The organism is Escherichia sp. WS1118 (genome assembly GCF_046487695.1).
GTDB classification, from domain to species: domain Bacteria; phylum Pseudomonadota; class Gammaproteobacteria; order Enterobacterales; family Enterobacteriaceae; genus Escherichia; species Escherichia coli.
Genome location: NZ_JBJQIZ010000001.1, coordinates 284964 through 341540 on the forward strand (window position 1 = coordinate 284964; position 56577 = coordinate 341540).

General features: G+C 51.5%; 58 protein-coding genes, 1 other RNA gene and 5 pseudogenes (2 of these 64 running past the window's edge). 21 read left to right on the forward strand and 43 right to left on the reverse strand.

Annotated elements, in window-relative coordinates; translation table 11 throughout:
* Positions 1–1083, reverse strand: partial view of a formate-dependent uric acid utilization protein YgfT gene (gene ygfT, locus ACJHYO_RS01335; RefSeq protein WP_001608514.1) — the 5' portion only. The gene continues 837 nt to the left of window position 1, outside the view; 1083 of the gene's 1920 nt are visible here — the first part of the coding sequence; its start codon is at positions 1081–1083; its stop codon lies beyond the left edge, outside the window.
* A 435-nt stretch (positions 1084–1518) separates the two neighbouring features.
* On the opposite strand from ygfT, the gene uacT reads away from it, so the two are divergent.
* Both uacT and yqfG read left to right on the forward strand, forming a co-directional pair.
* Positions 1519–2967 carry a urate/proton symporter UacT gene (gene uacT, locus ACJHYO_RS01340; protein ID WP_001363024.1) on the forward strand — a complete coding sequence of 483 codons (1449 nt, stop codon included), beginning with the start codon at positions 1519–1521 and terminating at the stop codon, positions 2965–2967.
* A gap of 1 nt (position 2968) precedes the next feature.
* Positions 2969–3094 (forward strand): protein YqfG, encoded by a 126-nt coding sequence (gene yqfG / locus ACJHYO_RS01345; RefSeq protein WP_001050745.1) that lies wholly within the window; start codon positions 2969–2971, stop codon positions 3092–3094.
* On the opposite strand, the gene ACJHYO_RS01350 is transcribed toward yqfG, so the two are convergent.
* The gene (locus ACJHYO_RS01350; protein ID WP_122989841.1) at positions 3091–3162 is read right to left on the reverse strand and encodes a hypothetical protein; all 72 of its coding nucleotides are present in this window, start codon (positions 3160–3162) and stop codon (positions 3091–3093) included. The genes yqfG and ACJHYO_RS01350 overlap by 4 nt on opposite strands.
* Before the next feature lie 54 nt (positions 3163–3216).
* Between ACJHYO_RS01350 and idi the strand changes: the two genes are divergently transcribed.
* Complete coding sequence (gene idi / locus ACJHYO_RS01355; protein WP_001192798.1) at positions 3217–3765, forward strand: isopentenyl-diphosphate Delta-isomerase; 549 nt, start codon at positions 3217–3219, stop codon at positions 3763–3765.
* Positions 3766–3807: 42 nt separating this feature from the next.
* Here idi and lysS read toward each other — a convergent pair whose 3' ends face one another.
* From lysS to xerD, 5 genes are all read right to left on the reverse strand, one after another.
* Positions 3808–5325, reverse strand: a complete 1518-nt coding sequence (gene lysS / locus ACJHYO_RS01360; RefSeq protein WP_000003071.1) for a lysine--tRNA ligase — start codon at positions 5323–5325, stop codon at positions 3808–3810.
* A gap of 9 nt (positions 5326–5334) precedes the next feature.
* Positions 5335–6433, reverse strand: a protein-coding gene (gene prfB, locus ACJHYO_RS01365; protein ID WP_001701073.1) for a peptide chain release factor 2 whose coding sequence is annotated in 2 segments (ribosomal slippage) — positions 5335–6357 and positions 6359–6433 — 1098 coding nt in all. Because the reading frame shifts where the segments join, the coding sequence is not laid out codon by codon here.
* 90 nt (positions 6434–6523) lie between these two features.
* Entirely contained in the window at positions 6524–8257 is a 1734-nt protein-coding gene (gene recJ / locus ACJHYO_RS01370) for a single-stranded-DNA-specific exonuclease RecJ (RefSeq protein WP_000813190.1), read from the reverse strand.
* A gap of 5 nt (positions 8258–8262) precedes the next feature.
* The gene (dsbC, locus tag ACJHYO_RS01375; RefSeq protein WP_000715230.1) at positions 8263–8973 is read right to left on the reverse strand and encodes a bifunctional protein-disulfide isomerase/oxidoreductase DsbC; all 711 of its coding nucleotides are present in this window, start codon (positions 8971–8973) and stop codon (positions 8263–8265) included.
* A gap of 24 nt (positions 8974–8997) precedes the next feature.
* On the reverse strand, positions 8998–9894 hold the full coding sequence (xerD, locus tag ACJHYO_RS01380) for a site-specific tyrosine recombinase XerD (RefSeq protein ID WP_000806638.1): 897 nt from the start codon (positions 9892–9894) through the stop codon (positions 8998–9000).
* Between the two features lie 111 nt (positions 9895–10005).
* Between xerD and fldB the strand changes: the two genes are divergently transcribed.
* Positions 10006–10527 (forward strand): flavodoxin FldB, encoded by a 522-nt coding sequence (gene fldB / locus ACJHYO_RS01385; RefSeq protein ID WP_001055874.1) that lies wholly within the window; start codon positions 10006–10008, stop codon positions 10525–10527.
* 39 nt (positions 10528–10566) lie between these two features.
* On the opposite strand, the gene ACJHYO_RS01390 is transcribed toward fldB, so the two are convergent.
* Complete coding sequence (locus ACJHYO_RS01390; protein WP_000244781.1) at positions 10567–10974, reverse strand: protein YgfX; 408 nt, start codon at positions 10972–10974, stop codon at positions 10567–10569.
* Entirely contained in the window at positions 10955–11221 is a 267-nt protein-coding gene (gene sdhE / locus ACJHYO_RS01395) for an FAD assembly factor SdhE (RefSeq protein WP_000354046.1), read from the reverse strand. The genes ACJHYO_RS01390 and sdhE overlap by 20 nt, the downstream gene beginning before the upstream one ends.
* Before the next feature lie 242 nt (positions 11222–11463).
* On the opposite strand from sdhE, the gene ygfZ reads away from it, so the two are divergent.
* Positions 11464–12444, forward strand: a complete 981-nt coding sequence (gene ygfZ / locus ACJHYO_RS01400; RefSeq protein ID WP_000886080.1) for a tRNA-modifying protein YgfZ — start codon at positions 11464–11466, stop codon at positions 12442–12444.
* Between the two features lie 76 nt (positions 12445–12520).
* Here the strand turns inward: ygfZ and trhA are convergent, their stop codons facing one another.
* Positions 12521–13180: a PAQR family membrane homeostasis protein TrhA gene (gene trhA / locus ACJHYO_RS01405; RefSeq protein WP_000250274.1), complete on the reverse strand. Its 660-nt coding sequence runs from the start codon at positions 13178–13180 to the stop codon at positions 12521–12523.
* A 163-nt stretch (positions 13181–13343) separates the two neighbouring features.
* Positions 13344–13655: a N(4)-acetylcytidine aminohydrolase gene (yqfB, locus tag ACJHYO_RS01410; protein WP_001182956.1), complete on the reverse strand. Its 312-nt coding sequence runs from the start codon at positions 13653–13655 to the stop codon at positions 13344–13346.
* 44 nt (positions 13656–13699) lie between these two features.
* On the opposite strand from yqfB, the gene bglA reads away from it, so the two are divergent.
* Positions 13700–15133 carry a 6-phospho-beta-glucosidase BglA gene (bglA, locus tag ACJHYO_RS01415; protein ID WP_001350137.1) on the forward strand — a complete coding sequence of 478 codons (1434 nt, stop codon included), beginning with the start codon at positions 13700–13702 and terminating at the stop codon, positions 15131–15133.
* A 165-nt stretch (positions 15134–15298) separates the two neighbouring features.
* On the opposite strand, the gene gcvP is transcribed toward bglA, so the two are convergent.
* The 3 genes from gcvP to gcvT all read right to left on the reverse strand — a co-directional run bounded on the left by gcvP (position 15299) and on the right by gcvT (position 19797).
* The gene (gcvP, locus tag ACJHYO_RS01420) at positions 15299–18172 is read right to left on the reverse strand and encodes an aminomethyl-transferring glycine dehydrogenase (RefSeq protein ID WP_000195034.1); all 2874 of its coding nucleotides are present in this window, start codon (positions 18170–18172) and stop codon (positions 15299–15301) included.
* 117 nt (positions 18173–18289) lie between these two features.
* Positions 18290–18679, reverse strand: a complete 390-nt coding sequence (gene gcvH / locus ACJHYO_RS01425; RefSeq protein ID WP_001295377.1) for a glycine cleavage system protein GcvH — start codon at positions 18677–18679, stop codon at positions 18290–18292.
* Positions 18680–18702: 23 nt separating this feature from the next.
* Positions 18703–19797, reverse strand: coding sequence for a glycine cleavage system aminomethyltransferase GcvT (gcvT, locus tag ACJHYO_RS01430; protein ID WP_000068706.1), 1095 nt, complete (start codon positions 19795–19797; stop codon positions 18703–18705).
* A 290-nt stretch (positions 19798–20087) separates the two neighbouring features.
* On the opposite strand from gcvT, the gene ACJHYO_RS01435 reads away from it, so the two are divergent.
* Positions 20088–20171, forward strand: a complete 84-nt coding sequence (locus ACJHYO_RS01435) for a hypothetical protein (protein WP_122989678.1) — start codon at positions 20088–20090, stop codon at positions 20169–20171.
* 73 nt (positions 20172–20244) lie between these two features.
* On the opposite strand, the gene ubiI is transcribed toward ACJHYO_RS01435, so the two are convergent.
* The 4 genes from ubiI to ygfB are packed head-to-tail and all read right to left on the reverse strand — an operon-like array spanning position 20245 to position 24574.
* Positions 20245–21447, reverse strand: coding sequence for an FAD-dependent 2-octaprenylphenol hydroxylase (gene ubiI / locus ACJHYO_RS01440; RefSeq protein ID WP_410232395.1), 1203 nt, complete (start codon positions 21445–21447; stop codon positions 20245–20247).
* A gap of 22 nt (positions 21448–21469) precedes the next feature.
* Positions 21470–22648, reverse strand: a complete 1179-nt coding sequence (ubiH, locus tag ACJHYO_RS01445) for a 2-octaprenyl-6-methoxyphenyl hydroxylase (protein ID WP_021516432.1) — start codon at positions 22646–22648, stop codon at positions 21470–21472.
* Entirely contained in the window at positions 22645–23970 is a 1326-nt protein-coding gene (pepP, locus tag ACJHYO_RS01450) for a Xaa-Pro aminopeptidase (RefSeq protein WP_001525594.1), read from the reverse strand. The genes ubiH and pepP overlap by 4 nt, the downstream gene beginning before the upstream one ends.
* Positions 23971–23995: 25 nt before the next feature.
* Entirely contained in the window at positions 23996–24574 is a 579-nt protein-coding gene (gene ygfB, locus ACJHYO_RS01455; RefSeq protein WP_001295378.1) for a UPF0149 family protein YgfB, read from the reverse strand.
* Positions 24575–24741: 167 nt separating this feature from the next.
* Between ygfB and zapA the strand changes: the two genes are divergently transcribed.
* The 3 genes from zapA (at position 24742) to ACJHYO_RS01470 (ending at position 25919) form a co-directional block, all read left to right on the forward strand.
* Positions 24742–25071, forward strand: a complete 330-nt coding sequence (gene zapA, locus ACJHYO_RS01460; RefSeq protein ID WP_001276008.1) for a cell division protein ZapA — start codon at positions 24742–24744, stop codon at positions 25069–25071.
* Positions 25072–25112: 41 nt separating this feature from the next.
* A non-coding RNA gene (ssrS, locus tag ACJHYO_RS01465) (6S RNA) lies at positions 25113–25296 on the forward strand.
* Positions 25297–25316: 20 nt separating this feature from the next.
* Positions 25317–25919: a 5-formyltetrahydrofolate cyclo-ligase gene (locus ACJHYO_RS01470; RefSeq protein WP_000192752.1), complete on the forward strand. Its 603-nt coding sequence runs from the start codon at positions 25317–25319 to the stop codon at positions 25917–25919.
* A 101-nt stretch (positions 25920–26020) separates the two neighbouring features.
* Here the strand turns inward: ACJHYO_RS01470 and ibsC are convergent, their stop codons facing one another.
* The 4 genes and pseudogenes from ibsC to ACJHYO_RS01490 all read right to left on the reverse strand — a co-directional run bounded on the left by ibsC (position 26021) and on the right by ACJHYO_RS01490 (position 28744).
* Entirely contained in the window at positions 26021–26080 is a 60-nt protein-coding gene (gene ibsC, locus ACJHYO_RS01475) for a type I toxin-antitoxin system toxin IbsC (protein WP_071525914.1), read from the reverse strand.
* A 229-nt stretch (positions 26081–26309) separates the two neighbouring features.
* Entirely contained in the window at positions 26310–27542 is a 1233-nt protein-coding gene (gene serA, locus ACJHYO_RS01480) for a phosphoglycerate dehydrogenase (protein WP_001151604.1), read from the reverse strand.
* A 255-nt stretch (positions 27543–27797) separates the two neighbouring features.
* A complete protein-coding gene (rpiA, locus tag ACJHYO_RS01485) occupies positions 27798–28457 on the reverse strand; it encodes a ribose-5-phosphate isomerase RpiA (protein WP_000189743.1) in 660 nt (219 codons plus the stop codon).
* Between the two features lie 55 nt (positions 28458–28512).
* Positions 28513–28744 (reverse strand): annotated as a pseudogene (locus ACJHYO_RS01490) (LysR substrate-binding domain-containing protein).
* A 140-nt stretch (positions 28745–28884) separates the two neighbouring features.
* Here ACJHYO_RS01490 and argP point away from each other — a divergent pair.
* The 3 genes and pseudogenes from argP to ACJHYO_RS01505 all read left to right on the forward strand — a co-directional run.
* Positions 28885–29778, forward strand: a complete 894-nt coding sequence (argP, locus tag ACJHYO_RS01495) for a DNA-binding transcriptional regulator ArgP (protein ID WP_000828351.1) — start codon at positions 28885–28887, stop codon at positions 29776–29778.
* Between the two features lie 202 nt (positions 29779–29980).
* A pseudogene (locus tag ACJHYO_RS01500) lies at positions 29981–30907 on the forward strand (methylmalonyl-CoA mutase family protein); the annotation flags it as partial.
* Positions 30884–31024, forward strand: a pseudogene (locus ACJHYO_RS01505) (hypothetical protein); the annotation flags it as partial. The pseudogenes ACJHYO_RS01500 and ACJHYO_RS01505, both read left to right, overlap by 24 nt.
* Here ACJHYO_RS01505 and srsR read toward each other — a convergent pair.
* From srsR to epd, 7 genes and pseudogenes are all read right to left on the reverse strand, one after another.
* A pseudogene (gene srsR / locus ACJHYO_RS01510) lies at positions 30972–31850 on the reverse strand (LysR family transcriptional regulator SrsR); the annotation flags it as partial. The pseudogenes ACJHYO_RS01505 and srsR overlap by 53 nt on opposite strands.
* A 157-nt stretch (positions 31851–32007) precedes the next feature.
* On the reverse strand, positions 32008–32748 hold the full coding sequence (locus ACJHYO_RS01515) for an oxidative stress defense protein (RefSeq protein WP_000669837.1): 741 nt from the start codon (positions 32746–32748) through the stop codon (positions 32008–32010).
* A gap of 92 nt (positions 32749–32840) precedes the next feature.
* Positions 32841–33476, reverse strand: coding sequence for an arginine exporter ArgO (gene argO / locus ACJHYO_RS01520; RefSeq protein ID WP_000493346.1), 636 nt, complete (start codon positions 33474–33476; stop codon positions 32841–32843).
* A gap of 138 nt (positions 33477–33614) precedes the next feature.
* Complete coding sequence (gene mscS, locus ACJHYO_RS01525; protein WP_000389811.1) at positions 33615–34475, reverse strand: small-conductance mechanosensitive channel MscS; 861 nt, start codon at positions 34473–34475, stop codon at positions 33615–33617.
* A gap of 190 nt (positions 34476–34665) precedes the next feature.
* Positions 34666–35745, reverse strand: coding sequence for a class II fructose-bisphosphate aldolase (gene fbaA, locus ACJHYO_RS01530; RefSeq protein WP_000034375.1), 1080 nt, complete (start codon positions 35743–35745; stop codon positions 34666–34668).
* A 214-nt stretch (positions 35746–35959) separates the two neighbouring features.
* On the reverse strand, positions 35960–37123 hold the full coding sequence (pgk, locus tag ACJHYO_RS01535; protein ID WP_000111269.1) for a phosphoglycerate kinase: 1164 nt from the start codon (positions 37121–37123) through the stop codon (positions 35960–35962).
* Positions 37124–37172: 49 nt separating this feature from the next.
* Positions 37173–38192, reverse strand: a complete 1020-nt coding sequence (gene epd, locus ACJHYO_RS01540) for an erythrose-4-phosphate dehydrogenase (RefSeq protein ID WP_000218483.1) — start codon at positions 38190–38192, stop codon at positions 37173–37175.
* A 371-nt stretch (positions 38193–38563) separates the two neighbouring features.
* Here epd and ACJHYO_RS01545 point away from each other — a divergent pair, with 371 nt between their 5' ends.
* From ACJHYO_RS01545 to ACJHYO_RS01565, 5 genes are read left to right on the forward strand one after another with little or no spacing between them, the layout of a single operon-like run.
* Positions 38564–38995 (forward strand): PPC domain-containing DNA-binding protein, encoded by a 432-nt coding sequence (locus tag ACJHYO_RS01545; RefSeq protein ID WP_000988707.1) that lies wholly within the window; start codon positions 38564–38566, stop codon positions 38993–38995.
* A gap of 22 nt (positions 38996–39017) precedes the next feature.
* Positions 39018–39596, forward strand: a complete 579-nt coding sequence (locus ACJHYO_RS01550) for an ECF transporter S component (protein WP_000113903.1) — start codon at positions 39018–39020, stop codon at positions 39594–39596.
* Entirely contained in the window at positions 39597–40304 is a 708-nt protein-coding gene (locus ACJHYO_RS01555) for an energy-coupling factor transporter transmembrane component T (RefSeq protein ID WP_000553241.1), read from the forward strand.
* Positions 40292–40969, forward strand: coding sequence for an ABC transporter ATP-binding protein (locus tag ACJHYO_RS01560; RefSeq protein ID WP_000256972.1), 678 nt, complete (start codon positions 40292–40294; stop codon positions 40967–40969). The genes ACJHYO_RS01555 and ACJHYO_RS01560 overlap by 13 nt, the downstream gene beginning before the upstream one ends.
* Complete coding sequence (locus ACJHYO_RS01565; protein WP_000956878.1) at positions 40963–41640, forward strand: ABC transporter ATP-binding protein; 678 nt, start codon at positions 40963–40965, stop codon at positions 41638–41640. Before ACJHYO_RS01560 ends, ACJHYO_RS01565 begins: the two co-directional genes overlap by 7 nt.
* On the opposite strand, the gene ACJHYO_RS01570 is transcribed toward ACJHYO_RS01565, so the two are convergent.
* The 7 genes and pseudogenes from ACJHYO_RS01570 to cmtB all read right to left on the reverse strand — a co-directional run bounded on the left by ACJHYO_RS01570 (position 41612) and on the right by cmtB (position 46316).
* Positions 41612–42325 (reverse strand): nucleoside/nucleotide kinase family protein, encoded by a 714-nt coding sequence (locus ACJHYO_RS01570; RefSeq protein ID WP_000687742.1) that lies wholly within the window; start codon positions 42323–42325, stop codon positions 41612–41614. The genes ACJHYO_RS01565 and ACJHYO_RS01570 overlap by 29 nt on opposite strands.
* Positions 42322–42831, reverse strand: coding sequence for a fumarase E (fumE, locus tag ACJHYO_RS01575; RefSeq protein WP_000224166.1), 510 nt, complete (start codon positions 42829–42831; stop codon positions 42322–42324). The genes ACJHYO_RS01570 and fumE overlap by 4 nt, the downstream gene beginning before the upstream one ends.
* Before the next feature lie 21 nt (positions 42832–42852).
* Complete coding sequence (locus ACJHYO_RS01580; RefSeq protein WP_369808866.1) at positions 42853–43023, reverse strand: fructose-bisphosphatase class II; 171 nt, start codon at positions 43021–43023, stop codon at positions 42853–42855.
* Positions 42995–43168: pseudogene (locus ACJHYO_RS01585) on the reverse strand (fructose-bisphosphatase class II); the annotation flags it as partial. The pseudogene ACJHYO_RS01585 and the gene ACJHYO_RS01580, both read right to left, overlap by 29 nt.
* Positions 43165–44442, reverse strand: coding sequence for a zinc-binding dehydrogenase (locus tag ACJHYO_RS01590; protein WP_410232396.1), 1278 nt, complete (start codon positions 44440–44442; stop codon positions 43165–43167). The gene ACJHYO_RS01590 and the pseudogene ACJHYO_RS01585, both read right to left, overlap by 4 nt.
* Positions 44443–44456: 14 nt before the next feature.
* Positions 44457–45845, reverse strand: a complete 1389-nt coding sequence (gene cmtA, locus ACJHYO_RS01595) for a PTS mannitol transporter subunit IICB (RefSeq protein WP_410232397.1) — start codon at positions 45843–45845, stop codon at positions 44457–44459.
* A 27-nt stretch (positions 45846–45872) separates the two neighbouring features.
* Positions 45873–46316: a PTS mannitol transporter subunit IIA gene (gene cmtB, locus ACJHYO_RS01600; RefSeq protein WP_001236690.1), complete on the reverse strand. Its 444-nt coding sequence runs from the start codon at positions 46314–46316 to the stop codon at positions 45873–45875.
* A 376-nt stretch (positions 46317–46692) separates the two neighbouring features.
* On the opposite strand from cmtB, the gene ACJHYO_RS01605 reads away from it, so the two are divergent.
* Positions 46693–47601 (forward strand): prohibitin family protein, encoded by a 909-nt coding sequence (locus tag ACJHYO_RS01605; RefSeq protein ID WP_000646942.1) that lies wholly within the window; start codon positions 46693–46695, stop codon positions 47599–47601.
* Between the two features lie 219 nt (positions 47602–47820).
* On the opposite strand, the gene tkt is transcribed toward ACJHYO_RS01605, so the two are convergent.
* Positions 47821–49812, reverse strand: a complete 1992-nt coding sequence (tkt, locus tag ACJHYO_RS01610) for a transketolase (RefSeq protein ID WP_000098601.1) — start codon at positions 49810–49812, stop codon at positions 47821–47823.
* 277 nt (positions 49813–50089) lie between these two features.
* Here tkt and loiP point away from each other — a divergent pair, with 277 nt between their 5' ends.
* Complete coding sequence (gene loiP / locus ACJHYO_RS01615; RefSeq protein WP_001334643.1) at positions 50090–50848, forward strand: metalloprotease LoiP; 759 nt, start codon at positions 50090–50092, stop codon at positions 50846–50848.
* Positions 50849–50938: 90 nt separating this feature from the next.
* Here the strand turns inward: loiP and speB are convergent, their stop codons facing one another.
* The 6 genes from speB to yqgD all read right to left on the reverse strand — a co-directional run bounded on the left by speB (position 50939) and on the right by yqgD (position 55587).
* Entirely contained in the window at positions 50939–51859 is a 921-nt protein-coding gene (speB, locus tag ACJHYO_RS01620; protein ID WP_000105562.1) for an agmatinase, read from the reverse strand.
* A gap of 135 nt (positions 51860–51994) precedes the next feature.
* Entirely contained in the window at positions 51995–52726 is a 732-nt protein-coding gene (locus ACJHYO_RS01625; RefSeq protein ID WP_000758907.1) for a hypothetical protein, read from the reverse strand.
* A gap of 145 nt (positions 52727–52871) precedes the next feature.
* A complete protein-coding gene (speA, locus tag ACJHYO_RS01630) occupies positions 52872–54848 on the reverse strand; it encodes a biosynthetic arginine decarboxylase (protein WP_001295380.1) in 1977 nt (658 codons plus the stop codon).
* 8 nt (positions 54849–54856) lie between these two features.
* Positions 54857–54988: an acid stress response protein YqgB gene (gene yqgB / locus ACJHYO_RS01635; RefSeq protein WP_001297406.1), complete on the reverse strand. Its 132-nt coding sequence runs from the start codon at positions 54986–54988 to the stop codon at positions 54857–54859.
* Positions 54989–55081: 93 nt separating this feature from the next.
* On the reverse strand, positions 55082–55225 hold the full coding sequence (gene yqgG / locus ACJHYO_RS01640) for a protein YqgG (protein WP_001297404.1): 144 nt from the start codon (positions 55223–55225) through the stop codon (positions 55082–55084).
* Between the two features lie 110 nt (positions 55226–55335).
* Positions 55336–55587, reverse strand: a complete 252-nt coding sequence (yqgD, locus tag ACJHYO_RS01645) for a protein YqgD (protein ID WP_001305310.1) — start codon at positions 55585–55587, stop codon at positions 55336–55338.
* Positions 55588–55642: 55 nt separating this feature from the next.
* On the opposite strand from yqgD, the gene metK reads away from it, so the two are divergent.
* Positions 55643–56577, forward strand: partial view of a methionine adenosyltransferase gene (metK, locus tag ACJHYO_RS01650; RefSeq protein ID WP_001062128.1) — the 5' portion only. The gene runs 220 nt beyond the window's last position; 935 of the gene's 1155 nt are visible here — the first part of the coding sequence; it begins with the start codon at positions 55643–55645; the stop codon falls past the right edge of the window.

Consider the following 56577-nt stretch of genomic DNA (forward strand, 5'->3'; position numbering starts at 1 on the left):
CGTTTTATCGAGTTTGAAAGGAGGAATGCCAAAAGTCAGCATACCGCCAATTTCTGGATGGCGATCAAAGACATCAACCTGAACTCCCGCGCGCGCCAGAATATCAGCACACCCTAATCCTGCAGGTCCAGCGCCAATCACCGCCACTTTTTCGCTACGGGGAACAACTTTGCTGACATCGGGACGCCAGCCCATCGCCAGCGCAGTATCGGTGATGTAGCGTTCCAGATTACCGATAGAGACTGCGCCAGAGTGATCTTTCAAAGTACATGCGCCTTCACAAAGACGGTCCTGTGGACATACCCTGCCGCAGATTTCGGGTAAGGAACTGGTCTGGTGGCAAAGTTCTGCCGCTTCAATAATCTTTCCTTCCTGTACCAGACGGATGTAATCCGGAATAGCGTTATGCAGCGGGCAATGCCAGTTGCAGTTAGCTTTTTCGGCACAATAAACACAGCGGTCACTCTCATAAGTCGCTTGTTGTGGATCCAGCCCGCAATAGATTTCGCCAAAGTGGGTTTTCCGTTCACTCGCTGAAATTTTATCTGCGCCTTTACGCGAGTTAACGGGGAGCAACGCTGCACTGCGAGATGGCTGAGCGCCTGATGACGCTTTTCCTGCTGCCGTTTTGCGCTGGCGGGCCACCTTTATCTGCTGCAACCCTTTATCGTCCATCAGCCGTAACGCCTGTGTTGGGCAGACGTCAATACAGGCTTGCGTGCCGGAACTGCGCTGGTTACAAAGGTCGCATTTCTGCGCAATCGTATCGACCATCTCAACGACGCCAAAGGGGCAAGCGATTGCGCATCTTTTACAACCAATACATTTTTGTTCGTTCAGTTGTACGCTATCAGCCTGAAAAGTCAGAGCATAAACCGGACAAGCCGTAACGCAGGGGGCATTGTTGCAATGATGGCAGGCCACCGGATTCGCAGCCTGGCCCTTCCCAACAATGTGGATACGCGGTCGAAAGTCACTGTGACTCAGCGGCCAGTTTTCTTGATTATGTGCCACCGCACAGGCAATTTCACAAGCATGGCAGCCTATACATTCCGCAGCTTCAGCAGCGATAAACTTATTCATTTGCATCCCTTTCATTTAATGAGTTATGTCTTCTCAAATTTCGCGATGCAATAAACGGGCATATATTAGGTAGCATGACCGTTTTAATTATAATTTTGCAACTGAGTTCAAATTATTGCCCCTCAATCTATGCCGCTTTCATTATTTCAACATTGCCGATCAAAAGAATGCTATCCAGATAAAAACGATTAAATGCGAGAGTGCGACATGCCAGAATGATTAATGAAATATCAATATGAGAAAATTACAGATAATTCCATTGTCAGGTTCTCTTCTCATAATCGTGGTTTAACCACGATTATGTGATTGCCTCCGCAATTCCTGTCTCTAACTCCCCTTCCTCGCAAAAACTGGCACTCCACGAGCATGTGTTTAGACAGTTTCATGAACATAAACGGTTGCTTTTTACTCTGGCGGGCGAAAGGAGAAACACTGATGAGCGCCATAGATTCCCAACTTCCCTCATCTTCTGGGCAAGACCGCCCAACTGATGAGGTTGACCGCATATTATCACCAGGAAAGCTGATCATACTCGGTCTGCAACACGTCCTTGTCATGTACGCAGGTGCAGTCGCTGTTCCTCTTATGATTGGTGACCGACTCGGCCTATCAAAAGAAGCTATTGCGATGCTCATTAGCTCGGATCTCTTTTGCTGCGGGATCGTCACATTATTGCAATGTATCGGTATCGGCCGCTTTATGGGGATCCGCCTGCCGGTGATTATGTCGGTGACCTTCGCCGCTGTAACACCAATGATAGCTATTGGTATGAACCCGGATATCGGCCTGCTGGGGATATTCGGTGCCACTATCGCCGCGGGTTTTATCACCACATTATTAGCGCCACTTATCGGTCGCTTGATGCCTTTATTCCCGCCACTGGTTACCGGTGTGGTGATTACTTCTATCGGGCTTAGCATCATTCAGGTGGGTATTGACTGGGCCGCCGGAGGTAAAGGGAATCCGCAATATGGTAATCCCGTTTATTTAGGTATCTCCTTTGCCGTCTTAATTTTTATCTTGCTCATTACTCGCTATGCGAAAGGATTTATGTCCAATGTCGCCGTATTACTGGGGATTGTATTTGGCTTTTTACTTTCGTGGATGATGAATGAAGTCAATTTATCCGGGCTACATGATGCTTCATGGTTTGCGATTGTCACGCCGATGTCATTTGGTATGCCGATTTTCGATCCCGTTTCCATTCTGACCATGACTGCCGTGTTAATCATCGTGTTTATCGAGTCGATGGGGATGTTCCTGGCACTGGGTGAAATAGTCGGTCGCAAACTCTCTTCACACGATATTATTCGCGGGCTGCGTGTCGATGGTGTAGGGACAATGATAGGCGGAACGTTTAACAGCTTCCCCCACACGTCATTTTCTCAAAACGTTGGCCTGGTTAGCGTGACGCGCGTTCATAGCCGCTGGGTGTGCATTGCTTCCGGTATCATTTTGATCCTGTTCGGCATGGTGCCCAAAATGGCGGTGCTGGTGGCCTCGATTCCGCAATTTGTGCTGGGCGGCGCGGGGCTGGTGATGTTCGGCATGGTACTGGCGACAGGGATTCGAATTCTGTCGCGCTGTAACTACACCACTAACCGTTACAACCTCTATATTGTGGCGATCAGTCTCGGTGTTGGCATGACGCCAACGCTCTCTCACGATTTCTTTTCTAAGTTACCGGCCGTACTGCAACCGTTGCTGCATAGCGGCATTATGCTCGCAACCCTTAGCGCCGTTGTGCTGAACGTCTTCTTTAATGGCTACCAGCATCATGCTGACCTGGTGAAGGAATCCGTCTCTGATAAAGATTTAAAAGTCAGGACAGTACGTATGTGGCTTCTGATGCGCAAGCTGAAGAAAAATGAGCATGGAGAATAATATGAATCTTTTAATGCGCGCTATATTCAGTCTGCTGTTGCTTTTTACTCTCTCTATTCCTGTCATTTCTGATTGTGTTGCAATGGCCATTGAAAGTCGCTTCAAATATATGATGCTGCTTTTTTAAATGGTTTTTACCTGTCGACATCCGCTCAAAATGGGCGGTTGTCGATAAACGCTCACTTGGTTAATCATTTCACTCTTCTATTATCTATAATGATGAGTGATCAGAATTACATGTGAGATATTATGCAAACGGAACACGTCATTTTATTGAATGCACAGGGAGTTCCCACGGGTACGCTGGAAAAGTATGCCGCACACACGGCAGACACCCTCTTACATCTCGCGTTTTCCAGTTGGCTGTTTAATGCCAAAGGGCAATTATTAGTTACCCGCCGCGCCCTTAGCAAAAAAGCATGGCCTGGCGTGTGGACTAACTCGGTTTGTGGGCACCCACAACTGGGAGAAAGCAACGAAGAGGCGGTGATCCGCCGTTGCCGTTATGAGCTTGGCGTAGAAATTACGCCTCCTGAATCTATCTATCCTGACTTTCGCTACCGCGCCACCGATCCGAATGGCATTGTGGAAAATGAAGTGTGTCCGGTATTTGCCGCACGCACGACCAGTGCGTTACAGATCAACGATGATGAAGTGATGGATTATCAATGGTGTGATTTAGCAGCGGTTTTACGCGGTATTGATGCTACGCCGTGGGCGTTCAGTCCGTGGATGGTGATGCAGGCGACAAATCGCGAAGCCAGAAAACGATTATCTGCATTTACCCAGCTTAAATAAAAAACCCCGACGGTTGCCGGGGTTGTGAGCATAACGTAATGCTTATTTTACCGGACGCATCGCCGGGAACAGAATAACGTCGCGGATGGTATGGCTGTTGGTGAACAGCATTACCATACGGTCGATACCAATTCCCAGACCTGCTGTCGGCGGTAAGCCATGTTCCAGTGCGGTGACATAATCTTCGTCGTAGAACATCGCTTCGTCGTCACCTGCATCTTTCGCGGCAACCTGATCCAGGAAGCGCTGCGCCTGATCTTCCGCGTCATTCAGCTCGCTAAAGCCGTTACCGATTTCACGCCCTCCAATGAAGAACTCAAAGCGGTCTGTGATTTCCGGGTTAACGTCGTTACGACGCGCCAGAGGAGAAACTTCTGCCGGATATTCAGTAATGAAGGTCGGCTGGATCAGATGAGCTTCTGCCACTTCTTCGAAGATCTCGGTAACGATACGGCCCAGACCCCAACTCTTCTCAACGTGGATGCCGATAGATTCAGCAATCGCTTTCGCAGAGTCGAAGTTGTCCAGATCCGCCATGTCAGTTTCCGGGCGATATTTCTTGATCGCTTCACGCATGGTCAGTTTTTCGAACGGTTTACCGAAGTCCAGCGTTACGTCGCCGTAGGTCACTTCCGTCTTACCGAGAATATCCTGTGCCAGAGTACGGAACAGCGATTCGGTCAGCTCGATCAGATCTTTGTAATCTGCGTAAGCCATATAGAGTTCCATCATGGTGAACTCTGGGTTATGACGTACGGAAATACCTTCGTTACGGAAGTTACGGTTGATTTCGAATACACGCTCGAAGCCACCGACCACCAGACGCTTGAGGTACAGTTCCGGCGCGATACGCAGGTACATGTCGAGATCCAGCGCGTTATGGTGAGTGATAAACGGACGCGCAGCGGCACCGCCAGGGATCACCTGCATCATCGGCGTTTCAACTTCCATAAAGCCGCGGTTCACCATGAACTGGCGAATACCAGAGAGGATCTGCGAGCGCACTTTAAAGGTGTTGCGGGATTCATCGTTAGAGATGAGATCCAGATAACGCTGACGATAGCGCGCTTCCTGATCCTGCAAGCCGTGGAATTTATCCGGCAGCGGACGCAGTGCTTTGGTCAGCAGACGCAGCTCGGTACAGTGGATAGACAGTTCGCCGGTTTTGGTTTTGAACAGTTTACCTTTCGCGCCGAGGATGTCACCAAGGTCCCATTTTTTGAACTGCTCGTTGTAAACGCCTTCCGGCAGATCGTCACGGGCAACGTACAACTGAATGCGACCGCCAACGTCCTGCAGGGTAACGAAAGACGCTTTACCCATAATACGACGGGTCATCATGCGGCCAGCAACGGCGACTTCGATGTTCAGCGCTTCCAGTTCTTCGTTCTCTTTACCGTCGAATTCTGCGTGCAATTGGTCAGAGGTATGATCGCGACGGAAATCGTTCGGGAAGGCAATCCCCTGCTCACGCAGGTTCGCCAGCTTCTCACGACGCGTTTTCAGTTCATTGTTAAGATCGACTACCGCGTCAGCGCCCTGTGCGTGTTGTTCAGACATGTTGGTTCCTCATAACCCTGCTTTCAAACTTGCTTCGATAAATTGATCCAGGCTGCCGTCCAGCACGGCCTGCGTGTTGCGGGTTTCTACCCCGGTACGCAGATCTTTAATGCGGGAGTCATCAAGGACATAAGAACGAATCTGGCTGCCCCAGCCGATGTCGGATTTATTATCTTCCATCGCCTGTTTCTCGGCATTTTTCTTCTGCATCTCCAGTTCATAAAGCTTCGCTTTCATCTGCTTCATGGCCTGGTCTTTGTTCTTGTGCTGGGAACGGTCGTTCTGGCACTGAGTCACGATCCCGGTCGGGATGTGAGTAATACGCACCGCAGATTCGGTACGGTTAACGTGCTGACCGCCCGCGCCGGATGCGCGATAAACGTCGATGCGCAGATCTGCCGGATTGATTTCGATATCGATATCATCATCAACTTCCGGATAAACAAACGCGGAGCTGAACGACGTGTGGCGACGACCGCCGGAGTCAAACGGGCTCTTACGCACCAGGCGGTGAACGCCGGTTTCTGTACGCAGCCAGCCATAAGCGTAATCGCCGGAGATTTTGATCGTCACGGATTTAATACCCGCCACTTCACCTTCCGACTCTTCAATGATTTCAGTTTTGAAACCACGCGATTCAGCCCAGCGCAGATACATACGCTCAAGCATGCTCGCCCAGTCCTGTGCTTCCGTACCACCAGACCCCGCCTGAATATCGAGGTAGCAGTCGGCGCTGTCATATTCGCCAGAGAACATACGGCGGAACTCAAGCTGCGCCAGTTTTTCTTCCAGGGCGTCGAGTTCAGCAACGGCTTCGTTAAAGGTTTCTTCGTCGTCAGCTTCTACAGCCAGTTCCAGCAGACCAGAAACATCTTCCAGCCCCTGTTTCATTTGGTCGAGGGTGTCGACAACGGCTTCGAGGGAGGAACGCTCTTTACCCAGCGCCTGTGCACGTTCGGGTTCGTTCCAGACATCCGGCTGTTCCAGCTCGGCGTTTACTTCTTCCAGACGCTCTTTCTTGGCGTCATAGTCAAAGATACCCCCTAAGAACGTCGGAGCGTTCCGTGAGGTCCTGAATGCGATTATTTACCGGATTAATTTCAAACATGGTCTGATTTCTTTTATTGAGCTAGTCAAAATGCGGTGATAAGAGCGGGATTGTACCCAATCCACGCTCTTTTTTATAGAGAAGATGACGCTAAATTGGCCAGATATTGTCGATGATAATTTGCAGGCTGCGGTTGCCGCGAAACTCGTTGATATCGAGCTTGTAAGCCAGTTGCACTTCGCGCACACCGTTATCCGGCCAGAGGGCGGTATCGACATTAAAAGCAATCCCGTCCAGCAGTGGACCGCCGCCGACCGGTTCGACCATGACTTTCAAATGACGTTCGCCCACCAGCCGCTGTTGCAGCAGACGAAAATGACCATCAAACAGCGGCTCCGGGAACATCTGCCCCCACGGGCCAGCATCGCGCAACAGCTGCGCCACTTCCATGGTCATTTCGGCCGGACTTAACGGACCGTCCGACACCACTTCGCCTTGCAATAGCGAAGGGTCCAGCCACTCAGTAACCAGTTCGCCAAACCGTTGCTGAAAGAGTTCGAATTTATCCTCTTCCAGCGACAGGCCTGCCGCCATCGCATGACCGCCAAACTTCAGCATCATGCCGGGGTAGAGTGTGTCTAATCGCTCCAGCGCATCACGCATATGCAGCCCCTGAATGGAGCGACCGGAACCTTTCAGCGTACCGTCACCCGCAGGCGCAAAAGCGATAACCGGACGGTGAAAACGCTCTTTAATACGCGAAGCCAGAATACCAACCACGCCCTGATGCCATTCCGGGTGATACATCGCTAGGCCGCCGGGTAGCGTGTCGCGGCTGCGCTCCAGTTTCTCGCACAGGGTCAGGGCTTCAACCTGCATTCCCTGTTCGATCTCTTTTCGCGTCTGGTTTAGCGCATCGAGTTCATTTGCCAGCACGCGCGCTTCGCCGATGTTGTCGCACAGCAACAGCGCCACGCCAACGGACATATCGTCCAGTCGCCCGGCAGCATTGAGACGTGGCCCCAGCGCAAAACCTAAATCGCTGGCGGCGAGTTTTTGTGGATCGCGATTGGCCACTTCCAGCAGCGCTTTAATCCCCGGACGGCACTTTCCGGCACGGATGCGACTCATCCCCTGCCAGGTCAGAATGCGATTATTAGCGTCCAGCGGCACGACGTCCGCCACTGTCCCCAACGCTACCAGATCCAGCAGTTCTGCCAGATTAGGAATTGCGATGCCGCGTTCATCAAACCAGCCCTGATCGCGCAAAAAAGTGCGTAACGCCAGCATCAGATAAAACGCCACGCCAACGCCCGCCAGTGATTTCGACGGGAAATTACAGTCGCGCAAGTTAGGGTTAATGATCGCTTCCGCTGCGGGTAATGTGTCGCCTGGCAAATGGTGATCGGTAACAATAACCGGAATGCCCAACGAACGAGCGTGTTCAACCCCCGCATGGGAGGAAATACCGTTATCCACCGTGACAATTAACTGCGCGCCACGGGCATGAGCCTGATCGACTACTTCCGGGCTTAAGCCGTAACCGTCTTCGAAACGGTTTGGAACCAGGTAGTCGATATTGCTGCAACCAAGCGAGCGCATCGCCAGCACGCTTAGAGCCGTGCTGGTCGCACCGTCGGCGTCGAAATCACCGACCACAATAATCCGCGTTCCTTCGCGAAAAGCGTTGTAAAGGATCTCAACGGCCTTTTCGACGCCGCTCAGTTGCTGCCAGGGCAGCATGCCTTTAACACTGCGTTCCAGTTCCTGCGCGCTACGCACACCCCGGCTGGCATATAAACGGCGCAGCAAGGGAGGCAATTCAGCGGGCAAGTCGGCCGTTTCATCGACTTCTCGGCGACGAAGTTGTATCTGTTGTTTCACGCGAATTATTTACCGCTGGTCATTTTTTGGTGTTCGTCGAGGAATTCTTTCATGTCTTTCGGCGGCTGGTAACCCGGAACAAGTGTGCCATTGCTCAGCACAACTGCCGGAGTACCGCTAACGCCAAGCTGGACGCCAAGTGCGTAATGGTCGGCAATATCCACGTCGCAGCTGGCTGGTGCGACGCTTTTACCTGCCATCACATCATCAAACGCTTTGTTTTTATCTTTCGCACACCAGATAGCTTTCATTTCTTTCTCTGCATCGCTGTCCAGCCCCTGGCGCGGGAAAGCAAGATAACGCACGGTGATCCCCAGCGCGTTGTAGTCTGCCATTTGCTCATGCAGTTTGTGGCAGTAACCACAGGTAATATCAGTAAACACGGTGATGACGTGTTTTTCCTGCGGCGCTTTATAAACGATCATCTCTTTTTCAAGCGCATTCAACTGCTTTAACAGCATCTTATTGGTGACATTGACCGGAGCCGTGCCACTAACGTCATACATTGGCCCCTGAATGATATGTTTACCATCATCGGTGATGTACAACACACCGCTGTTAGTCAGAACTGTCTTCATGCCAGCTACGGGCGCGGGCTGAATATCGCTGCTTTTGATGCCCATTTTGGCTAACGTTTGTTGAATTGCCGCGTCATCAGCCTGAACAAAGCCTGAAAACGCTGCCAACAAGGTAAATAACATAAAACCTTTCTTCATAAATTTTCCTGTTCTTTTCAGACATCACGCCCGCGGGTGATGCTGTTGATGAAGTTGTCGCAGACGCTCGGTAGCGACATGCGTATAAATTTGCGTGGTGGAGAGATCGCTGTGGCCCAGTAGCATCTGCACCACGCGTAAATCCGCACCATGATTTAATAAGTGAGTGGCAAAAGCGTGACGCAACACATGCGGTGACAGCTTTTCGCTGTCGATACCCGCCAGCACGGCATAATGTTTAATGCGGTGCCAGAAGGTCTGTCGCGTCATCTGCTGCGCACGCTGGCTGGGAAACAACACGTCAATTGACACACCATTCAACAGCCACGGACGCCCATGTTCCAGATAGGTTTCCAGCCAGTAAACCGCCTCTTCACCTAACGGCACCAGGCGCTCTTTGTTGCCTTTACCAATGACCCGCACCACGCCCTGACGCAGGCTGATATCACTCATTGTCAGCCCGACCAGTTCAGAGACACGCAGTCCGGTAGCATACAACACTTCAAGCATGGCTTTATCGCGTAGCTCCAGTGGCTGATCAATTAATGGTGCCTGTAATAAACGTTCGACCTGCGCTTCGCTTAAATCTTTTGGCAAACGCTGGGGCAATTTCGGTGAAGCGAGATGCGCACTGGGATCATCTTCACGAAACTTTTCGCGATAAAGATACTGGAACAATCGGCGCACTGCACTCAGCAAACGCGCTGAGCTGGTGGCTTTATACCCGCCCTCCAGCCGTTCTGCCAGTAATGCCTGCAAATCGTCACTTTGCGCCGTCGCCAGCGTCAACCCGCGGTGATGCAACCACTCCACCATCATTGACAGATCGCGACGGTAAGCGTTCAACGTATTTTCAGCCAGATTTTTTTCCAGCCACAGAGCATCAAGAAACTGCTCGATGCGTGCCAGATCCTGTTTCACTTGCGCCCCTTATGGTCACTCATTTGATCCATTATGCCTTATTGTGCCGTGACTAAAGCGATTCTGATACACTAGCCGCAAAAGCCACAGCAGAATCGAGAAGCTTACGTTATGAATATGGGTCTTTTTTACGGTTCCAGCACCTGTTACACCGAAATGGCGGCAGAAAAAATCCGCGATATTATCGGCCCAGAACTGGTGACCTTACATAACCTCAAGGACGACTCCCCGAAATTAATGGAGCAGTACGATGTGCTCATTCTGGGTATCCCGACCTGGGATTTTGGCGAAATCCAGGAAGACTGGGAAGCCGTCTGGGATCAGCTCGACGACCTGAACCTCGAAGGTAAAATTGTTGCGCTGTATGGGCTTGGCGATCAACTGGGATACGGCGAGTGGTTCCTCGATGCGCTCGGTATGCTGCATGACAAACTCTCGACCAAAGGCGTGAAGTTCGTCGGCTACTGGCCAACGGAAGGATATGAATTTACCAGCCCGAAACCGGTGATTGCTGACGGGCAACTGTTCGTGGGTCTGGCGCTGGATGAAACTAACCAGTATGACCTTAGCGACGAGCGTATTCAGAGCTGGTGCGAGCAAATCCTCAACGAAATGGCAGAGCATTACGCCTGATGTCACTGACGGCTTAGCACATATGCTTTGCCGTCATCTTTATCTTTGCGTCTCTTGTTGTAACAATATCCGCCGTAAATCCCGCCATTCGGCTTCGTCCATGCTGTCAGCTGCCAGCCATAAATGTTGCCGTTTTCCGCTGTCAGAACGTAAACGCAGCATCATGCCGCTCTTAATCATCCACGGCGCTTTGACGATGCTCCACTCCTGCCCTTGCCAACGCAAACGCCCGTCCATCAACAAGCGAATTTCCCCCTGGCGAGCATTAATGCGCCGCTGGCTGCGAACGCAATCAAACACCACCAGCGAAAGTAACACCATCCATAACGGGGTGTAACTGAGCGGCCAGGGCATGAGTAAAATAACAGCGGCAACCAGCCCATGAATCAGCAAGGAAAGCCACTGTGCGCGCCAGGAGACGCGCAAATCAGATTGCCACAGGACCACGTTCCCGGTTCCGTGTCTGAATGAGTCGGACCATCATTTCCAGTTCTGCATCGGCCGGTTTACCGTGATTCATCAGCCAGTTAAACAGGTCCGGATCGTCACATTCCAGCAGACGAATAAAGATGCGTTTTTCGTCATCGCTTAAGCTGTCGTACTCATGTTCGAAAAACGGCATGATTGAAATATCGAGTTCGCGCATACCACGGCGGCATGCCCAATGAATGCGGGCTTTGTTGTTAATGTCCATCTTCTTCCTGTCTCACGAAAATCCAGTACCCGGCTATTGTAACGTGTTTTTCGACTTCTTTTACGGGAATATCAGTAAACACAATCGCGATCGCGAAATTAATTCACAACAATTCAAGGGCTTCATTTTTTTGGAAGTCGCCTCGCAGAAGGCACAGATCGCGTAGTGAAAGCACTTGCATTGCCTCATAGCTCTTTTACCATTAGTTATTAATACGCCGTTAAGCAACTCAGGACTCTATTATGGCTTTTACACCTTTTCCTCCCCGTCAGCCTACGGCTTCTGCCCGTTTGCCACTGACGCTGATGACGCTTGATGACTGGGCGCTTGCCACTATTACTGGCGCGGACAGCGAAAAATATATGCAAGGCCAGGTGACAGCAGATGTCAGCCAGATGACTGAAGATCAGCACCTGCTCGCCGCCCATTGCGACGCCAAAGGTAAAATGTGGAGCAATTTACGTCTGTTCCGCGACGGCGATGGCTTTGCATGGATTGAACGGCGCAGCGTGCGTGAACCGCAGCTGACTGAACTGAAAAAATATGCGGTGTTCTCTAAAGTGACCATCGCGCCAGACGACGAGCGTGTGCTGCTTGGTGTTGCCGGTTTTCAGGCGCGCGCCGCGTTGGCAAATCTCTTTAGTGAACTACCTTCGAGAGAAAAACAGGTAGTCAAAGAAGGCGCGACCACGTTGCTATGGTTTGAACACCCGGCAGAACGTTTCCTGATCGTAACCGATGAAGCTACTGCCAATATGCTGACCGATAAACTGCGCGGTGAAGCGGAACTGAACAATAGCCAACAGTGGCTGGCATTAAACATTGAAGCGGGTTTTCCGGTGATTGACGCCGCCAACAGCGGGCAGTTTATCCCCCAGGCGACCAACCTCCAGGCGCTGGGCGGTATCAGCTTTAAGAAAGGCTGCTATACCGGACAAGAGATGGTGGCGCGAGCAAAATTCCGTGGTGCCAACAAACGCGCGCTCTGGTTGCTGACGGGTAGCGCCAGCCGACTGCCGGAAGCTGGTGAAGACTTAGAGCTGAAAATGGGCGAGAACTGGCGTCGTACCGGTACGGTGCTAGCTGCGGTCAAACTGGAAGATGGTCAGGTTGTGGTGCAGGTTGTCATGAATAACGATATGGAACCGGACAGCATCTTCCGCGTGCGTGACGATGCGAATACATTGCGTATCGAGCCACTGCCATATTCGCTGGAAGAGTAAATCTCTGTATCGCATCAGGCATTTATCGCCTGATGCGGCACTGGTGTGTCTTTTCAGGCCTACAAAGGCACGCCAATTACGCCTGCCCAATATACAAATAGATCGCCAGAAAGTGGCACACACTACCGCCGAGCACAAAGCCGTGCCAGATGGCATGATTGTATGGAATGCGCTTGCAGACGTAGAAAATCACCCCGAGCGAATAAACCACACCGCCTACCGCCAGTAAGGTAACGCTGCCCGCCGCGAGCTTAACTGCCATTTCATAAATTACCACCAGCGACAGCCAGCCCATCGCTAGATAGGTCACCAGAGATAAAATTTTGAATCGGTGCGCGATGGTCAGTTTAAACAGAATACCCAGCAATGCCAGGCTCCAGATAACAATCATCAACCCGCGCGCTAACGGAGAATCCAGCCCCACCAGCAAAAACGGCGTGTAGGTTCCGGCAATCAACAGATAAATGGCACAGTGGTCAAATTTCTTCAGCCACATTTTTGCCCGTTGATGGGGAATGGCGTGATAGAGCGTCGAAGCGAGGAACAGCAGGATCATACTGCCGCCATAGAGGCTGTAACTGGTTATCGCCGTGGCGCTGGCATTGAGATCCACCGCCTGAACCAGTAGCAACACCAGCCCAACGATACCAAACACCAGCCCAATGCCGTGACTGACGCTGTTGGCAATTTCCTCTGCCAGCGAATATCCCTGCTTAATGAGGGGCTTCTGAACCATAACTTACTCCGGAAAAACGTACACGCACATGTATACCTCTCCAGCGTAACTGAGAATAGTTCCAGTGAACACCTGTTAGCTAAAATAAATTCTGATTTGAGATTAATCTCCGAAAAATCATGAAATTAAATGCAAAATTTCAACTAACAGGCGTGAGTTCAATTTAAAGACATTTAAATTCAATCACATAAAACTGTGTCTGGTCGGGATAGATGTCGGCAATGACCTTTTTCAGTTCAGTCAGGGTCATATTTTCCTGCTCTGCATGTTTTTCCGTCAGCGTATCCAGCGTTACGGTTGAGGTTGCGGTGACTTCAATCGTGCAAAAATAACCGTCATCTTCAAAACGTCCGACACGAAGCACATCACCCGTTTTGAAGTGCGATTCAGACTCGTCGCGGATGGTGATGGTTTTACGCCCAGCCAGAATGTCATCCTGGAAACGTTGAAAAAAAGTGATGTCGTTTGGCTGCATGGTAATATTTCCTGTAAGAATTGACTCATCTGGAGCCTATGATAGTGAAAAAACTCACCTTACCGAAAGATTTCTTATGGGGCGGCGCAGTTGCCGCTCATCAGGTCGAAGGCGGTTGGAACAAAGGCGGCAAAGGGCCGAGCATTTGTGACGTTCTGACCGGTGGCGCACACGGCGTGCCGCGCGAAATCACCAAAGAAGTTGTGCCTGGCAAATACTATCCAAACCATGAAGCCGTTGATTTTTATGGTCACTACAAGGAGGACATCAAGCTATTTGCCGAAATGGGCTTCAAATGTTTTCGTACTTCCATCGCCTGGACGCGCATTTTTCCAAAAGGCGATGAAGCTCAGCCAAACGAAGAAGGGCTGAAGTTCTACGATGATATGATCGATGAACTGCTGAAATACAACATCGAACCGGTGATCACCCTCTCCCACTTTGAAATGCCGCTGCATCTGGTGCAGCAATATGGTAGCTGGACCAACCGTAAAGTGGTTGATTTCTTTGTCCGTTTCGCGGAAGTGGTATTTGAACGCTATAAGCATAAAGTCAAATACTGGATGACCTTCAACGAAATTAACAACCAGCGTAACTGGCGTGCACCGCTGTTCGGTTACTGCTGCTCCGGCGTGGTGTATACCGAGCATGAAAACCCGGAAGAGACGATGTATCAGGTGCTGCATCACCAGTTTGTCGCCAGCGCCCTGGCGGTGAAAGCCGCGCATCGCATCAACCCGGAGATGAAAGTCGGTTGTATGCTGGCGATGGTGCCGCTCTATCCTTACTCCTGTAACCCGGACGATGTGATGTTTGCCCAGGAGTCGATGCGCGAACGTTACGTCTTTACCGATGTGCAGTTGCGTGGCTATTACCCGTCCTATGTGTTGAACGAGTGGGAACGCCGCGGATTTAACATCAAAATGGAAGACGGCGATCTGGATGTACTGCGCGAAGGCACCTGCGATTATCTCGGCTTCAGCTATTACATGACCAACGCGGTGAAGGCCGAAGGCGGCACCGGCGATGCGATCTCTGGTTTTGAAGGCAGCGTACCGAACCCGTATGTTAAAGCGTCTGACTGGGGCTGGCAGATTGATCCGGTTGGTCTGCGTTACGCGCTTTGCGAGCTGTATGAGCGTTACCAGAAGCCGCTGTTTATTGTCGAAAACGGTTTTGGCGCTTACGACAAAGTGGAAGATGATGGCAGCATCAATGACGATTACCGCATTGACTACCTGCGCGCCCATATTGAAGAGATGAAAAAAGCGGTGACTTACGATGGCGTGGACCTGATGGGCTACACGCCGTGGGGCTGCATCGACTGTGTGTCGTTCACCACCGGGCAGTACAGCAAACGCTACGGCTTTATCTATGTGAATAAACATGACGACGGTACTGGCGATATGTCGCGTTCACGTAAGAAGAGCTTTAACTGGTACAAAGAGGTGATTGCCAGCAACGGCGAGAATCTGTAATTAGCCGATGTGCCTGATGTGCTCCGCTCATCAGGCCTGGCACTCTTTTAATATATTGAGCTCGCAATATTTTATATTACGCCTCAGCCGAAACACACAAAGCGCACTTTATTAACAAGCGAAAAAGGCGCCGAAGCGCCTTTATAAGATAGTCGAATCAGTAAATTACTGGTATTCGCTAATCGGTACGCAGGAGCAGAACAGGTTACGGTCGCCGTAAACATCATCCAGACGTTTCACGGTCGGCCAGTATTTGTCTGCCACACCTGCCGGGAATACTGCAACTTCACGACTGTACGGATGCGCCCACTCGGCGACCAGTTCGCTCTGAATGTGCGGCGCGTTCACCAGCGGGTTATCTTCCAGCGGCCAGACACCGGCTTTCACCTGGTCAATTTCTGCGCGGATAGCCAGCATCGCATCGATAAAGCGATCCAATTCCACTTTGCTTTCAGATTCAGTCGGTTCAACCATCAGCGTACCCGCCACCGGGAACGACATGGTCGGCGCGTGGAAACCGTAGTCGATCAGGCGCTTGGCAATATCCAGCTCGCTGATGCCGGTTTCTTCTTTCAGCGGGCGAATATCGAGAATACATTCGTGCGCCACGCGACCGTCGCGACCGGTATACAGCACCGGGAAGGCATCCTGCAGACGGCTGGCAATATAGTTGGCGTTAAGAATTGCCACCTGGCTTGCTTTTTTCAGCCCTTCTGCGCCCATCATGCGGATGTACATCCAGCTGATTGGCAGGATAGAGGCACTACCGAACGGTGCCGCAGAAACCGCGCCCTGACGGGTTAACATGCCTTCGATTTGCACCACGCTATGACCCGGTACAAACGGAGCCAGATGCGCTTTCACACCGATCGGTCCCATACCCGGACCACCACCGCCATGCGGAATGCAGAAAGTTTTATGCAGGTTAAGGTGGGAAACGTCCGCACCAATAAAGCCCGGCGAAGTGATGCCAACCTGGGCGTTCATGTTCGCGCCATCAAGGTAAACCTGACCGCCGAACTGATGCACGACTTCACACACTTCACGGATCGTTTCTTCATACACGCCGTGGGTGGAAGGATAGGTCACCATGATACAGGAGAGGTTATCGCCCGCCTGTTCCGCTTTCGCGCGCAGATCAGTCAGATCGATGTTGCCGTTTTTATCACACGCCACAACCACCACCTGCATTCCTGCCATATGCGCGGAAGCCGGGTTAGTGCCGTGAGCAGAGGCCGGGATCAGGCAGATATCGCGATGCCCTTCGTTGCGGCTTTCATGATAATGACGAATCGCCAGCAGGCCCGCGTATTCGCCCTGTGCGCCAGAGTTCGGCTGCATACAAACGGCGTCGTAACCGGTCAGTTTCACCAGCCAGTCAGCCAACTGCGCAATCATCTGCTGATAACCTTCGGCCTGTTCCGGCGGGCAGAACGGGTGCAGTTCGGCAAATTCCGGCCAGGTGATCGGGATCATCTCGGCGGCGGCGTTCAGTTTCATGGTGCAGGAACCCAGCGGGATCATCGCCTGATTCAGCGCCAGATCTTTACGCTCCAGCGAGTGCATATAGCGCATCATTTCGGTTTCGCTGTGGTAGCGATTAAACACCGGATGGGTGAGGATTTCGTCGTCGCGCAGCATCGCAGCCTGAATAGAGCGACTGTCGTGAGCCACGTCTTTGTCCAGTGTGTCGATGTCCAGCCCGTGGTTATCGCCCAACAGCACGCTGAAAAGCTGCATCACGTTTTCGCGCGTGGTTGTTTCATCAAGGGTGATCCCAACCGCGTTCAGAATATCGCTACGCAGGTTGATTTCAGCCGCTTCGGCACGCGCCAGCACGCCCGCTTTGTCGGCCACTTCCACACACAAAGTATCGAAATAGTGCGCATGGCGCAGCTTCAGACCTTTTTGTTGCAGGCCCGCCGCCAGGATATCGGTCAGACGGTGGATGCGGTTAGCGATACGTTTCAGGCCAACCGGGCCGTGATAAACGGCATACAGGCTGGCGATGTTTGCCAGCAGTACCTGGGAAGTACAAATGTTGGAGTTCGCTTTCTCACGACGAATATGTTGCTCGCGAGTCTGCATCGCCATGCGCAGAGCGGTGTTGCCAGCTGCATCTTTCGATACACCGATAATACGGCCCGGCATTGAGCGTTTGTATTCGTCTTTCGCCGCAAAGAATGCCGCGTGTGGGCCACCATAGCCCATCGGTACGCCAAAGCGTTGCGCCGAACCAAAAACAATATCCGCGCCCTGTTTACCCGGCGCAGTTAACAGCACCAGCGCCATAATATCGGCGGCAACGCTGACCACGATTTTGCGTGATTTCAGTTCGCTGATAAGCGCGGTGTAGTCGTGAATTTCACCAGTAGTGCCGACCTGCTGTAACAGCACGCCGAAGACGTCCTGATGGTCGAGCACTTTTTGCGCGTCATCGACAATCACTTCAAAACCAAAGGTTTCGGCACGAGTACGGACCACATCCAGCGTTTGCGGATGAACGTCAGAAGCAACAAAGAAGCGGTTGGCATTTTTCAGTTTACTGACGCGTTTCGCCATCGCCATTGCTTCGGCGGCAGCGGTGGCCTCATCCAGAAGAGAAGCCGAAGCCATATCCAGCCCGGTTAAATCCAGCGTTACCTGCTGGAAGTTGAGCAGTGCTTCAAGGCGGCCCTGGGAGACTTCAGGTTGATACGGAGTATACGCGGTATACCAGCCCGGATTTTCCAGCATGTTACGCAGGATAACCGGCGGTAGCTGCACGGCGGTGTAACCCATGCCGATGTAAGACGTAAAGCGTTTATTGCGACTGGCAATAGCCTTGAGTTCTGCCAGTGCGGCGTATTCAGTCGCCGGTGCGCCAACCTGCGGTGGTGTCGCAAGCTGAATATCTTTCGGCACAATCTGGCCGGTCAGCGCGTTTAACGATTGTGCGCCAACGGCATTCAGCATTTCTTGCTGTTGCGCGGCGTCCGGTCCGATATGGCGTTCAATAAAAGCGCCGCTGTTTTCAAGCTGGCTTAACGTCTGTGTCATGAGCGATGGTTCCTGAAACGTGCAGTGAATTGTGAACCTCTCTCCTTGCGAAGAGAGTGAGGGTGAGGCGTAAATTTCCTCACCCTGATCCTCTCCCGCAGAAGAGGAATAAAGCCGTTACTCGTCTTCTAACAATGCTTCGTATGCGGTTGCATCCAGCAGTGATTCCAGTTCGCTTTCATCGCTGGCTTTGATTTTGAAAATCCAGCCGCCTGCATACGGTTCGCTGTTCACCAGTTCCGGAGAATCGCTCAGTGCATCGTTTACCGCCACGATTTCACCGCTTACTGGCGCATAAATGTCTGACGCCGCTTTTACCGATTCGGCAACCGCGCAGTCATCGCCCGCGCTAACCGTTGCGCCCACTTCCGGTAGGTCAACAAACACCATATCGCCTAACAGCTCCTGAGCGTGTTCGGTGATGCCAACGGTGTAAGTGCCGTCGGCTTCTTTACGCAACCATTCGTGTTCTTTGCTGTATTTCAGTTCTGCTGGTACGTTGCTCATCAATCAATCTCCAAAAAAGTAAATCACGCGACGGCTTTGCCGTTACGCACAAAAACAGGTTTCGTCACTTTAACCGGCATTTCACGGTTGCGAATTTGCACAATCGCCGTTTCACCAATACCTTCCGGCACGCGCGCCAGCGCAATGCTATAACCCAGCGTTGGGGAGAAAGTACCGCTGGTGATAATGCCTTCATGCTGGTTGCCCTGCGCATCAGTAAAACGTACCGGCAGTTCATTACGCAGCACGCCTTTTTCGGTCATCACCAGACCAACCAGTTTTTCTGTGCCATGTTCACGCTGCGCTTCCAGAGCTTCACGACCGATAAAGTCACGATCTGCCGGTTCCCAGGCGATAGTCCAGCCCATATTGGCGGCTAAAGGAGAAATAGTTTCGTCCATCTCCTGGCTATACAAATTCATGCCCGCTTCCAGACGCAGCGTGTCACGCGCGCCCAGGCCACATGGCTTAACGCCAGCTTCCACCAGCGCGCGCCAGAAATCGGCCGCTTTTTCATTGGGCAGCGCAATTTCGTAGCCCGCTTCACCGGTGTAACCGGTGGTGGCAATAAACAGATCGCCCGCCTGCACGCCAAAGAACGGTTTCATCCCTTCCACCGCCTGACGCTGGGCGTCATTAAACAGTGTGGCAGCTTTTGCCTGCGCATTCGGCCCTTGTACGGCGATCATGGAAAGGTCATCACGAACAGTAATTTCGATGCCGAAAGGTTCAGCGTGTTGGGTAATCCAGGAGAGGTCTTTTTCGCGGGTGGCGGAGTTAACAACGAGGCGGAAGAAATCTTCAGTAAAGTAGTAGACGATGAGATCATCTATCACACCGCCAGAGGCATTCAACATCCCCGAGTAAAGGGCTTTGCCGCTTTTGGTGAGCTTCGCCACATCGTTCGCCAGCAGATAACGTAGAAACTCCCGGGTGCGGCTGCCGCGAAGATCGACGATGGTCATATGTGACACATCAAACATTCCGGCATCGGTACGTACCGCATGATGTTCGTCGATTTGCGAACCGTAATGCAGCGGCATCATCCAGCCGTGGAAATCCACCATGCGAGCGCCGCAAAGCGTGTGTTGTTCGTACAAAGGAGTCTGTTGTGCCATCTTGTCCTCATTGAATAAGCGGGGCTGACAACTTTTCCATGGCGAAATTATCACCACGAAACCCAGCATCGGAGCCACTCCCGGTCCCCAACGCAATCGTTCTCTTTTGCCTGAACTTACCACCGAAACAGACTGTTAACCATAAGGTAAAATTGATCATCACATTAGCTTATGGTTAAAAAATGCAAAAATCGCAACAGAATAAAAAACCAAAAAACACGCCTTTTTCTATAAAAAGATGATGTGATGAGAAAGTTAATTTGAATAAGACAATATTAAGCGCTAAAAAAATGTCAAAAAACACTAAATCAAAAAACCATAACATTAGAAAATATAATGCGAAAACGGAGGTTAAATTAGTTTATTTCAAATGAGGAAAATCCCCCGGCGAAAAAACCGGGAGATGAAAGTGTGATGGGTATCAAATAAACAGCAGAAGAGAAATATTTAACGCAGCCATTCAGGTAAATCGTTTAATCCCATTGCCTGACGAATAAGTTGTGGCTTAACGCCAGGAAGCGTATCAGCCAGTTTCAGACCAATATCACGCAGCAATTTTTTCGCCGGATTAGCCCCGGAAAACAGATCGCGGAATCCCTGCATACCAGCCAGCATCAGCGCCGCGCTGTGCTTGCGGCTACGCTCATAGCGACGCAGGTAAATGTACTGCCCGATGTCTTTACCCTGACGATGCAACCGTTTCAGTTCAGCAATCAGCTCTGCAGCATCCATAAAGCCGAGATTTACCCCCTGCCCCGCCAGCGGGTGAATAGTATGCGCAGCGTCGCCCACCAGCGCCAGACGGTGTGCGGCAAACTGGCGCGCATAACGCCCCGTCAGCGGGAACACCTGACGCTCGCTCTCAACCTTGCATAAGCCCAGGCGATTATCAAAAGCGATATTTAACGCGCGATTAAATTCGTCTTCACTAGCCTGCTGCATCCGCTGCGCTTCCTCTGGCGACAATGACCAGACAATCGAGCAAAGATGCGGATCGCTAAGCGGTAAAAAGGCCAGAATGCCTTCGCCATGGAAAACCTGCCGCGCCACCGCATCATGCGGTTCTTCCGTGCGAATGGTCACCACCAGCGCGTGATGCTGATAATCCCAGAAAGTCAGCGGAATATCGGCTTTGTTGCGCAACCAGGAATTAGCGCCGTCTGCGCCAATCACCAGACGCGCCGTTAACATGCTGCCATCTTTCAACGTCAGGAAGGTTTCATTTTCTCCCCAGGCGACCTGCTGTAATTCTGCGGGGGCCAACAGAGTGATATCTGACGACTGCCGGGCTTTGTTCCACAGCGCGTAGTGAATCACTGAATTTTCAACGATATGCCCAAGATGGCTATAGCCCATGCTTTGATCGTCAAACGAGATGTGACCAAAACTGTCTTTATCCCACACTTCCATACCGTGATAGCAACAGGCCCTACGAGAGAGAATGTCTTGCCAGACGCCAAGACGGGTGAGTAATTTTTCGCTGGCGGCATTGATAGCCGAAACGCGCAGTTGTGGTGGTGCATCCGCCGCCAGAGGTTCCGGTACGCGCTGCTCCAGTACGGCAACGCGTAAGCCGCTACCCTGTAAGCCGCAGGCAACCGCCAGCCCGACCATGCCGCCGCCAACAATGGCTACATCAACACTTTGCATTGTTTATTCCTTAGAACCGCCTTCAACGCGCCACCCAACCAAGAGTGCGCTGCGCCAGCACATCGCGTGCCGGGGTAAATAATTCCATCGTCATCAGCCCGATGTTGCGCCCGACAACCAGCGGCGTCCAACGGTTGGCAAAAAGATGTACAAGGCTGTCCGTGACGCCGATGGTTGCTTCGCGATCGCTCTGTCGACGCTGCTGATAACGGCACAATACGCCGTAATCACCCATGTCTTCTCCGCGCTCCTGCGCCTGAGTCAGGGTTTCCGCAAGGCTCATGACATCACGCATACCGAGGTTAAATCCTTGCCCGGCGATGGGGTGCAGAGTTTGCGCCGCATTGCCCACCAGCACGGTACGATGGGTAATAGGTTTGGCGGCGCGGGTTAACGCCAGCGGATAAGCACTGCGTTTACCGGCATGAGTAATTTCCCCAAGTCGCCAGCCAAAGGCCGACTGGAGTTCACGGCAAAACTTCTCGTCGCTCCACGATAGCACCTCTTCGCGCCGTTCCAGTGGATGACACCAGACCAGCGAACAGCGTCCGTCAGACATCGGCAACATCGCCAGCGGGCCATATTGTGTAAAGCGTTCAAAAGCGCGCCCTTCATGCGCAACGGAAGTCGCAACGTTGGCAATCACAGCCAGTTGTTCGTAAGGCTCCTGCTGCCAGTCAACGCCGCACACGGTGGCTAACGCTGAATGGGTGCCATCAGCGGCTACCAGCACGCGGCCCGTCAGCGTCTCGCCACTCTCCAGCGTCACTTCAACGAGGCTCTGAGTACGGGCAACGTTAGCCACGCGATCAGGGCAATGCAGCGTTACGCCAGGTGCTTTGCGCAGCAATGCAAACAGCCGTTGCCCGACATTGTGCAATTCGACAACCTGCCCCAGCGCCGCCAGTTGGTAATCTTCTGCGGCAAGGGTGACAAATCCAGCGTGACCACGATCGCTGACATGCACTGTGGTGATGGCAGTTGCGCAATCAGCCAGAGATTGCCAGACGCCGATGCGCGCCAGTTGCTGACAGGTACCCGCCGCCAGCGCAATAGCTCGTCCATCAAAGCCCGGATGCGCATGTGACTCTGGCGCGGTCGCTTCAATCAAATGTACTGACAGCGCCCCGTGACTTAACCGGGAAATAGCCAGCGCCAGCGTCGCGCCCGCCATGCCGCCACCGACGATGATTACACTCATTGCTTTCTCGCAGCTGCCATCAACGCTTCGATTTCTTCCGGCTTTTTCACCACGCTGGCGGTGAGGTTTTCATTACCGGTTTCGGTAATCACAATATCGTCTTCAATACGAATGCCGATACCGCGATACTGTTCTGGCACTTCTGCATCCGGCGCAATATACAGCCCTGGTTCTACGGTCAGTACCATACCCGGTTCCAGAATACGCGAGCGATCCTGACCATAAACACCAACGTCATGAACATCCAGCCCTAACCAGTGGCTAAGGCCATGCATAAAGAAAGGACGATGGGCGTTCTGAGCGATAAGTTCATCAACATCACCTTTCAGGATGCCGAGTTTTACCAGACCGCTAACCATGATGCGCACCACTTCACCAGTGACTTCCTGAATGGAAGTTCCCGGACGATACAGGCGCAGGCTGGTTTCAAGAGACTCCAGCACAATGTCATAGATTTCACGCTGAGCCTGAGTGAATTTGCCGTTGACCGGGAAGGTGCGGGTAATGTCGCCAGCGTAACCTTTGTATTCACAACCCGCGTCAATCAACACCAGGTCACCGTCACGCAGTTCACACTCGTTTTCGGTGTAGTGCAAAATGCAGCCGTTTTCACCGCTGCCAACAATGGTGTTATAGGAAGGGTAACGCGCACCGTGGCGGTTAAATTCGTGGTGAATTTCGCCTTCCAGATGGTACTCGAACATCCCCGGACGGCATTTTTCCATCGCCCGTGTATGCGCCAGTGCGGTGATTTCACCCGCGCGGCGAAGTACGGCAATCTCTTCTGGTGATTTGAACAGGCGCATTTCATGAACAACAGGACGCCAGTCGATCATCGTTGCCGGTGCGGTGAGATTTTGCCGCGAACCTTTACGCAGTTTCTCAAGCGCGCTGTTCACGATTTCATCAGCATATGCATGTTCGCCCTGGGCGTGGTAAACCACATCCAGACCATTAAGTAGTTGATAAAGTTGCTGATTGATTTCGCTGAATGCCAGTGCGCGGTCAACGCCCAGTTTCTCTGGCGCGGCATCCTGGCCTAAGCGACGACCAAACCAGATCTCTGCCGTCAGGTCGCGAACGCGGTTAAACAAAACGCTGTGGTTATGAGTGTCATCGCTTTTAATCAGCACCAGCACCGCTTCCGGTTCGTTAAAGCCGGTGAAGTACCAGAAGTCACTGTTCTGACGATAGGGGTATTCGCTGTCGGCGCTACGTGTTACTTCTGGTGCAGCAAAAATCAGCGCGGCGCTGCCGGGTTGCATTTGCTCTACCAGGGCCTGACGGCGACGCTGAAATTCTTGCCGGGATATATCACTCATAACACTCTCCTTACGTTTTTTGTTTTTAGTGTAGAGTCGGTTTTTGTACTTCTGGCGCGGTCGGTTGCGGATGAGTAAAGGTGTCGTGGCATAACAGCGCGGCAACACGGACGTACTCGATGATCTCTTCAAGCGACATTTCAAGCTCTTCCTGATCTTCGTCTTCGTCGTAACCCAACTGCGCGATGTTACGCAGATCGTCGATGGCTTCACCGGTTTCGCCGGTCACTTTGTCCAGCTTCGGTTGCGTAACGCCAAGACCAAGCAGGAAGTGATTGACCCAACCAGCCAGCGCATCAGCCCGATCGAAAACGCTGACATCATCGCCATCAGGCAGATAAAGCTGAAAAAGGAAGCCGTCATCCTGCAGGGCATCGCTGGTGGCAGAGTGCATTTTGCGCAGTGCCTGTGCCAGCTCATGACCGAAAGCCATGCCTTCGTTCGTCAGGTCGTGAAGTAGCGGCAGCCATGAGCTGTCATCGTTACCGCCACATATCATCCCACTGATTAAACCATGCATCTCAGCAGGGGTCAGACCCGTCCCTTGTTGGTTCAGATACTGGTTCATTTCGTTGTAACCAGGCATTTCGTTCTGTATAGACATAAGCATTCGTCGTCAAAGGGAGGAATATTCATGATATGCTACCACTTTGGGCCCTGGTGGACCAGAAAAGGGCTTGTCTCTTCTCATCAGGGTAGCTATAGTGTCGCCCCTTCGCAGACCATGGGTCTAAAGACGAAGGCAGCGCAGTCAATCAGCAGGAAGGTGGCATGTCTGCACAACCCGTCGATATCCAAATTTTTGGCCGTTCACTGCGTGTGAACTGCCCGCCTGACCAAAGGGATGCGTTGAATCAGGCAGCGGACGATCTGAACCAACGGTTGCAAGATCTGAAAGAACGCACTAGAGTCACAAATACTGAACAGTTGGTCTTCATTGCCGCATTGAATATCAGCTATGAGTTAGCGCAAGAAAAAGCGAAGACTCGTGACTACGCGGCAAGTATGGAACAGCGTATTCGGATGCTGCAGCAGACCATAGAACAAGCGTTACTTGAACAAGGTCGCATCACCGAAAAAACTAACCAAAACTTTGAATGACACTTTTCGGTTTACTGTGGTAGAGTAACCGTGAAGACAAAATTTCTCTGAGATGTTCGCAAGCGGGCCAGTCCCCTGAGCCGATATTTCATACCACAAGAATGTGGCGCTCCGCGGTTGGTGAGCATGCTCGGTCCGTCCGAGAAGCCTTAAAACTGCGACGACACATTCACCTTGAACCAAGGGTTCAAGGGTTACAGCCTGCGGCGGCATCTCGGAGATTCCCTTCTTACCTGGCACCAGCCATGACGCAACTACCAGAACTCCCACTGACATTATCCCGACAAGAAATCCGCAAAATGATTCGGCAACGTCGTCGTACGTTAACGCCGGAACAACAGCAGGAAATGGGTCAACAAGCCGCTACCCGGATGATGACGTATCCCCCAGTGGTGATGGCGCATACGGTCGCTGTATTCCTCTCTTTTGATGGCGAACTCGACACCCAGCCACTCATAGAACAACTCTGGCGCGCCGGTAAGCGCGTATATCTTCCAGTTTTGCATCCCTTTAGTGCCGGTAACTTGCTGTTCCTGAATTACCATCCGCAAAGCGAACTGGTGATGAACAGGTTGAAGATCCACGAGCCAAAACTGGACGTGCGCGATGTGCTTCCCCTTTCCCGGTTAGATGTATTGATCACGCCGCTGGTGGCTTTTGATGAATACGGTCAACGCTTGGGAATGGGCGGTGGTTTTTATGATCGGACCTTACAAAACTGGCAGCACTATAAAATGCAACCGGTGGGTTATGCGCATGATTGCCAGTTAGTAGAAAAACTCCCAGTGGAGAAATGGGATATTCCACTGCCTGCGGTGGTTACACCGTCGAAAGTCTGGGAATGGTAAGGGCGATACATCCCGCATCGCCCTGATTGACATCGTTGATTCTTTGACCTAATTTAGTGAGTAAGGGTAAGGGAGGATGACTCCTCCCCTGAGACTGACTGTTAATAAGCTGGGAAACTTATGAGTAACAGTACAATCAGTATGATGACAAGTCGCATCATAACCCTTCTCCTTCAAGCCCTCGCTTCGGTGAGGGCTTTACCGTTACAGCCCCATGCTGCCCTGCCATCGTAAATCCCCATTAAATAAACACAACGCATTGATCTGACTTTGATTTATTTTCTGGAGCAGACTCGCAATGTAGAATGCGCAATGCGGCAACGGTGTGGAGAAGGGATAAAAAAAACGGGCAAGTCAGTGACCTGCCCGTTGATTTTCAGAGAAGGGGATTTAGTACAGCAGACGAGCGCGAATGGTACCCGGAATAGCTTTCATTGCCTGCAGCGCTTTTTCGGCAACGTCTTCGTCGGCTTCAATATCAATAACTACATAACCCATCTGGGCGGAAGTTTGCAGATATTGCGCGGCGATGTTGACGCCCTGCTCGGCAAAAATTTTGTTGAGCGCAGTCAGCACACCCGGACGGTTTTCGTGGATGTGCATCAGACGACGACCACCGTGCAGTGGCAGCGAGACTTCCGGGAAGTTCACCGCAGAGAGCGTTGAACCATTATCAGAATACTTGATCAATTTACCCGCAACTTCCAGACCGATATTCTCCTGCGCTTCCTGAGTCGAACCACCAATGTGTGGCGTCAGAAGGACATTGTCGAATTCACACAGCGGAGAGGTAAATGGATCGCTATTGGTCGCCGGTTCCGTCGGGAATACGTCGATTGCCGCCCCTGCCAGATGTTTGCTCGCCAGCGCGTCACACAGCGCTGGAATATCCACCACAGTACCGCGCGAAGCATTAATCAGCAGCGAGCCGGGTTTCATTAGCGAAATCTCTTTCGCGCCCATCATATTTTTGGTGGACGGATTCTCTGGTACATGCAGACTCACCACATCGCTCATATTCAGCAGGTCAGAAAGATGCTGTACCTGAGTGGCGTTGCCCAGCGGCAGTTTGTTTTCAATATCATAAAAGTAAACATACATTCCCAGCGATTCAGCCAGAATGCCCAATTGCGTACCAATATGACCGTAGCCGATGATACCCAGCTTTTTGCCGCGCGCTTCAAAAGAACCCGCCGCCAGTTTGTTCCACACGCCACGATGCGCTTTAGCATTGGCTTCGGGCACGCCGCGCAATAGCAGCAGCAGTTCGCCAATCACCAGCTCCGCAACAGAGCGCGTATTTGAGAACGGTGCGTTAAATACCGGGATCCCGCGCTTTGCCGCCGCATCCAGATCAACCTGGTTTGTTCCGATACAGAAACAGCCAATAGCGACCAGTTTTTCTGCGGCGTTGATCACGTCTTCAGTCAGATGGGTACGGGATCGCAGGCCGATGAAGTGGGCATCGCGGATGGATTCTTTTAATTGTTCATCATCCAGCGCGCCTTTGTGAAATTCGATGTTGGTGTAACCAGCTGCACGAAGGCTTTCCAGCGCCTTTTGGTGCACGCCTTCTACCAGCAGAAACTTAATCTTGTCTTTCTCCAGCGATACCTTTGCCATTTACCCAATCCTGTCTTTTGAAATGTTGTGTGCGGATTTGCATCCGCCTTTCAACATATCAAAAAATAATATTGCGGCAATATGAACGTTTGCGTCGCGATGTTGAGGAAATATCACGCAAAAGTATTTCTTGGATGAATATGCTGGTTTAGAAGATTTATTTAGAGCAATCGACAATTGCCAGGTAAAAACGTGACACATGTCACCAAATTTAATGAAGAGAATTTTTTTAACGGGGGAGGTTCCCCCGTCAGATCATTTCACAATAGTTTTGACACCGTCAGGTGTGCCAATCAGCGCAACGTCCGCGCCACGGTTAGCAAACAAACCAACAGTCACCACGCCAGGAATCGCATTTATGGCGTTTTCCATCGCTATCGGGTCAAGGATTTCCATGCCGTGGACGTCGAGGATCACGTTGCCGTTATCGGTCACTACGCCCTGACGGTATTCCGGACGACCGCCCAGTTTCACCAGCTGGCGCGCCACTGCACTACGTGCCATCGGGATAACTTCTACTGGCAGCGGGAATTTGCCCAGAATATCAACCTGCTTGGAAGCGTCTGCAATACAGATAAATTTTTCCGCAACCGAAGCAATGATTTTTTCACGGGTCAGCGCCGCGCCGCCGCCTTTGATCATTTGCATGTGGCCGTTGATTTCATCTGCGCCATCAACGTAGATGCCAAGGCTGTCGACTTCGTTGAGATCAAAAACGTGAATGCCGAGGCTTTTCAGTTTTTCAGTGGAAGCATCTGAACTGGAAACGGCCCCTTCAATCTGGCCTTTCATTGTACCGAGTGCGTCAATAAAGTGTGCGGCGGTGGAACCTGTACCTACACCAACAATGGTGCCGGGCTGAACATACTGAAGTGCCGCCCATCCTACTGCTTTTTTCAATTCATCCTGCGTCATGATCGTTTCGCCTGTGGTATGAAATTTCACACGCATTATATACAAAAAAAGCGATTCAGACCCCGTTGGCAAGCCGCGTGGTTAACTCATCCATAAAATATCGCGCAAATGGCGGGCATCCCCTTTCGCCCCGCAAATAAAGCATACAACGGTCTGGGGATGCCGCTCCACGGTGCAAACAGGCGCACCAGTTCCCCGTTCGCAAGCCCCTGTTTACAGGCAAACTGAGGCAATAACGCCACGCCATTCAACACAACCAGGGCGCGAACTCGCTGAGCGAAATGCATTAGCGCAAATCCCTGATCTTTTAAGCTGCGCGTTAACCACTGATACAAATGTTACCCGCCAACGGCTTCGGTATATGCAACCCGACACAAAATTGTGTCATAGTGCAGGAAAAAGCATTTACCAGGAGCAGACAACAGCAATGAAACGCCCGGACTACAGAACATTACAGGCACTGGATGCGGTGATACGTGAACGAGGATTTGAGCGCGCGGCACAAAAGCTGTGCATTACACAATCAGCCGTCTCACAGCGCATTAAGCAACTGGAAAATATGTTCGGGCAGCCGCTGTTAGTGCGTACCGTACCGCCGCGCCCGACGGAACAAGGGCAAAAACTGTTGGCGCTACTACGCCAGGTGGAGCTGCTGGAAGAAGAGTGGCTGGGCGATGAACAAACCGGTTCGACTCCGCTGCTGCTTTCACTGGCGGTCAACGCCGACAGTCTGGCGACGTGGTTGCTTCCGGCACTGGCTCCTGTGTTGGCTGATTCGCCCATCCGCCTCAACTTGCAGGTAGAAGATGAAACCCGCACTCAGGAACGTCTGCGTCGCGGCGAAGTGGTCGGCGCAGTGAGTATTCAACATCAGGCGCTGCCGAGTTGTCTTGTCGATAAACTCGGTGCGCTCGACTATCTGTTCGTCAGCTCAAAACCGTTTGCCGAAAAATATTTCCCTAACGGCGTAACGCGTTCGGCATTACTGAAAGCGCCAGTGGTCGCGTTTGACCATCTTGACGATATGCACCAGGCCTTTTTGCAGCAAAATTTCGATCTGCCTCCTGGCAGCGTACCCTGCCATATCGTTAATTCTTCGGAAGCGTTCGTGCAACTTGCTCGTCAGGGCACCACCTGCTGTATGATCCCGCACCTGCAAATCGAGAAAGAGCTGGCCAGCGGCGAACTGATTGACTTAACGCCAGGGCTATTTCAACGCCGGATGCTCTACTGGCACCGCTTTGCTCCTGAAAGCCGCATGATGCGTAAAGTCACTGATGCGTTGCTCGATTATGGTCACAAAGTTCTTCGTCAGGATTAATCCATCAAATAACGCCTGATAGCACATATCAGGCGTTATCCTCACTTCTTTTTGTATTCCTTGAATCACATCACAAAATAGACAAATCTCAGGCGGCAAAAAACGACGTCTGAATGCATTTTTTTGCTGGCGACAAACCCACGTAAAAAGCTCACCGTAAGCGCAAATACCCTCATTTTGATTGCGTTTTACGGAGCAAATAATGTCTAACGTGCAGGAGTGGCAACAGCTTGCCAACAAGGAATTGAGCCGTCGGGAGAAAACTGTCGACTCGCTGGTTCAGCAAACCGCGGAAGGGATCGCCATCAAGCCGCTGTATACCGAAGCCGATCTCGATAATCTGGAGGTGACGGGTACCCTTCCTGGTTTGCCACCCTACGTTCGTGGCCCGCGTGCCACTATGTATACCGCCCAACCGTGGACCATCCGTCAGTATGCTGGTTTCTCGACAGCAAAAGAGTCCAACGCTTTTTATCGCCGTAACCTGGCCGCCCACCGAGGCTACGACTCCGATAACCCACGCGTGGCGGGCGACGTCGGCAAAGCGGGCGTCGCTATCGACACCGGGGAAGATATGAAAGTCCTGTTCGACCAGATCCCGCTGGATAAAATGTCGGTTTCGATGACCATGAATGGCGCAGTGCTACCAGTACTGGCGTTTTATATCGTCGCCGCAGAAGAGCAAGGTGTTACATCCGATAAACTGACCGGCACCATTCAGAACGATATCCTCAAAGAGTACCTCTGCCGCAATACCTATATTTACCCGCCAAAACCGTCAATGCGTATTATCGCAGACATCATCGCCTGGTGTTCCGGCAACATGCCGCGATTTAATACCATCAGTATCAGCAGTTACCACATGGGTGAAGCGGGTGCCAACTGCGTGCAGCAGGTAGCATTTACGCTCGCCGATAGGATTGAGTACATCAAAGCAGCAATCTCCGCCGGGCTGAAAATTGATGACTTCGTCCCTCGCCTGTCGTTTTTCTTCGGCATTGGCATGGATCTGTTTATGAACGCCGCCATGTTGCGTGCGGCACGTTATTTATGGAGCGAAGCGGTCAGTGGATTTGGCGCACAGGATCCGTATAACAACGTTATCCGCACCACCATTGATCATTGTGCACATCCTATGTGTCGGGATTATCTGCATCGCTATCTGGAAAATGCGTCCGGCGGACATATTCACCACGATCTTCAGCAATATGCTGAAGCATCGTGGCGGTATAACGATGATTTCTGATTGAATAAAGATATTCCTGCATATACATCGGCCTGTGCGGCGCATCAAAATATTTCAGCGTTGACGGATTCACCAGTCGCCAGGCAAAATGCGGGATCACCGTCAGAAAATGTCCGCGCTCCACGGCGCTGATTTTGGCCATAAAACTGTAGGGACGATAAATAATGGTGGGATTGATCCCACAAGGTCGCATATTCGCATCAATCATTGCTTCGAAGTTGGCCCGGTTCTGAAAGCGCATTTGCAGCCAGGGTAGCTCCTGAAGCAGCTCTTGCTCTTGTCGCTCTTCATAACGGCGAGAAACGAGAAAGCCCAATCGCAGCGGTGGTAGTTCACTGATAGTCAGGTTTTCCAGTTCCTGAACTCGTGCAGATACATGCTGTGGGGAGATTATAAAATCTAACTGACGGTCAAAAAGATTATCGATAACGCCATTTTCGCTGAACTCAACTGGCTGGATGGTCACGCCTTCGTACTTATCTCCGAGACTAATCAACTGATCAAAAATAATGGTCGGATAAGTATTATCTATGCCTATCACAATGTCTCGTGAACAACGTCCTGAGTTATGGATTTCATTATCAATCGCAGAAAGTCGTTGATAAACCGGGAACAGTTTTTGATACAGTTCCTGTCCGGCTTTATTGAGGCTGATATTATTATCTTTGCGGGTAAATAGCGTATAGCCAATTTGTTCTTCCAGCGCGGCAATGCTTTTGCCAAATCGCGAAGCCGTCATATGGATTTTTTCTGCCGCCCGGGCAATATTATTGGTTTGCGCTAATAAAATGAAATTGCGCATCTTTTTCGAAATAAAAATGTCCATCCCCCCTCTCCCGCATCCTTGTCCGCTTAACCGTTTCAGTCAGCCTATCCTTGATGAAACCGCGAGCAAAGATAGGTGATTACGTCATGGTTTTACAGAAAAAGGAGGCAATATCGGGTAAAGGCATTAGCCCGACGAATACGTCGGGCTACAAGTATTAATGTGCAGCAGGTGTTTTAGCGGGGGGTTGATCCACAGGTTCTAACTGGAAGACTACATCGACCTGATCATCAAACTGAATAGCGGCCTGCTCGTAAGTTTCCTGTGCGGACACCGGTGCAGCATCAGCTTTCATCATCCGCACCATTGGGCTGGGCTGATAGTTGGAAACATGATAACGCACGCTATATACCGGCCCGAGTTTGCGATTAAAGCCATTCGCCAGTTCCTGCGCCTGATGAATCGCGTTATCAATCGCTGCCTTACGCGCTTTGTCTTTATAGGCATCCGGCTGCGCCACGCCCAGCGACACAGAACGAATTTCGTTAAGACCCGCCTTTAGCGCGCCGTCCAGCAAGGAATTCAGTTTGTCTAACTGACGGAGCGTGACTTCCACCGTTCTCACTGCGCGGTAGCCTTTCAGGATACTTTTACCATCCTGATAATCATAATCTGGCTGAGTGCGTAAGTTCGCTGAGCTGATATCTTTTTTCGCGATCTGATTGAGCTCAAGGAAGGAAATGTATTGTGCGACGCGCTCATCTGCCTGTTTCTTGGCAGTAGCGGCATCCTTCGCGGCCACGTTAACTTCAATCGCAAGAGTGGCAATGTCTGGCACCGCATCCACGCTTGCCGTACCGGAGGTGACAATATGCGGTCCATCCGGCAATTCGTTAGCCTGCGCTGCCATCCCGCTAATACCCATTAATGCCGCCAGGGCGATAACTTTGAACTTCACGTTAGTCTCTCCGTGTTAATTGACTTGCCCAAAATTCAGGATCTCTGGAGGCAAGCTTAGCGCCTCTGTTTTATTTTTCCATCAGATAGCGCCTAACTGAACAAGGCTTGTGCATGAGCAATACCGTCTCTCGCCAGCTGCAAGGCAATAAACCACATAACACATCCCACTACCAGATTGATAATGCGCTGTGATTTTGCCGTGCGCAGGCGCGGTGCCAGCCAGGCTGCGAGAATAGCCAGACCAAAGAACCACAGGAAAGAGGCGCTAATTGTTCCGAGCGCAAACCAACGTTTTGGTTCCACATCAAGTTGCCCGCCAAGGCTGCCCAGCACAACAAAAGTATCCAGGTAAACATGCGGATTCAGCCAGGTCACTGCCAACATGGTGGCGATAATTTTCCATCTGCCTTGTTTCAGGACTTCGGCACTGGCTAACTCAATGTTACTGCTCATTGCTGTTTTAAAAGCGCCAAAACCATACCACAGCAAGAAGGCTACGCCGCCCCAGGTGACCAGCGCCAGCAACCACGGCGACTGCATCAATAACGCGCTGCCACCAAAAATCCCCGCACAAATCAGGACCAAATCGCTGATAGCACAAAGTAAGGCAATCATAATGTGGTACTGACGACGAATGCCCTGATTCATCACAAAAGCATTTTGTGGACCGAGCGGTAGGATCATAGCTGCGCCAAGTGCAAGACCTTGAAAGTAATAAGAAAACACGTTGGATATTCCGAATTAAGTATCTGATGCAGAGACTATATCGCGGGATTGTTATTAGCGGAAATTGATAATATTAATTGGCAATCAGAAAAACTAATAAGAGAGAGGCCAGAGAGTATTATCTGGCCTCAGCGTTGATTACGCAGCTTTGTCTTCTTTCACCCGCTTAAAGTTCACATCCATTTGCGGGTACGGGAAGCTGATACCGGCGGCATCAAATTCACGTTTAATACGCTCCAGCACATCCCAGTACACGTTTTGCAGATCGCCGCTGTTGCTCCAGACGCGGACCACGAAATTAATCGACGATGCGCCAAGTTCGTTCAGACGCACAGTCATTTCGCGATCTTTCAAAATGCGATCTTCAGACTGGATAATATCGGTCAGGATCTGCTTAACCTGATCGATATCGGAATCATACGCCACGCCAATAATAAATTCGTTACGGCGAGCTGGCTCGCGGGAGAAATTAATAATATTCCCGGCAATAATTTTACCGTTCGGAATAACGATAATTTTACCGTCTGCAGTACGCATGGTGGTGGAGAAAATCTGCACACTCAGCACAGTACCGGCTACGCCGCCGAGGTCAACATATTCTCCGGCACGGAACGGGCGGAACATGACAAGTAACACGCCAGCGGCCAGGTTAGACAGTGACCCCTGCAAAGCCAGACCAACAGCTAAACCTGCGGCACCGAGTACAGCAATGACTGACGCTGTTTGTACGCCCACGCGTCCCAGTGCTGCGATTAGCGTAAAGGCGATAATTCCGTAACGGACTAATGCAGAAAGAAAATCAGCAACAGTGGCATCGATTTTACGGGAGATCATCAGGCGATTCACCGCGTTGGAAATCATCCGCGCGATAATCAAACCAACGATGATGATCGCGAGTGCCGCCACGATGTTTACTGCATAACTTAGCAGCAGCGCCTGGTTAGCCACCAGCCAGCTTCCCGCGCCGTTTATGCTATCGACAACATTCAAATCTTCCATTCAATATTCCTTTTCAACTGACTCAAAATGGAGAAATACACTCCGCCGCCTTATGACGGACAGTCTGACAAGGGTAAACAATAAAGCATAATTTTGCCAAATAGATCACAGATTTCTCATCTGTATCACCTTGCTTTTGGCGAAAAAAAGACCCGCAGAGCGGGCCTTGAGATAAGCAGAAAGGAATATCTTACAGAACGTCGATCGCGTTCAGTTCCTGGAATGCTTTTTCCAGACGAGCGATCATCGAAGTCTGACCGGCACGCAGCCATACGCGCGGATCGTAGTATTTCTTGTTCGGCTGATCTTCGCCTTTCGGGTTGCCCAGCTGGCCTTGCAGGTAAGCTTCGTTTTCTTTGTAGTAGTTCAGAACACCTTCCCAGGTTGCCCATTGGGTATCGGTATCGATGTTCATTTTCACTACGCCGTAGCTTACGGAGTCTTTGATTTCCTGAGCAGTAGAACCGGAACCACCGTGGAATACGAAGTTCAGGCTGTTGTGCGGCAGGTTGTGTTTCTTAGAAACATATTCCTGAGAGTCGCGCAGGATGGTCGGAGTCAGAACAACGTTACCCGGCTTGTAAACACCGTGTACGTTACCGAAGGACGCAGCGATGGTGAAACGCGGGCTGATTTTGCTCAGCTCGGTGTATGCGTAATCAACGTCTTCCGGCTGGGTGTACAGTGCAGAAGCGTCCATGTGGCTGTTGTCCACGCCGTCTTCTTCACCACCGGTGCAACCCAGTTCGATTTCCAGAGTCATGCCGATTTTGGACATGCGCTCCAGGTATTTAGAGCAGATTTCAATGTTCTCTTGCAGAGATTCTTCAGACAGGTCAATCATGTGAGAAGAGAACAGCGGCTTACCGGTAGCAGCGAAGTGTTTTTCACCCGCGTCCAGCAGACCGTCGATCCACGGCAGCAGTTTCTTCGCGCAGTGGTCGGTGTGCAGGATAACCGGAACACCATAATGTTCAGCCATCTGGTGAACGTGATGCGCACCAGAGATCGCACCCAGGATAGCAGCGCCCTGCGGAACGTCAGATTTCACGCCTTTACCAGCGATAAAAGAAGCACCACCGTTGGAGAACTGAACGATAACCGGCGCTTTAACTTTAGCTGCGGTTTCCAGTACGGCGTTGATGGAGTCAGTACCGACGCAGTTTACTGCTGGCAGTGCGAAGTTGTTTTCTTTTGCTACCTGGAAAACTTTCTGTACGTCATCACCAGTAATTACGCCAGGTTTTACGAAATCAAAAATCTTAGACATGTCTCTTGTCCTGTATCGTCGGGCCTTATACTCGTCATACTTCAAGTTGCATGTGCTGCGTCTGCGTTCGCTCACCCCAATCACTTATTTATGTAAGCTCCTGGGGATTCACTCTCTTGTCGCCTTCCTGCAACTCGAATTATTTAGAGTATGAAAAAGTGCGTGCTCTAAAAGCGCGCTGAAACAAGAGCAGGTTTCCCTGCCCTGTGATTTTTTACTTCTTAGCGCGCTCTTCGAGCATCGCTACTGCAGGCAGTACTTTACCTTCCACGAATTCGAGGAATGCGCCGCCGCCAGTGGAGATGTAGGAGATTTTGTCAGCAATGCCGAACAGGTCGATTGCTGCCAGAGTGTCGCCGCCGCCAGCGATGGAGAACGCTTCGCTGTCTGCGATAGCGTTAGCCACGATTTCAGTACCTTTGCGGAAGTTCGGGAATTCGAACACGCCAACCGGACCGTTCCACAGAATGGTTTTCGCATTCTTCAGGATTTCAGCCAGTTCCTGAGCGGAAGCATCACCGATATCCAGGATCTGCTCGTCAGCTTTCACATCGTTAACAGATTTCAGGGTAGCCGGTGCAGTTTCAGAGAACTCGGTTGCTACGCGAACATCAGACGGAACCGGGATGTTGCAGGTGGTCAGCAGACGTTTAGCTTCGTCAACCAGGTCAGCTTCGTACAGGGATTTACCCACATCGTGGCCTTGTGCCGCGATAAAGGTGTTAGCGATACCACCGCCAACGATCAGCTGGTCAGCGATTTTAGACAGGGAGTCCAGAACGGTCAGTTTGGTAGATACTTTAGAACCACCAACGATAGCCACCATCGGGCGAGCAGGTTCTTTCAGTGCTTTACCCAGCGCGTCCAGTTCAGCTGCCAGCAGCGGGCCTGCGCACGCAACGTCAGCGAATTTACCGATACCGTGAGTAGAAGCCTGCGCGCGGTGAGCAGTACCGAATGCGTCCATTACGAACACGTCACACAGTGCAGCGTATTTTTTGGACAGAGTTTCGTCATCTTTCTTCTCGCCTTTGTTGAAGCGAACGTTTTCCAGAACAACCAGTTCACCTTCAGCAACGTCAACGCCGTCGAGGTAATCTTTAACCAGACGAACCGGGTTAGACAGTTTGTCTTTCAGGTAGTTAACAACCGGCAGCAGAGAGAATTCTTCGTTGTACTCGCCTTCGGTAGGACGACCCAGGTGGGAAGTTACCATCACTTTTGCGCCTTGTTTCAGGGCCAGTTCGATGGTCGGCAGAGAAGCACGGATACGCGCGTCGCTGGTTACTTTCCCGTCTTTTACTGGTACGTTCAGATCCGCACGGATAAATACACGTTTCCCAGCAAGATCCAGATCGGTCATCTTAATTACAGACATGGTGAATCCTCTCGTTGATTCTAAAAGTTTTGCAGACGCTGCTTGCGTCTTACCTGAAAGCAACAGTAGCCATAGCTAACGTCGTGTCGAGCATTCGGTTAGCAAAGCCCCATTCGTTATCGCACCAGACCAACGTTTTGATCAGGTGTGCGCCACTGACCCGGGTTTGAGTGCCATCGACAATGGCACTGTGCGGATCGTGGTTAAAATCTACAGAGACCAACGGCAATTCCGTATAGTCAACTATACCATGAAATGCACCTTGTGCTGCTTTTTGCAGCAACAGGTTGACTTCATTGGCTTTTACAGGTTTCTTCACCGTCACGCTTAAATCGATTGCCGTCACATTTATGGTTGGCACACGTACCGCAATCGCCTCAAAGCGATCGTTAAATTGCGGAAAAAATCGTGTGATACCGGCGGCCAGTTTAGTATCGACCGGAATGATCGACTGACTGGCTGCCCGAGTGCGACGCAGGTCAGGATGGTATGCATCAATAACCTGTTGATCGTGCATGGCGGAGTGAATTGTGGTCACAGTGCCGGACTCAATACCGTACGCATCATCTAACAATTTGATGACGGGAATTATGCAATTCGTGGTACAGGAAGCGTTAGAAACGATGCGGTGTTCCGCACGAAGTTGATCCTGATTGACGCCATAAACAACGGTCGTGTCGAGATCGTTACTGCCAGGATGTGAAAAGAGCACTTTTTTAGCCCCGGCGGCAATGTGTGCTTCACCATGCTCGCGGGAGCCATATACGCCGGTGCAGTCGAGGACTACATCAACGCCAAGTTCACGCCAGGGGAGCGATTGCAGTGAACGTTCATGCAATACACGGATGGCGTCATCACCAACAAAAAGTTGATCGCGTTCCTGTCGTACTTCCCATGCAAAACGGCCATGGCTGGTGTCATATTTCAACAAATGCGCCATGCCCGCAGCATCCGCCAGTTCGTTGATTGCCACCACGGTAATTTCCGCACGGCGTCCGGATTCATACAAAGCACGAACCACATTACGCCCGATGCGACCGAAGCCATTTATCGCTACGCGTACGGTCATAGATCTCCTGCAAGGTTTTCCCTGAGCAAATTTGCCAGACAGAGTAATCCAGCAAATCGTTCGGGGAAACCTTACCTGTCGCAAACTGCGACTGATTGGTTAATTGTCGAACATTTAATCGACTGAAACGCTTCAGCTAGGATAAGCGAAACGTGGAATAAAAGGAATGATTGTCCAGTCAAAGAAGACAATTATCTGACTTACGTCACGTTTTCAGCCCCGCCCCTGTGGAATTTATTCCACTTTGCAGAATCACGAATAAGCGTAGCAAAATCTTTTCGTTGTGCCGTCACAAACCCTGACTTATATCAGAATATGACTGATGCAGCGTCGATATTATCCGCAATACGTCCGAGTTTCGGAGTACTCCAATGATGACATTGCCCTACCCATATTCTTCCTCCGCACGTTTTTACGCGCTGCGCCTGCTCCCCGGGCAGGAAGTTCTCTCCCAATTACGCGCCTTCGCGCAGCAACAACAACTCCACGCCGCGTGGATTGCAGGTTGTACCGGCAGTCTGACTGACGTCGCCTTACGCTATGCCGGGCAAGAAAACACTGCCCTGCTAAGCGGTAAGTTCGAAGTCATCGCATTGAACGGCACGCTGGAACAGAGTGGTGAACATCTTCATCTCTGCGTTTCCGATCCACACGGCACGATGCTTGGCGGTCATATGATGCCCGGCTGTACCGTGCGGACCACGCTTGAACTGGTGATCGGCTGCCTGGAGGAACTGGCGTTTAGCCGCCAGCTTTGCGCGCTTTCTGGTTACGACGAGTTGCATATTTCCCCCGTTAAATAACTATTTTCAGAGAGGTTTTCTTATGGCGCGTCGCCACTTTTCCAGTCAGGCACTGGTGTTGATCGTTATCTCTATCGCCATCAATATGATCGGCGGACAACTGGCCAGCATGGTTAAATTACCTATTTTTCTCGACTCCATCGGCACACTTATTAGCGCGGTACTGCTTGGTCCGGTGATCGGGATGCTGACCGGTTTACTGACCAATTTACTCTGGGGATTGCTGACCGACCCGATCGCCGCCGCATTTGCGCCCGTCGCGATGGTCATCGGCCTGGTCGCCGGTTGGCTGGCGCGAGCGGGTTGGTTTCGCACCCTGCCAAAAGTCGTTGTTAGCGGCGTGATTATTACGCTTGCGGTAACGGTCGTCGCTGTACCGCTGCGTACTGCGCTGTTCGGCGGCGTGACAGGAAGCGGAGCCGATTTGTTCGTTGCCTGGATGCACTCGATGGGGCAAAACCTGGTGGAGTCGGTGGCGATTACGGTGATAGGCGCGAACCTGGTCGATAAAATTCTCACAGCGGTGATTGTCTGGCTTTTACTGCGTCAGCTGCCGATTCGCACCACGCGCCATTTTCCGGCAATGGCTGCCGTGCGCTAAATGCATCCGTTTACATCCTTAACGCTGTGGGCGCTGGCGGCCTGCACCACGCTTATCCTGCCCACACAGACAATATTGCCAGTCTATAGCGCGGCGACCTTTTTCTGCCTTATTGCGCTAAAGGCCACGCGGCGGCGGGCAAAATATGTCGTCTGGCTGATGTTCTCGCTGGGGGCTGGATTGTGGCTGGTGCACGGTGGCTGGCTGACAGAATGGCTAAGCGGCACGCCACGCTCTCCAGAACGGTGGGCGCATGCTATTACGCTCTGGTTGCGGATTCTGGCGATTGTTTCAACCTCACAGTTGTGGATGCAGTACGTCCCCGTGCAACGTTTTATCCGCGCTTTGTTTGCTTCTCGCCTGCCGCCGGGCGTCGCTTATCTGTTTGCCGGGCCGTTATTGGTCGTTGAGCAGTTAAAACGGCAATTGGCGATTATTCATGAAGCGCAGCGCGCCCGCGGCGTGCCGCTGGATGAGGGCTGGTATCAGCGTTTACGTGCGATGCCCGCGTTAATTATTCCGCTAACACACAATGCGCTAAACGATCTTGCTGTCCGTGGTGCGGCGCTGGATATGCGGGCATTTCGAATCAACAATAGGCGCACTACGTTATGGGCACCAGCCGATAGCACCCTACAACGCGTAGCACGTTACACCATGATATTGCTAATGCTGGCTGAATTCGGAGCGTGGATATGGTTACGTTAGAACAGTTTCGCTATTGCCCGACACACTCAACGCATCCTCCGTTCTGTTATGACTTTCACTATGTCAAACCGGGGATGGTCGCCATCTTTGGTGACAACGGCAGTGGCAAAAGTACGCTGGCGCAGCTGATGGCGGGCTGGTATCCGGACTTTCTACCAGGAGAGATAACCGGCACGGGGACGCTTCTCGGTACGCCCATTGGGCGTCTCCCGCTTAATGAACAATCCGCCACCATCCAGCTCGTCCAGCAATCGCCCTATTTGCAGCTCTCCGGCTGTACCTTTAGCGTGGAAGAAGAAGTTGCCTTTGGGCCAGAAAATCTGTGTCTTGCTGAAAAAGAGATTATGGCGCGGATTGACGCCGCCCTGGCCCTGACCGAGTGCCAGCCGTTGCGCCATCGTCACCCGGCAACACTCTCCGGTGGAGAGACACAGCGTGTGGTCATCGCCTGCGCCATCGCGATGCAGCCAAAGCTCTTAATTCTTGATGAAGCCTTTAGCCGCCTGACGCCGAAGGCCAGCGAAATGCTGTTGCAGCGCTTACAACACTGGGCGCTTGAACGTGGTTCGCTGATTATTCTTTTTGAACGTCATCACACACCTTTCCTGAACCACTGCCAGCAAGCGTGGCAATTGCAAAACGGAGCGCTCCAGCCACTATGTTAACGTTAAATCAGATATCTTATCGCTGGCCTGGCGCGGCAACGGATTGTCTTTGCGACATTTCTCTGCAACTCAAACAAGGTGAATGGTTGGCGCTGACCGGCGACAATGGCGCGGGAAAATCGACGCTGTTACGAGTAATGGCAGGTCTTCTTACGCCCACAGCCGGTACGGTTATGCTGCAACAACAAGCGATGAAAAACCTGAAAAACCGCCAGCGCGCGGCAAAGATTGGCGTACTGTTTCAGGACGCGGAAAACCAGCTTTTTCACAGCACTGTTGCTGACGAGATCGCATTTGGTTTGAAACTGCAAAAATGCCCGGCGGATGAAATCACTCAACGTACCAATGCTGCCCTGCAATGCTGTCAGTTAGCAGACACTGCCAGCGCGCATCCGTTAGATCTGCATAGTGCGCAGCGACGGATGGTCGCCGTCGCCAGCCTGGAAGCACTCTCTCCACCCCTATTGCTACTGGACGAGCCGAGTCGGGATTTTGACGAAAATTGGTTGAGCGTGTTTGAAAGCTGGCTGGAAAAGTGCCGCCAGCGAGGCACGAGCGTCGTAGCAATCAGTCATGACGCCGCATTTACCCGGCGTCATTTCTCTCGTGTGGTGCGACTGGAAGATGGTGTAATCAGGAACGTTAATCCATCAGACGATATTCACCCGTAGCGGTCATCATTAAGGTCAAATTTGCAGGCAGACTCTCTTCCAGCACCCGGCGAACATTCGGCCCGTCGGTACGGTCATAAAAGGCTTCTGCGTCTGCCAGCGATAACCCTCCCGCCAGCTTGCGCCCCACCAGACGCTCCCGCAACGCAGATGCGGGAGCTTTGATAAAGATAGAGAAATCACAAAATTGCGCAAGCTGGCACCACTTCTCGTCGTCCAGCAACAACCAGTTTCCTTCGACGATGACGAGTGGTGCGGTAACGTGCAGCGCATCTTCAACAGGATCATGCTTTTGTCGATCGTACTGCGGCCACGTACAATCCCCTTCCACTACCTGGCGCAGATTTTCCGCCAGTTTCGCAACGTTGAATGTCTCTGGCGCGCCTTTGAAGGGGCGCAATTGATGCGCATCCAGCCAGCTATTGTAATGGTGAAAACCATCCATCGGCAGTGTCTGAATAGCGGGCAGTTCCGGGTCTTGTTGTGCGAGATATTCCCAGAAGGTGGTTAGGGTAGATTTACCCGTCCCCGGCGGAGCGCAAAGAAAAACCACCGTACGCCGCTGCGGATTTACTGTCTGTAAGGCCGCCAGCATACGCAGCAACGGTTTATGTACATTTTCAATTTCATCATCAGAGTACTGCGCCTGTACCTTTAGTCCATTCACCGTCAGTTCGATTTTCACGGCGTTAATTCCTTTAAGGTGGTCGTTACTGCCAGCGTCAGCGCCGTTTTGACCATCCCGCTAAAACGCGCCTCTGACCAGACGGCGAAATCGGCGAACTTCATCGCTTTCAACGCGTCATAGAGCGTCGCATTGCAGGTTATGCTATTGACGTTGCTGATAAAATCCCAGGTCATGTCATCGGCAAATCCGGGCGTTTCATCCTGTTCGTTCAGGTAATGCCAAAACTGGGAAAAATGCGTGATATCGGCGTACAGCCATTTATCCATTTTCCCCAGCGCATAAATCAAACGCAGTGCAACGTCAATATCGTCAAGCGGGCCGCTTTGGGCGAGTAACGGCTTCACTGCATATTCGACGATCTCTTCATCGTTATCGACAAACAGCGACGGCAGAAACTGGCGTATCCCCTGGAGCAAAATAGAATGCGCAGTTTTCATAAATGAAAATAAATTGTCCTGTGCATTCAGTTGCTCAAGCACATCATCTTCTGTCAGCGTCGCCATTGGTCTTCCGATAGATCACCATCAATGCAGGGAGTCTATTATATTACACGTTTGGTCCGCGCCGCCGATCAGTAATGTCTGCGTCCGCACCCCATTCGCCGTCTGTTGGATACCGTTCACCAACTCGCCGCCCGTCACGCCAGTAGCGCTAAAGAGGATATCGTTCCCCCTCGCCGATAACCACTCGCCCACGAAAAGCAACGTCGTTTAATGCCTGGCGCATCGCGGTGACCGCAAGGCCATCAATTTTATTTTTGTCGCCACAGCCGGTTTGCGGCCAGGCAGCCAACGCTGCCTGTTCCGTAACGCGAAATAATGGCCACGCCAGGGACATCATTGCGCGGCCTCCCCAATATCAACGCCAAATTGTGCCAGCAGATATTTCTCGGCCTGTTCATTCCAGATACCGTGCGTTTTCTCAACCAGCCGCGCCAGCTCTTTAAACAGCGGATCGGTTTTGCCTTTTTCGGCAAAATCGGCAATGGCGGTCAGCGGCATGGTCACGCCGTTATAAATGAGTTTTTTACCGCCAGGGATATCCGGCAGATTGAGCACGGTTTCTGGCACCGCATCCAGGCCACCGATATGGGTCACCATAAACGACGGCTGTAACTGCCCCGTGGCGCTAAGGGCAATCGCCTCTTTCATGTCGTCCGTGGAACCGCCGGACGTGCCGACAACGTGCGTACTGTTGTAATGGACGTTGTAGAAATTAAACGGCACTTTGAAGTTTTTATCTGTCGGCCCGGCGAAGAAATTCAGACAACCATCCTCCGCCAGCAATTCATCCGCCATTTCAACAACAGCAGGCACCGCCGCATAAACAAAAATGTCATCGAACCCGGCATCTCCTGTCAGCGCCCGCAGCGTCTGGACCGGATCGCTCACCCCTTTGGTATTCATATACACCAGCTCAATGCCTTTACTGGCCGCCAGTTCCACCGGCAGCAGCTTCTGCACCTGCGCCAGCCGTTTGTCGTCGATATCGACTACCACCACCCGCGACGGTTGTATGCCGCCGTTAATAGCGTAATCGATAGCGCCAATTCCCATCGGGCCTGCACACGCCAGTAGCGCAATATTGCCGCCAGGTTTGACGCCCATGCGATGCTCATAAACATATTGCGTGGTGTGATAATTGGCATGATAAGCGCCAATAATGCAGCACATAGGCTCTGCCAGCGACGCCGCAGCAAAATAAGAGCCGTGATAGGGTAATACGCAGCCCAAATTAATGGCGATTTCGGGAATAATCATATAGGTGGCGTTACCGCCAAAATATTCGTAGCTGTAGCCCGCTGAATACCCGCCTGGTAACCCCATCGCCGGTTGCAATACAAAACGCTGGCCTTTTTTATATTTGCCAGTGAGATTTTTACCCACTTCGACAATAACCCCATCACATTCATGCCCGGTAATGACCGGATGATTTTCTAAATCGTCGGGGACGCGTTTATGTTCACTACCGAGTAACGCCGCTTTCCAGGTGGATAAACAAACGCTGTCAGAAATTACATTCACTAACAGTTCATTATCGGTAATTTCTGGCAGCTCAAATTCGCGCAGACGGACATCCCGCTTGCCATAAATAGCAGCAACTTTGGTTTTCATTTTTACCTCTGTAATCAGTGTTTATGTTCAGCGGTTAATTGATTAAATAAAGTGTCGAGTTTTGGATCGCCAATATAGTTATTAATCAATATCAGTGGTTTATCCGTCACACGTTTCACGCGCCCTTCCAGACTGGCGTGAGTAACGACGATATCCGCATCCGCAGGCACGTTTTCTATGGCGTAATGTTTTACTTCTATTGCCAGCCCCGCTTTTTCCAGGCGTTTACGGAAGGTGGTTGCGCCCATCGCGCTGGAGCCCATCCCCGCATCGCAAACAAAGGCGATACGCTTAACCCGGCTTAACGAGAATGCCCCCTCTTGTTTCATCGCCTTAACCGCATTGGCTGACTGAGCAAACTCATCTTCGCTCTCCGTTTCCACCGTTTTTTCCATCTTCAGTATCAGCGAAGTGATAGCAAAGGACACCAGGGTACCTACCGTAACACCGGCAATTGTCGCCAGGAACGAGCCTTTCGGCGTCAGTGCCAGGTAAGCAAAGATAGACCCCGGACTTGGGCCAGCCACCAGACCACCGTCCAGTAAGTTAAACATCCAGGTGCCAGACATACCGCCCGCAATCATGGCAATAATGGTCAGCGGCTTCATCAGCACATACGGGAAATACAGTTCGTGGATCCCACCGAGGAAGTGAATAATCATCGCCCCGGGCGCAGAACGTTTACTCATCCCTTTACCAAACAAAGTAAACGCCAGCAGCAGCCCCAGACCAGGACCTGGATTGGAGGCCACCATGAAGAAGATGGATTTACCGTTAACCGAAGCCTGTTGCATTCCCAGCGGATAATAGACGCCCTGATCGATCGCATTATTAAGGAAAAGCACTTTCGCCGGTTCATTGATGACTGACAGCAAAGGTAGATAACCCGCATGTACCAGCGCCTCAATACACTCTTTGACGAAAGTATTAGCAATTAACACCGCCGGGCCGATAACTTCAAAACCCAGCAGACAAAGGAGCACCCCCGCGATACCTAATGAGAAGTTATTGATAACCATCTCAAAGCCAGCAGGTATGCGTTTTTCCAGCGACTTGTCGATATATTTAATCACCAGACCACCGAGCGGCCCCATAATCATCGAGCCAAGGAACATCGGGATTTCAGCGCCGACGATCACACCAATCGTACCAATTCCGCCCATGACCGCGCCGCGTTTACCGCCGACCAGATGACCACCGGTAGAACCAATCATCACGGGCAATAAATAGGTAATCATCGGACCAACAATTTTGGCGAAATGTTCATTCGGCAGCCAACCGGTGGGAATAAATAATGCCGTTATAAATCCCCAGGCAATAAAAGCACCGATATTGGGGATGACCATTGCAGTCAAAAATCCCCCAAAAGCCTGGACCTTTGCACGAGCAGACTTGTTTTCCATAATATTATCCTGTAGAGGAGAGAGTAATTATCCGCGGCTGATAATGTCCGCTAATTGTTTTTCTGATGATGCGGTTAAGAGTTGTTCGAGTATTTCTTCTTCGCACAGTAATTCACTTAACGCCTGAATAGCACCAATGTGCGAATCGGCATCGGCAGCAGAAAGTCCGATGAGTAATTTAATCGGTTCGTCATTCCCCGGAAAATAAACGCCTTGTTTAAGTAACGTCAAAGACATCCCGGTTTTAAGCGCTCCACATTCCGGTCGCGCATGAGGCATTGCCACTCCTGGTGCGAGAATATAATAAGGACCATTGCTGATGGTGGAACCTTTAATTGCCTGAATGTAATTCTCGCTGATATAGTTTTTATCCAGCAATGATACCATCGAGAAATCGATAGCTTCCTGCCAATCTTTTGCTGAATGTATAACTGAGATTGATGGCTCTGGAAAATAATCAATAAGCCGCATAAATTATCCTTATTTTATTTTTAGGGTACAGTCCGGCGGTAAAAATAAAATACGCGTACAAATTAACGAAAGCAATTGGACACATGAAAGGAGAAACTCCACGAGCAAAAACAACAAAATATTAAATAACAACAACATGAAATAAGCTTTTAAAAAGTCAATTATAAATCTGTTAAGTAAACTACAAAATCAACAAATTATTCATCACTATATTTGTGATACACATCTCTATTTTCTTATTGAATGTTCGAAAACATACTTATTACGTTTATTATTTTTTCGCTCATCCCCTTTATAAATTCTGAATTATCGGCTGTTGTCTGTTTTCTCATCACCTCATGTGACATATTCCCCACTTTACTCAAGGAAGATTCATATGAAAGCACCTGTTTCATTAACCTCATTTCGCCCACAAAAATCTCTTGCTATCGCCATTGGCGTGCTTGCCGTGGTTGTGCTGCCATTTCTCTCGTATTACACCGTTAATGAAGGTGAACGCGGCATTTTGCTGCGCTACGGAAAAATCGTAAAAGTTGCCGAGCCGGGGCTGGGTTTTAAGATCCCTTTTATGGAAAGCGTAGAGAAAATTTCCACGCGTAATCAGGCTGTGGTCTATCAGGGATTACAGGCCTACAGCCGCGACCAGCAACCGGCACAAATGACAGTATCAGTCAGCTTCCACATTAAACCTTCAGAAGCAGGCGCGGTTTATACCACCTACAACACCATTGAAGCATTAAAAGATCGTCTGATTGTCCGTCAGTTGCCAACTCAACTGGAGAACGTTTTCGGACAATATACTGCCATCAGCGCCGTACAGGATCGTACAAAACTGGTTCAGGATCTGCAAAATGCCATGCGCAAAGCCGTTGTTGGGCCAGTGGTAATTGACGGGGTCCAGATTGAAAATATTGATTTTTCTGACGCTTATGAAAAGTCGATTGAAGACCGAATGAAAGCAGAAGTCGCCATTGCCACGCGTAAGCAAAATCTGGAAACGGAGAAAATCCAGGCGCAAATAGCGGTAACTCAGGCCCAGGCGGAAGCAGACAGTAAACTAGCGGCAGCCAAAGCAGAAGCGGAAACTATTCGCGTAAGAGGCGCGGCAGAGGCTGAAACTATTCGTTTAAAAAGTGCGGCTGAAGCAGAAGCTATCCGCCTGCGCGGTGAAGCTCTGCGGGAGAATCCCGGACTTGTTGCCCTCACCACTGCTGAGCGTTGGGACGGTAAACTGCCCGATACCATGATCCCCGGCAGCACAGTTCCGTTTATCTCTACTAAGTAAAAAAAGGGCCGCTTTCGCGGCCCTTGAGACTGATAGCAAAGACAAAACTGCCTGATGCGCTACGCTTATCAGGCCTACATACTTCCTGCAATATGTTGAATTTGCAAAATCTTGTAGGACGGATAAGGCGTTCACGCCGCATCCGGCATAAACAACGCGCACTTTGCCAACAATCTGAAGGGCCGCATTTGCGGCCCTTCTCACAAAGCATCTTACCGATTACAGCAGCGCTTTTGCTTTCGCAACAACGTTGTCAACGGTGAAGCCGAACTCTTCAAACAGCTGCTCTGCCGGAGCAGATTCACCGAAGGTGGTCATGCCGACGATAGCACCGTTCAGGCCAACATACTTGTACCAGTAGTCAGCAATGCCAGCTTCCACCGCAACACGAGCGGTAACCGCTTTCGGCAGTACGGATTCACGGTAAGCCGCGTCCTGCTTGTCGAATGCGTCGGTAGACGGCATGGAAACCACGCGCGCTTTCACGCCTTCGGCAGTCAGTTTTTCGTAGGCGGCAACAGCCAGTTCAACTTCAGAACCGGTCGCGATGAAGATCAGTTCCGGCTGACCAGCACAGTCTTTCAGCACATAACCACCGCGCGCGATGTTTGCCAGCTGCTCTTCAGTACGTTCCTGCTGCGCCAGGTTCTGACGGGAGAGGATAAGCGCAGTCGGGCCGTCCTGACGCTCAACGCCGTATTTCCACGCTACTGCGGATTCAACCTGGTCACACGGACGCCATGTAGACATGTTCGGGGTCACGCGCAGAGAAGCGATCTGTTCTACCGGCTGGTGAGTCGGGCCATCTTCGCCCAGACCGATGGAGTCGTGGGTGTAAACCATCACCTGACGCTGTTTCATCAGCGCAGCCATACGTACGGCATTACGTGCGTATTCCACGAACATCAGGAAGGTTGAGGTATACGGCAGGAAACCACCGTGCAGGGAGATACCGTTGGCAATCGCAGTCATACCGAATTCACGTACACCGTAGTGGATGTAGTTACCCGCAGCATCTTCGTTGATTGCTTTAGAACCAGACCACAGGGTCAGGTTAGACGGCGCCAGGTCAGCGGAGCCGCCGAGGAATTCCGGCAACAGCGGCCCGAACGCTTCGATAGCATTCTGAGACGCTTTACGGCTGGCGATCTTCGCCGGATTAGCCTGAAGTTTAGCGATGAACTCTTTCGCTTTGGCGTCGAAGTCAGACGGCATTTCACCTTTCATACGGCGGGTAAATTCAGCGGCTTCCTGCGGATAAGCTTTCGCGTAAGCAGCGAATTTCTCGTTCCATGCGGACTCTTTCGCCTGGCCTGCTTCTTTCGCATCCCACTGAGCATAGATTTCAGACGGGATTTCGAACGGCGCGTATTTCCAGCCCAGCTGTTCGCGGGTCAGGGCAATTTCAGCGTCGCCCAGCGGCGCACCGTGGGAGTCGTGGGTACCGGCTTTGTTCGGGGAACCGAAACCGATGATGGTTTTGCACATCAGCAGGGACGGTTTGTCAGTCACTGCGCGCGCTTCTTCTACTGCGCGTTTGATGGATGCCGCGTCATGACCGTCGATGTCGCGAATAACGTGCCAGCCGTAAGCTTCGAAACGCATTGCGGTGTCGTCGGTAAACCAGCCTTCAACGTGACCATCGATAGAAATACCGTTGTCATCGTAGAACGCAATCAGTTTACCCAGCTTCAGCGTACCCGCCAGAGAGCAAACTTCGTGGGAGATGCCTTCCATCATGCAGCCGTCGCCCATGAAGGCGTAGGTGTAGTGGTCGACGATGTCGTGGCCCGGACGGTTAAACTGCGCCGCCAGCGTTTTTTCTGCAATCGCCATACCGACTGCGTTGGCAATACCCTGACCCAGCGGACCGGTGGTGGTTTCTACACCTGCGGTGTAACCCACTTCCGGGTGACCCGGAGTTTTAGAGTGCAGCTGACGGAAGTTTTTCAGTTCTTCCATCGGCAGATCGTAACCGGTGAGGTGCAGCAGGCTGTAGATCAGCATGGAGCCGTGGCCGTTGGACAGCACGAAGCGGTCACGGTCAGCCCAGGACGGATTCTGCGGGTTGTGTTTCAGGAAATCACGCCACAGGACTTCGGCAATGTCAGCCATACCCATAGGGGCACCCGGGTGACCGGATTTGGCTTTCTGTACTGCGTCCATGCTCAGCGCACGAATAGCATTGGCAAGCTCTTTACGTGAGGACATTTTGACTCCAGATCGGATGATGAAGGGCACGCCCTTAACGACTTGACGACAGCGCGTTTTGGGCTACGCCGGAAAATTTGCCAACAATTTACCGCAAGCCGCGCGTCATGTACATGGAACATCCTTTTGCCGCTTCAGAAATCTCTGGATCATGCTCGCATGTTGCGCAATCCACTCGCCCGTCCGCTGCGCTTTTCCTTATACTGAGACTGAGCGTCGATTCACCTGCAAACGGCGCATTTTTAGAATAATCCTGACCTTGTGCGGAAGAGAAAACATGAAAATTCGCGCCTTATTGGTAGCAATGAGCGTGGCTACGGTGCTGACCGGTTGCCAGAATATGGACTCCAGTGGACTGCTCTCATCAGGAGCGGAAGCTTTTCAGGCTTACAGTTTGAGTGATGCGCAGGTGAAAAAACTGAGCGATCAGGCATGCCAGGAGATGGACAGCAAAGCGACGATTGCGCCAGCCAATAGCGAATACGCTAAACGTCTGACGACAATTTCTCGCGCGTTAGGCGATAACATCAACGGTCAGCCGGTGAATTACAAAGTGTATATGGCGAAGGATGTGAACGCCTTTGCAATGGCTAACGGCTGTATCCGCGTCTATAGCGGGCTGATGGATATGATGACGGATAACGAAGTCGAAGCGGTGCTCGGTCACGAAATGGGGCACGTGGCATTAGGCCATGTAAAGAAAGGAATGCAGGTAGCACTTGGTACAAACGCAATTCGCGTTGCGGCGGCCTCTGCAGGCGGAATTGTCGGCAGTTTGTCACAATCACAACTGGGAGACCTGGGCGAAAAGCTAGTCAATTCGCAATTTACCCAACGTCAGGAATCAGAGGCCGATGATTACTCCTACGATTTGCTGCGCCAACGCGGTATCAGCCCGGCAGGTCTTGCCACCAGCTTTGAAAAACTGGCGAAACTGGAAGAAGGCCGCCAAAGCTCAATGTTTGACGACCATCCTGCATCCGCCGAACGCGCCCAGCATATTCGCGATCGTATGAGCGCGGATGGAGTTAAGTAAAGCCAGGTAGTGCCGAACGTAGGTCGGATAAGACGTTCACGCCGCATCCGACATTAATGACACATCACTCGTGCGCCTCTTATCTGGCGCTTACTCGCCCTTTTTCGCCGCCTGGATATACAGCATCTCCAGCGCCAGCGTCGCCGCAGCCAGAGCGGTGATTTCCGACTGATCGTATGCCGGAGCCACCTCCACTACGTCCATCCCAACGATGTTGAGATCTTTCAGGCCGCGTACTAGTTTAATGGCGCGATCGGAGGTCAGGCCGCCAATTACCGGCGTACCGGTGCCTGGTGCAAAAGCAGGATCCAGGCAGTCGATATCAAAGGTCAGGTAAACCGGCATATCACCCACAATCTGTTTCACCTGGGCGATAATGTCATCCACGCTGCGATCGTTCACCTGGCAGGCGTCCAGCACGGTAAAGCCGTTGTCTTTATCAAACTCGGTACGAATACCAATCTGCACAGAATGATTCGGGTCGATCAGACCTTCTTTCGGCGCGGTATAGAACATGGTGCCGTGGTCAAATTCACAACCGTTAGCGTAGGTATCGGTGTGGGCATCAAAGTGTACCAACGCCATTTTGCCGAAATGCTTCGCATGAGCGCGCAGCAGCGGCAGCGTAACAAAGTGGTCACCACCGAAGGAGAGCATACGCTTACCGGCAGCCAGCAGCTTCTCGGCATGCGCCTGCAGCTTCTCGCTCATCTCACGGGCATCTCCGAAGGCATATACCAGATCGCCGCAGTCCACGACGTTCAGGCGCTCACGCATGTCGAAATTCCACGGGAAGCGATTGTGTTCCCAGGCCAGATTCGTCGAAACCTGACGGATCGCTGCCGGACCGTGGCGACCACCCGCACGACCAGAAGTGGCCATATCGAACGGCACGCCAGTAATCACCCAGTCAGCATCGCTGTCATATGGCTGGAAGTTCATCGGCAGGCGTAAAAAACCAAAGGCGTTGGAAACCAGTGAGTTATCGTATTGATGACCTAAGGTGCTCATGGATGGACTCCTATTACAAAGTCGATATAAAAAAACCCTTCCGCGTCGTTAGGCCCGACGAGGAAGGGTTGGATTTGTGAAACACAAGTTTGTGCTAATTATCGCCTTAAATGGGCGAGGCATCAAGCGAGGTTGCTATTTCCGACACGGTGGCGGCGCATAGCCATTGTTATCTGCCGGAAAGGCTTGTCCAGAGCACGGCGGCAGCGCGTTTTTCGCCGGGCCTTGTAATTCAAAGGCGGCAAAGCCGATTACACCGGTATTACGCACATCGCCTTGCGCCGAATTGGCTGCGTAGGAATCAGCAACGTTGGCGAACTGAAAAGCCGCTTCGGTATGTTTATCTTTGCGGAATCCTTTAATCGCTAACGAATCTCCGGCATTCACAATATAACCGTTGTTATTCAGCGAACCTTGCTTGCCGTTCAGCACATCCAGGCCATCAACCGTAGCAACGATCTCGTAGTTGGTGTTACGACTGTAATTACGGACATATAATTGATAATTCATTCCGACTCTGGCATGGACAATATAGCGTGGTTCATTATTGGATGAATCATAAACCCGCGTAATAGGTAGAGAATTAAAATTACCATCGCGAATAGCATATTCCAGTTCGTTAATACGAATGCTATAAACGCGGTCGTAGCCGGAAGGAACATTAGTCGAATAACTAATAACGATCATCTCTGCCGGATCGCGCCAGGCTCGTTCAGCAGATACGCCATGAACCGTTGAGTGCACATCCCCACCCCAGGCGGTGCCGACATTACCCGATGCACTGCTATTATACTGCGCATTACTGGAACAACCAGCCAGCAGCACGATTAATGCCACCAACGCGCTACGTACTTTCCATTTTTTCATAACCGTTCCCTCTGCATTTAATTAATGCAGCGATTGTAGGGAGATTATTTAATAAGAAAAGCAGCTAAATTATTTTTAAGAATATATAAAAAGAAAGCGGGCCGATTTACGTAAATAAATCGCCCCGCCAGCAGAATAATCTTAATTATTCATCTTCAAGATAGGTATAACCGTACAAACCTGCCTCGAACTCTTCCAGGAACTGTTGTTGCAGTTCAGCATCAAGATCGGTTTTCTTCACCTGATCGCGGAACTGAGTTAACAGCGTTTTCGGATCGAGCTGCACATATTGCAGCATGTCCGCCACGGTATCGCCTTCGTCAGACAGTTCTACCTCTACGCTACCATCAGGGAAGACGAACACGTCAACCGCTTCGGTATCACCGAACAGGTTGTGCATGTTGCCGAGGATCTCCTGATATGCGCCGACCATAAAGAAACCGAGCATCGGCGGATTCTCCGGATCGTACTCCGGCATAGGCATTGTCGTGGCAATACCGTCACCATCAATATAGTGGTCGATAGCACCGTCTGAGTCACAGGTAATATCCAGCAGCACAGCGCGGCGTTCCGGCACTTGATCCAGCCCTTCCAGCGGCAGAACCGGGAACAACTGGTCGATCCCCCACGCATCCGGCATCGACTGGAACAGCGAGAAGTTGACGTACATTTTGTCCGCCATACGTTCCTGCAGCTCGTCGATAATCGGACGATGAGCACGGTTTTGCGGATCCAGCTGCTTTTGCACTTCATGGCACATGCTCAAATAAAGCTGCTCAGCCCATGCGCGTTCTTGCAGGCTAAAGGTGCCGGAAGAGTAGCCGATATGAATGTCGTGCAGATCCATCTGGCTGTCGTGTAACCATTCACGCAGAGAACGGCGAGTTCCCGGTTCGTGCATTTCCTGCCAGGTTTCCCACATGCTTTGCAGGGCGCGCGGTGCGTCTTCTGCAGGCGCGGTCGGCACCGTGTATTCGTTACGTTCCACGCCGATGATATTCGACACCAGCACGGTGTGATGCGCAGTCACCGCACGACCCGATTCGGTGATTACCGTCGGATGTGGCAGACCATTTTCTTCACACGCATCACCAATCGCCCAGATGATGTTGTTGGCGTATTCATTGAGGCCGTAGTTTACGGAGCAGTCAGACTGAGAACGGGTGCCTTCATAGTCCACGCCCAGACCGCCGCCGACGTCGAAGCACTGAATATTGACGCCCAGCTTGTGCAGTTCCACATAGAAACGCGCGGATTCACGAACGCCTGTCGCGATATCGCGAATATTCGCCATCTGCGAACCGAGGTGGAAGTGCAGCAGTTGCAGGCTGTCGAGACGCCCGGCTTCACGCAGCGTTTCAACCAGTTGCAGTACTTGAGTCGCCGCCAGGCCAAACTTCGATTTTTCCCCGCCGGAGGACTGCCATTTACCCGAGCCCTGCGAAGCCAGACGTGCACGCACGCCCAGACGAGGAACGACATTCAGACGTTCTGCTTCATCCAGCACAATGGCAATTTCTGACATCTTCTCAATGACCAGATAGACCTTGTGGCCCATCTTCTCGCCAATTAATGCCAGGCGGATATATTCGCGGTCCTTATAACCGTTGCAGACGATGACGCTACGGGTCATGCCAGCATGTGCCAGCACCGCCATCAACTCAGCTTTGGAACCGGCTTCCAGGCCCAGCGGTTCGCCCGAATGAATCAGGGACTCAATCACGCGGCGGTGCTGGTTAACTTTGATCGGATAAACGAGGAAGTAATCGCCGTTATAGCCGTAGGATTCCCGCGCTCGTTTGAACGCGGCGTTAATGGAACGCAAACGGTGCTGCAGGATCTGTGGGAAACAGAACAGTGCAGGCAGACGCTGACCCTGTGCTTCGCGAGTTTTCACTAACTGCGCGAGATCGACGCGAGCTTCCGGGACGTCCGGGTCCGGGCACACGCTGATGTGGCCCAGCTCGTTAACGTCATAGTAGTTATTGCCCCACCAGGCAATATTGTAAGTACGCAGCATCTTGCTGGCTTCCTGGGAGCTCATTGCAACCTCCTGCATGGAGCGTAGTACACCGTGTTCGCCCGCTGACGAAGGCAAACCCATAGACATGTCGTCAGACATAGCGAACCTCAAATTATTTTATTAAGTGTAAAACAGTTAACGACTATCGCAGCCTGGAACTGCGATAACAACCCATAAGCACATGGATTTTCCAGCAGTGAATGCTGACGCTCCAACTGCGCAACCGGTTTCTTTTTCATAACATTATTAAGCACATAACCGAACGTAAGTGTGACAGTTCGGCGAAACCACGAGAAAACTCTTGTTTTTACAAGAGCGCCCTTGTTCAGTCCTCAGTAGCTGTAACCAGCTCTTGAATCCTGAGAAGCGCCGAGATGGGTATAACATCGGCAGGTATGCAAAGCAGAGATGCAGAGTGCGGGGAACGAATCTTCACCAGAACGGTGAGACAGGTTAAGCAGCAGACAACGGTTCATTATTTCGTATCACCTCCACGGCCGCCTGTTAAGACGAACCCACAAGCCAAAACTCTGTTTTCAACCCGGCTGGAAGTGGCAACACGAAAGAAACGTCGTGTGCTTTTTATTTAAGCCGCGCGCCGCGTTTTATACCCCACAATGGCAGAAAATTGCAAAAGATAAATACGCAGAATGCCAGCATTGTCAGGAAAAATTTCCAGCCACGTTTTTAACAGAATGAGACACGATTCAAAAAAAAGTGGAAATTGGGTGAAGAACTGACCTAAAATAGCCATCCAGATGTTAATCCATCCATACCGATTAACACTCAGACTGCCAGTGTTTTTAACCTGCAGAGTCGTGGTAGGATCCGCTACCACAGAAAATCCACACAACAGTTTGAGCTAACCAAATTCTCTTTAGGTGATATTAAATATGGCAAAACACCTTTTTACGTCCGAGTCCGTCTCTGAAGGGCATCCTGACAAAATTGCTGACCAAATCTCTGATGCCGTTTTAGACGCGATCCTCGAACAGGATCCGAAAGCACGCGTTGCTTGCGAAACCTACGTAAAAACCGGCATGGTTTTAGTTGGCGGCGAAATCACCACCAGCGCCTGGGTAGACATCGAAGAGATCACCCGTAATACCGTTCGCGAAATTGGCTATGTGCATTCCGACATGGGCTTTGACGCTAACTCCTGTGCGGTTCTGAGCGCCATCGGTAAACAGTCTCCTGACATCAACCAGGGCGTTGACCGTGCCGATCCGCTGGAACAGGGCGCGGGCGACCAGGGGCTGATGTTTGGCTACGCAACTAATGAAACCGACGTGCTGATGCCAGCACCTATCACTTATGCACACCGTCTGGTACAGCGTCAGGCTGAAGTGCGTAAAAACGGCACTCTGCCGTGGCTGCGCCCGGACGCGAAAAGCCAGGTGACTTTCCAGTATGACGACGGCAAAATCGTTGGCATTGATGCTGTCGTGCTTTCCACTCAGCACTCTGAAGAGATCGACCAGAAATCGCTGCAAGAAGCGGTAATGGAAGAGATCATCAAGCCGATTCTGCCCGCTGAATGGCTGACTTCTGCCACCAAATTCTTCATCAACCCGACCGGTCGTTTCGTTATCGGTGGCCCGATGGGTGACTGCGGTCTGACTGGTCGTAAAATCATCGTTGATACCTACGGCGGCATGGCGCGTCATGGTGGCGGTGCGTTCTCCGGTAAAGATCCATCAAAAGTGGACCGTTCCGCAGCCTACGCAGCACGTTATGTCGCGAAAAACATTGTTGCTGCTGGCCTGGCCGATCGTTGTGAAATTCAGGTTTCCTACGCAATCGGCGTGGCTGAACCGACTTCCATCAT

Bases quoted from the DNA above. Each gene is read 5' to 3' on its own strand.
- lysS (WP_000003071.1), bottom strand. From the start codon at position 5,325: ATGTCTGAACAACACGCACAGGGCGCTGACGCGGTAGTCGATCTTAAC.
- yqfG (WP_001050745.1), top strand. From the start codon at position 2,969: ATGAATCTTTTAATGCGCGCTATATTCAGTCTGCTGTTGCTTTTTACT.
- fbaA (WP_000034375.1), bottom strand. From the start codon at position 35,745: ATGTCTAAGATTTTTGATTTCGTAAAACCTGGCGTAATTACTGGTGAT.
- zapA (WP_001276008.1), top strand. From the start codon at position 24,742: ATGTCTGCACAACCCGTCGATATCCAAATTTTTGGCCGTTCACTGCGT.
- ygfB (WP_001295378.1), bottom strand. From the start codon at position 24,574: ATGTCTATACAGAACGAAATGCCTGGTTACAACGAAATGAACCAGTAT.
- ACJHYO_RS01550 (WP_000113903.1), top strand. From the start codon at position 39,018: ATGGCGCGTCGCCACTTTTCCAGTCAGGCACTGGTGTTGATCGTTATC.
- serA (WP_001151604.1), bottom strand. From the start codon at position 27,542: ATGGCAAAGGTATCGCTGGAGAAAGACAAGATTAAGTTTCTGCTGGTA.
- ubiI (WP_410232395.1), bottom strand. From the start codon at position 21,447: ATGCAAAGTGTTGATGTAGCCATTGTTGGCGGCGGCATGGTCGGGCTG.
- speA (WP_001295380.1), bottom strand. From the start codon at position 54,848: ATGTCTGACGACATGTCTATGGGTTTGCCTTCGTCAGCGGGCGAACAC.
- yqgB (WP_001297406.1), bottom strand. From the start codon at position 54,988: ATGAAAAAGAAACCGGTTGCGCAGTTGGAGCGTCAGCATTCACTGCTG.
- idi (WP_001192798.1), top strand. From the start codon at position 3,217: ATGCAAACGGAACACGTCATTTTATTGAATGCACAGGGAGTTCCCACG.
- ACJHYO_RS01625 (WP_000758907.1), bottom strand. From the start codon at position 52,726: ATGAAAAAATGGAAAGTACGTAGCGCGTTGGTGGCATTAATCGTGCTG.
- speB (WP_000105562.1), bottom strand. From the start codon at position 51,859: ATGAGCACCTTAGGTCATCAATACGATAACTCACTGGTTTCCAACGCC.
- fumE (WP_000224166.1), bottom strand. From the start codon at position 42,831: ATGGCGACGCTGACAGAAGATGATGTGCTTGAGCAACTGAATGCACAG.
- uacT (WP_001363024.1), top strand. From the start codon at position 1,519: ATGAGCGCCATAGATTCCCAACTTCCCTCATCTTCTGGGCAAGACCGC.
- cmtA (WP_410232397.1), bottom strand. From the start codon at position 45,845: ATGGAAAACAAGTCTGCTCGTGCAAAGGTCCAGGCTTTTGGGGGATTT.
- loiP (WP_001334643.1), top strand. From the start codon at position 50,090: ATGAAAATTCGCGCCTTATTGGTAGCAATGAGCGTGGCTACGGTGCTG.
- ygfZ (WP_000886080.1), top strand. From the start codon at position 11,464: ATGGCTTTTACACCTTTTCCTCCCCGTCAGCCTACGGCTTCTGCCCGT.
- dsbC (WP_000715230.1), bottom strand. From the start codon at position 8,973: ATGAAGAAAGGTTTTATGTTATTTACCTTGTTGGCAGCGTTTTCAGGC.
- pepP (WP_001525594.1), bottom strand. From the start codon at position 23,970: ATGAGTGATATATCCCGGCAAGAATTTCAGCGTCGCCGTCAGGCCCTG.
- tkt (WP_000098601.1), bottom strand. From the start codon at position 49,812: ATGTCCTCACGTAAAGAGCTTGCCAATGCTATTCGTGCGCTGAGCATG.
- mscS (WP_000389811.1), bottom strand. From the start codon at position 34,475: ATGGAAGATTTGAATGTTGTCGATAGCATAAACGGCGCGGGAAGCTGG.
- ACJHYO_RS01560 (WP_000256972.1), top strand. From the start codon at position 40,292: ATGGTTACGTTAGAACAGTTTCGCTATTGCCCGACACACTCAACGCAT.
- ubiH (WP_021516432.1), bottom strand. From the start codon at position 22,648: ATGAGTGTAATCATCGTCGGTGGCGGCATGGCGGGCGCGACGCTGGCG.
- argP (WP_000828351.1), top strand. From the start codon at position 28,885: ATGAAACGCCCGGACTACAGAACATTACAGGCACTGGATGCGGTGATA.
- gcvT (WP_000068706.1), bottom strand. From the start codon at position 19,797: ATGGCACAACAGACTCCTTTGTACGAACAACACACGCTTTGCGGCGCT.
- fldB (WP_001055874.1), top strand. From the start codon at position 10,006: ATGAATATGGGTCTTTTTTACGGTTCCAGCACCTGTTACACCGAAATG.
- rpiA (WP_000189743.1), bottom strand. From the start codon at position 28,457: ATGACGCAGGATGAATTGAAAAAAGCAGTAGGATGGGCGGCACTTCAG.
- yqgG (WP_001297404.1), bottom strand. From the start codon at position 55,225: ATGAACCGTTGTCTGCTGCTTAACCTGTCTCACCGTTCTGGTGAAGAT.
- cmtB (WP_001236690.1), bottom strand. From the start codon at position 46,316: ATGCGGCTTATTGATTATTTTCCAGAGCCATCAATCTCAGTTATACAT.
- gcvH (WP_001295377.1), bottom strand. From the start codon at position 18,679: ATGAGCAACGTACCAGCAGAACTGAAATACAGCAAAGAACACGAATGG.
- ACJHYO_RS01605 (WP_000646942.1), top strand. From the start codon at position 46,693: ATGAAAGCACCTGTTTCATTAACCTCATTTCGCCCACAAAAATCTCTT.
- gcvP (WP_000195034.1), bottom strand. From the start codon at position 18,172: ATGACACAGACGTTAAGCCAGCTTGAAAACAGCGGCGCTTTTATTGAA.
- pgk (WP_000111269.1), bottom strand. From the start codon at position 37,123: ATGTCTGTAATTAAGATGACCGATCTGGATCTTGCTGGGAAACGTGTA.
- trhA (WP_000250274.1), bottom strand. From the start codon at position 13,180: ATGGTTCAGAAGCCCCTCATTAAGCAGGGATATTCGCTGGCAGAGGAA.
- yqfB (WP_001182956.1), bottom strand. From the start codon at position 13,655: ATGCAGCCAAACGACATCACTTTTTTTCAACGTTTCCAGGATGACATT.
- ACJHYO_RS01590 (WP_410232396.1), bottom strand. From the start codon at position 44,442: ATGAAAACCAAAGTTGCTGCTATTTATGGCAAGCGGGATGTCCGTCTG.
- ACJHYO_RS01555 (WP_000553241.1), top strand. From the start codon at position 39,597: ATGCATCCGTTTACATCCTTAACGCTGTGGGCGCTGGCGGCCTGCACC.
- epd (WP_000218483.1), bottom strand. From the start codon at position 38,192: ATGACCGTACGCGTAGCGATAAATGGCTTCGGTCGCATCGGGCGTAAT.
- ACJHYO_RS01565 (WP_000956878.1), top strand. From the start codon at position 40,963: ATGTTAACGTTAAATCAGATATCTTATCGCTGGCCTGGCGCGGCAACG.
- ACJHYO_RS01435 (WP_122989678.1), top strand. From the start codon at position 20,088: ATGTCAAAAAACACTAAATCAAAAAACCATAACATTAGAAAATATAAT.
- sdhE (WP_000354046.1), bottom strand. From the start codon at position 11,221: ATGGACATTAACAACAAAGCCCGCATTCATTGGGCATGCCGCCGTGGT.
- ACJHYO_RS01545 (WP_000988707.1), top strand. From the start codon at position 38,564: ATGATGACATTGCCCTACCCATATTCTTCCTCCGCACGTTTTTACGCG.
- ACJHYO_RS01470 (WP_000192752.1), top strand. From the start codon at position 25,317: ATGACGCAACTACCAGAACTCCCACTGACATTATCCCGACAAGAAATC.